Origin of the sequence: Halobacteriovorax sp. GB3 (assembly GCF_028649655.1) — a bacterium.
Taxonomy (GTDB): Bacteria; Bdellovibrionota; Bacteriovoracia; order Bacteriovoracales; family Bacteriovoracaceae; genus BSW11-IV.
The window spans coordinates 858,435-916,105 of record NZ_JAQSLN010000001.1; the positions used below are offsets into that span (position 1 = coordinate 858,435).

Sequence of the window (57,671 nt, forward strand, 5' to 3'; positions counted from 1 at the left end):
CTCGTTTTTATAGGAAATTTTCTCGTAAAGCATTTGCTCCCCTTTGCTCCCTATGGGCTTGCTCTTCTCGTAGAACAAGACAAAGTGTGGTCATTACAGCTTTTAGGTCAAATTGATTCTCATGTGAGCTTTGTTATAGGATTAATTAGTTTAGATTTCTTTATTTATTTTCAACATGTCCTCTCACATCGAGTTGCTTTTATTTGGCGCATTCATCGCGTTCACCATGCAGATAGAGAGTTAGACAGTACTAGTGCCCTTCGCTTTCATCCTTTAGAAATCTATGGATCAAGTCTTTATAAAATGGCCTTGATTGTTCTTATGGGATACTCATCAACGACGATCTTTTGGTTTGAAGTAATTTTAAGCTCTAGTGCTATTTTTAATCATTCTAATCTTTATCTGCCAAAGAAAATCGATCAAGTGATACGTCTTTTCTTTGTTACACCAGACTTTCATAGAAGCCACCACTGTGAAAATAGACTCAGGCACGATCGTAACTATGGTTTTTGTTTTTCTTTTTGGGACTATCTCTTTAAAACTTACGAATCGGTAGATTTCAAAGAACAAGAACAATTGAAAATTGGATTGAAAGAGTTCGAAAAAAAAGAGGAAACTCTTCCTCTTTTTAATCTATTAAAAATGCCATTTCGAAAATAATTAAGCTGCTTTTTTATAGCTTGTTTGAACGTGAGATGTTTGGTGCATCTCATTTTGGTATGTGTACCAAAGAAAATCGAGAGCTCTATCATTGTATGTTTTAATGATTCCAAGATAGACGAGTGATTCGATTGTTTCACTATTGTAAAAAGGAGTCTGCTCTTTTTGTAGATCGAAAAGTAGGTTCATCTCGTGTTCGATATTTTTTGTTTCCATAAGAGTAGCAACTCTTTGATCGATGAGATTTTTATAATTTGCCATAGTGACCTCCTACGCTTTTGAACTAACTTCTACATACTTATCGGCAATTCTATGATAGCCTTTAAACGTGTTTCTATTCTAGCAGGAAGGAATGTCCATGGACGTTAAAATCGCCGAATTAAAGGACGGAGAGCTCGCAAGGAAAATTGTTGAAGAGCTAAGAAATCAGTCAGTTAGCGCCTCTTGTCAGCGTGAAATCATTCCTGATCACGGTGAAATTTTTGGTCTTTATATTGCTAATGAGAGCGATAGAGAAAGGGCCATTGAAGTCTTTTGTCTGATGACAGGACTTGGCAGTCCAAGACCTAAGGAAATGCCAAAAGAGTGGCTTGCTATGCGCTCTCTTTCAATGGGTCCAGTGACTCTTGTCGTTTTGGTCCTTTGTGCAGTGGTATTCTTTAGCTGGAAGGTCATGGGCAGTGAAAATGTGTATCGACTTTTTCTCATAACAAATCTTCAAAATGCAGGTTTATTGGAAATTACCAATGGTGAATTCTGGCGCCTTGTAACTCCAAGTTTTCTGCATTTTGGATGGATGCACGTTATCTTCAACCTTCTTTGGTGGAAAGATCTTGGAAAGGTTGTGGAGAGCACTAAGGGCCCACTGTATCTTGTTCTCTTTGTCATTCTCATTTCACTTGGCTCCAACCTTGGGCAATACTATATTAGTGGCCCTCTCTTTGGAGGACTGTCAGGTGTCGTTTATGCTCTTTTAGGACGTCTTTGGGTTCAAAGACTTATAGATGATAAATTTGAATTTGGTCTTCCCAAGCAAGATGCTATCTTGATGATCGCCTGGTTCTTTTTAGGTCTTCTCAATATTATGGATATGAGGATGGCAAATATGGCCCATGCCATGGGACTGACTCTAGGAATGCTCTCTTATCTTCTTGTTCCAGAGTGTTTTAAGCTTTTAAAAAGCTATGCAAAATTAAAGCTTTACGGTGCATTGTTGAGCTTTGCACTGCTTATTCCGGTGATCACATATTTTGTTGAACTCTTTCATGGTAGAAATTAGCTGGTTTTTGTTTTTTGCGTGACTCAAAGCTTCAATGTTGTTAGAAGTGGGCCTTAGAAAAGATAAAACTTGAGGTCTTGATGAAAAAGCTAACAACAGCTCTGTTATTTCTATTGTGTTCAACTGCTTTTGGACAAACGATACTAGATAAGTGCTACCAAGCATCTTATGCTACAAATTACGTCTACGAAGACACTTTCAAGGTAATTATTGATACAAATTCTGAAGACTATTCTCTTCACTCTGAAAATAAACTTTGGAAACTTCTTTCTAACTCTGTTGTTAAGAAGCTTACTCTGCCTGAGGGAATTAGTGCAGGTCAAAGTTTAGAGGGCAAAGGCAAGATCATTGCTTCGTTAAAAGTTGATGTGGCCAAGTGGAATTACTCTAGTAATCTTCTCGAAGTTCTTGGGCAAATTAGCTTTGTACGAGTGGATTGTAAGTATAAAATTAAATAATTCGAGGGCCCTTTTTAAGGGCCTTTTTCTTTTTCTCGTCTTCACTCCCTCTCTTTCACCTCTACTATTTCGCACTGTAAACAAATTGTCGGCCGTCTAAAAAATGGACGATTATCCTATAGTAACTACTCAAATTTATTGGACCTTTGGCCGGCACTCTCTTTGCATTCTTATAGGGCGTACCTATGAATGATGAAACTGGAGGCCCAATGAGTTCACTTCCTCACTTTGAAAGAAGTCACAATTCACTACTAGAAGTTAACCAACTCATTAATCAGCGAGACTTACCAAATGCTGAAACATTATTAGAACAATTAAAAAGGATCGCACCTTCAGACAGACGATTTAAAGAACAACTGAGAAGTAAAATTCACTTCTTTAAAGGTGAACTTGATCGTTGTATTCATCTTCTTGATAAAGCAATGAATAATCATGGTGAGCATGTTGGTCTTCTTTGTGATATGGCCTATGCCCAGTATTTGAAAAAAGATTATTTTGAATTTGAAGAAACTGTCGCACGACTAGAGCAAGAATATAGAGACAATTATCTCGACTTTGGTCCTGAAACACTTATTGAGACGACAATTCGTCTAGGACATTTTTTTGAAGAGCTTGGAAACATTGAAAAGGCCATGAAGTTACATGAAAGAGTTTTAGAAGACCTTCATGATCTCGATGATGGAGCCTTCTATCGTCCTCATATTTTAGCGCAAGTTTTGCGTATTCAAGTTTCCTTTTCCCAGTTAGATCATGCAAGAGAGAATCTTCAATCTCTTCGTCGACTCATTCGCGGTGATCAAGATATTAAAAGAGATGCAGAAATCCAGCGCTCACTTGTTGTTGCCATCGATGCTCTCGAAAATAAAGATGAGGCCATTCGCTATCTAGGCGAACTTCAGTTAAATGAAGATGAAAAGCGAAAAATTGCAATTGAACTAATCGAAGCAAGACTTCGACGAGGAGAGATTGTTCATAAAGATCTATCAAAAACTATTGAGAACTCTCAGTTTGAATTTGAGAAATCTCTAGTGAAAATCATTAATGGCGAAAGTGTACTCTTTGCTAGAATTAGTAAAGACCTTCCTCTTGCTCAAATTTTAAAGCTCATGACCATTTCTATTCAACGCTCTAATGGGACAAGTGTTCTCATGGGTCAATTTGAATTTTTAATGGAAACGCTAAGAGCAAAAGATCGTGCTTATTGGCAAGCTCTTGTGGTTCTCGATGACAATGAAAAACACATTGTTGAAATCGATAGAAGCAATAGCAAAATTGCTCACAAAGGGATGATCTTAGATTTCAAGAGAAGACCACTGATGAAAATCCTCTTTTCTCTTTTTAAAGATGAAAGTACCAGGTCCGTTGATGAATTGATCCTAGCATTTTATGAAGTTGAATATTCTAGTGCTCACGAAAAGAGATTAAAAACAGCGATTAAGAAAATGAATCAAGATCTTTATAAGGCACTTTTAATCAATGAATTTTTTATTCTTGATTCTAAAGAATTAAAAATGAATGAAAGTATTTTATTAAAGTAGGAAACAAAAATGAAAATAGTAGTACTAACATTTGCCATTGTCTTTAACCTTGGGGCCCAGGCCGGAGTTTTAGATTCCGTTAAAGACTATTATGTCGAAAAGACGGGAAGCCCTCTTGAAAAAGTCGCTCGTGGTCTGGTTGCACCAAGTACTGCTTGTCTAGATTATATGGAAGCGCGTGGCTTCGAGCAAAATGATGACCTTTTTGATGCTTGTCTTGATCTTAATACTACTGAGAACTTTGAGTGTGCCTATCGTTTGTTGAGTAGTACAAGTGTTCGTTCCGGCGCTCTAAAGGCTTGCTCTGGAGTTGAAAGTCGTTATGCGCTCAATTTACAGGCGCAATTTATGAGAAAATATAATAGCACTCCTTTTTATACGGCGATCATTGCTTTTGGTGCTGTTGATAATGAGAGGGAGTATACTTGTATGAATAATTATTTTAGAAAAGATCGTTTCCAAATTAGTGAAGTCGAATCAAAGTGTTTAGAAGAGGAACCCTCTGTTCTCGATCAAAGAGAGTACGATATCATGGGCCATGTTCTTCAGCCTAGAACGGCAACTCGCTCAGTTAGTGAGACGGGAAGAACGCTTATGGAATCGATAAAAGACGTATTTAATTTTTAAAACAAAAGGCCCTTATAAGAGGGCCTTTTTTATTTTACCACGGACGATAGAATGTTGGCTTTTTCTGAGTGAGTGATTTTTCTAAAAATTCTAATAAATCACTTTTTTCTTCTGGAGTTAAAAAGAGCGGAGGCCAGACGAATTCATCGAGGTTCTCAAACATAGAGATGACTTCCTCTCTTACAAAAACTCTCTCAATATCACCTTGATAGCTATAGCGAAATTTTCGGTTAATATTACTTGTCGAGTAATGCATGAATGAGTGGCGAACATGATCATAGTGATCGATAACTTCACTTAAGTAGACAAAGGCACCATTGTGCATATAGGGAGCTGTTAGAGCAACGTTACGAAGGGCCGGAACTTTAAATTTGAATTTGTCCTCTTGGCTCTTTGTGACATAGTAGCGGCCATAGTCTTGTTTATTGGCGCTCTTTCCTGGTCCAATAGGTGGGATGGCAATATTTTTAAATTCAAAATTTGATAGGTGAGGACCATTGTGGCACTCTGCACATCGAGCTCTCTCACTAAAAATAATTGCCCCACGTTTTTGTTTGTCGCTAAGAGCACTTTTTTGTCCACGTAGATAACGATCCCATGGTGTGTCGTTAATGACAAAGGCATGTTTTTCAAAAGCATAGATCGCTTCGGCAACATGACCAATATTGATTTCTTCAACTTTTGTATCAGGAAAGGCCTTTTCAAACATTTTTTGGTAGAAACTTGCACTTGGTCCATAGAGAAGTCTTTCCACTAGGGCCTGCCATTTTTGCTCATCTGTTTTGAGATCGGCTATAGGGTTAGAGCCAGGCTTTCCAAGCATTTCTTCATGGGAGAGAATTGGAAAGAGGGCCTGTGCTGAGTTGGCGTGTGTGAGGGCCATTTTAATTTTATTTTCTATTGGATCTTTTCCACTGATATTCGCATTCGGCGTTTCGAAGAAGTCTTCACTTTCATTGTAAGAGACTCTACCATCCCAAAACATGAAGGCCTGTTCGTCAAAACCAACATTGAAAAGATGGGGAGCATTTCGTGGAAGAATTTCTCCATCAGATTTTACGCGAACTTTTCCATTGAAAGTAAGTCCAACACCAAGGGAGAGTGGAAGGCCATCACCTAGTCCCTCACTTACCGCGTGGCAAGTGGCGCAGTTGATATTGTGATTTCCTGAAAGGGCATTTTCAAAAAAGAGTGCTGCTCCAAGTTTCACTTCCCCCTCTGTTGATTCAGCTGGATCACCTAGGGCCTGATAATTAAATTTCTCAATATAATTTTGAAGTTCAAGATCGAGGTCGCTGGCCTGGATGTTTAGAGAGATGAGAGAAAAGAAAACTAAAAGAAATGAACCGTTCATCAGAATCCTCTTGTGTTCCTCTTAATAAGTGGTGTGTGTAAGTAAGAGGAACACAAGATAATTAAGTTGGTTTGAAGTGTCAAACTATTGTTGCTACATTCTACTTGGAGATTGAATCCCAAGGATAGAAAGACCCATTTCAATTGTTGAAGCAACGGCCTTTGAAAGGGCGAGCCTTGCAACTTTTATCTGCTGATCTTCTTCTTTGTTTATTGGGCACTCAGCGTAGAAGCTATTATAGAGCTTCCCAAGTTCAAAAAGGTAGCTTGTTAGATGAATTGTTTTATTCTGTTCATGACATTTTAAAGCGATATCATTAAATGACTGAAGCTTTAAAAGTAGGGCAACTTCTTGGTCTTTAGAAAGTTTATTCCAAGCGATATCTTCAGGGATTTCTAGATCAATCTTTTTAACAAGTGAATTGACCCTAGCATAAACATATTGAAGATAAGGACCTGTGTCGCCATCAAGTTTAAGCCATTCTTGCATATCAAAAACAATTTTTCTGTTATTATCTACACGAATCATTCCATATTTAATGGCACCGTTGGCGATAATTTTAGCCGTTGATTCGATCTCTTCATCTGACCAATCTCCGCGGTAGCTTTCGAGATAATTCTCTTTGATTGTCGATTCCATTTTAGAAATGAGCTCCATGAGTGGAACGATATTTCCCTTTCTCGAACTCATGGCCCCATCTGGCAGTTCAACAACATCGTAAGGGAGATGATAGCAGTCTTTGGCCTCTTCAAAGCCAATTTTCTCTAGAACTTTAAAAACTTGTTTGAAGTGAAAGCTCTGGCGATCATCAACGATATAGATATTTTTCTTGATTCCAAATTCAGTAAATTTCTTAATGGCCAGCTCTACGTCTTTTGTCGAATAGAGTCCGTTACCATCGGATTTAATGAGAATACAAAATCCAAGTTTCTCTTCACTCAGATCCATTCCAATGGCACCATCGTCTTTTGTGAGATGACCCTCTTCATACAATCTTTTGGCCGTTTGAAGGGAAGGGCGATCCACTTCCGATTCAAAAAACCAGCGATCAAAATCAACATCTGCCCAAGAGTAAGCTTGATTCATAAGTTCAAGAGACCATTTCTTTGTCTCTTGCCAAAGATCAAAGTATTCACCACTTTCAGCCTCAAGCTCTTTTAAAATGGCCGTGAGCTCAGCTCTATTTTGATCTTCTTTATCTGTCCCTTTCTCATCTTCAAGTAGAAGGTTGGCCGTGGAATAAATCTTACCTAACCATGCCCCCTTATTTTCAGATGGGATATCCTCTTGTTTAACGTGTTTTTTTAGATACCAAAGACATTTTGCAACGTGTGTCCCAGAATCTCCTGGGTAGGTTGTGGCGATAACTTCTTGGTTACAATAGCGCTTAATACGAACAAGGGCATTTCCAAGACAGAGGTTTCTCATATGTCCTACGTGAAGCTCTTTGTGTGTATTGGGTTGCGAGTATTCAATCATCGTTTTAGGACGCTCATCAGTGAGATCTTTTTTAAAGAATTCTCCCGAGAGAATATCTTTTACGACAAGAGCACCAAAGGCTTCATTTGATAATTTAAAATTGAGATATGGCCCTGTTGGATTCACAGCTTCAATAAAAGTTGAAGTCTCTATTTTTGCCGCAATTTCCCCTGAAATTTGTGGCGGACCTTTTTTAAGGGCCTTTGCTAATGGAAAACATGGAAAGGCAAATTGTCCCATTTTTAAGTTCGGCGGAATCGAAATGAGATCATAAACTTTCTGTTGAGTCAGTCCGTGTTCAGGGTAGAGTTCTTCCAGTGCGTTAAAAATCTTTTCGCTAACGAGATTTAAAAGTGGGTTATGTAAAATGGCCATAATCTTCCTTAGTGTTTTTTCAAGGGGATTCTTTGATACAATAGGGGATAATATACTGAAAAACTTCGCTTCCGACTAGGGGTAAGTACTTGCGACTTTTAATTCTTACGGCCTTTCTTATCACTTTTCCATGTTTGTCTATCGAACAAAAGCACTCTCGTGACTCTAAAGAAAATAAGTATGAAACAAAAGAGCAGATTGATGCCTTTTTTCGCTTTGAAAATGAGCCAAAGATTTCGAGTGAGTATCGAAGAGGCCAATTTCTAATTTATGATTGTAAGAAAAAGAGCTTTATTTGTGTGGATAAAGATTCTTTTGAACTGTGCAAGTCAAAGAGATTGGAAATGAGAGAGCTTAAAAGCCGTCACTTGAGCTGTGCTCCGCTAAAAGACTTTAAAGATCAAAAGGTTTGCTTTGATAATCAACTCGACAATATCTATCGAGCGAGAATTAAAACATATTGTTATACGAGAAAAAAGAGACTCAATTTATAAGTTCTTATACATGAGGATGTGTTCACCAATATCTTCGACATTGAAAACTTCACCTGTTTTTTCAAAGCCTACTTGCTGGTAAAACCCTTGAGCACTTGTTCTCGCATCACACCAAACGAGATTACAAAAGTTCTGTTTAATTACTGGAAAGGCAACTTTAAGCAACTCACTTGAAAGTCCTTTTCCACGATGTTCTTCCAAAGTGGCCATTCCTCTTAGTTGGAATTGGTTCTCTTCTTCGAATGTGTCGTTTTTGTGGTAGAAAAATGAAGCGATACTGACAAGCTTTCCATCGACGAAGGCGCCGAGGTGAAATGTTTGTTCCTCTTCATCTCCTTCGAAAACACATTTTTCTAAAGGAAGGTGAGGAGCAAGCACTTGCTTGCGAATATTGTGAGTGTCACTTGCGCTGATTCTTAAAACTTTCAAACTTATCCTATGGTCAATTGCTTTGTTGGTGCGATTGATCGTAGTACCGATCAATTCGAAGCATTGATGTTTTATAGTTCATGCTTGGCCATATTACAAGTTATGATTAAATTAACCTCGAGATTCGAAAGAGGATCTCCATCGACTTCTCAGAGAGTGTGTTAGCAAATAATTCAAAAACCATATTGGGAATTCCCGTGTGCTTTCCCTTCCATTTTGCTTCACTATAAAAGAGACAGCGATTGTGAGGGCCTTGATAAACGTGTATGGTTCCTTTGAGTTCTTTTAAGAACCCTTTGTCAAAGCTAAAGGGGTAGCTGCCTTTTTTGGTAATTCTTGGGATTTTAAAATCGAGAATCATGTTGAAGGGCAGTATCGCCGATTGCATGAAAAAACGAACTCGATTTGTTTTTTCGCTATATTGGCTTTTTTTAATGAAGTCGAGATACTCGTGATAATTTTCGTATTGGGAGAGTTTTGCCAGTGCAGTGTGGCATGAGTTTGGGTGTAGACCTGAAATGGAAAAGTCTAACTCTTGTAAACGATTTCCTTTTTCTTCAATAGTTCTTATTGTTGTCTTTCGATAGATTTGCCCATTTTTGATGCGCGTCACAATGCTGTCTTTAAAAGGAAGTTTATTGAGTTCAGAAGCCAAAATGTTGGAATTAAACAAAATAACTATAAAAAAGCTCGTAATATTAGTCAGATAACGCATTGTCTCTTTTCACTACCTTTATGGCCTAATACCATGGATGTTACAAAAGGATTTTAGCTTAAACTCGCCAAGAGGGGAATGCACGGATGGCCAATATCGAATCAGTCAAAAGAAAAGGTCGCACAAAAGACGCTGTCATTGAGAGTAAAGATCAGCGTTGGCACTGTCGTAACCGAATCACACTCGTTTTTGGAAGTAACGATGTGGAAGAACTTGATACGTATGTTTATGACGACTCAGGGGTTGTCTTTAAAACGGTTCAATTTCATCAGGCCAAAAGTAAGGCCATTGAAGAGATTCTCGATAACTGTATTGATGAATATTATCGTGGACACGTCACGGAAGTTCACACCTATCTTTCTGAAGATAAGAAAACTGTTGCCATTGAAGATAACGGGATTGGTTTTCCTTATGAGAAGGCCAAGCAAGTTTATTCTGAATTTAGAACTGGTTCTAAGTTTAAAGATGAAGAGGTTGATGAGAAGGGATTTCTCCATAGAACTCTTGGTCAAAATGGGCTTGGAGCAGCGGCCACTTGCTTAACGGCCGATCTTTTTAAGGCGAGAATCAGACATTATAACTCTAAAAAAGAGCAAACTTGGACTTTTGAAGATGGAGCATTAAAGGCGAAAAAAACAAAGCCAAAACCATTTAAAGGCCACTCAGGTGTTCGTGTTGAAGTTGTTCTATCAAAAGAAGTTTATAAAAATAATGTGATCGATGAGGAGCTTCTAAGAAAGCGTATCATTGATCTTGCTTACAATAATCCTGGTCTCGCCTTCTATTTCAATAAAGAGAAGTATCACTTTAAAAAAGGTCTATTCGAGCTTGCTCAAAGAGTTGATGAAGCTACGGCGCAGCACTTTGGTGATTTTGATTATGTTTATGAAACAACCAATACAAAAGGGAAAAAAGTTAAAGGGAAAATTGATATGTCCCTCTCTTTTTGTATTGATAAGTCTTCTGAAGAAAGAGAGAAATTTATCTCTTTTGTGAACTCCACTCCAACATATGACGGTGGTTTTCACCACGATCGTGTGAAGAGAATTTTTATCAACGCCATTAAGGCCAAGCTTGAAAGAGCCGCCAAGAAAGAAAAGTGTTCAGTTGTAGATAATGATATCCTCTCTGGTCTGACATTTATTTTAGGAATTACGATGCCAAACCCAAGGTTTGAGTCGCAAACAAAGCGTAAGCTTGTTCGTGATCTTCAGCTTGAAAAAGGGATCGAGAATTTTATGGAAAAGAATGTCGATAAATTTCTCAGAAAGAATAAGGAATATCTCGAAGTTGTTTTAGAAAGAGCTAAGTCTCGCCATAAATATCAGGCCTTAAAAGAAGCTTCGAAAAAGGCCAAAAAACAAAAGAAACAAAGAGTTGAAAAACTACTTGATGCCAACGAAAGAAAGCATCGTGAATTGTGTTCACTATTTATTTGTGAAGGGGACTCGGCCATTGGTGGTCTACGTTCGGCCAGAAATAAACTCTATCAGGGTGGTATCGCCTTGAAAGGGAAGCCGATGAACGTTGCCCAAGCTGGGATCAAAGATATTCTAAATAACCAAGAATTTCTCGATATCATGGCCAGTGTTGGTCTTGTTCTTGGTCAAAAAGCTGAGATTGATGATCTTCGCTATTCAAAAATTGTCTTTCTTGCCGACTCAGATGTCGACGGTGGACATATTAACACTCTTTTAACGAACTTTTTCTTTCAGTTTTGGCCAGAGCTTTTCGAGCAAGGGGCCATTCAGTTAGCGAAAGCTCCTCTCTTTGAAGTTATCACTGATAAAGGTGTTAAGTTCTTCGAAACACCAGGTCAGCTAGAAGACTTCAAAAAAGTGACAAAATTAAAAATTAAAGAAGTTCAGCGAAATAAGGGACTAGGTGAGATGTCGCCTGAGGCCTGGAAACACGTTATGAATAGAGAGAATTATACAAAGATCTCTATTGATCAAATGAGCCGCGCCAAAGAAATGCTCAATGTGTGCTTTGGAAAAGATACGAGCCTTCGAAAAGAACTTCTCATCGATCAAGAGAGTTCTGATGTTACGGTCTCTCGCTCTGCAGAGAGACAAAAATCATATGATAAAAAGTCTAAAGCAAAAAAAGAAGTAACAAAGAAAGAAGAAACTTCTTCGCAAAAGAAGACAATTAAGAAGGTTGAGAAGAAGGCCGCTAAAAAAGTAGCAACTTCTTCTGTTAAGACTTCTTCTGTTAAGACTTCTTCTGTTAAGAAGAAGAAAGCCGCAAAGAAAGCGACGAAGAAAGTTACGAAAAAGAAAGTTACGAAGAAAGTTACGAAGAAGGCGGCCAAGAAAAAGGCTTCGCCAAAGAAATCAATAGCTGAGATGATCGATTACGTTTAAAGGATAACAGTTCATGGAAGAAAGATATTTACACGCCCTTGAGTCGGTGCCACTACAGGAAATTGTTAAAGAAGAGTATAGAACTTATCAGATCTATACACTTATGGATCGTGCGATTCCATATCTTCAAGATGGTTTAAAACCTGGGCAAAGAAGAATTCTTTTTACTCTTTGGAAAAATCAGTCAAAAGGGCTTATGAAAGTTTCTTCTGCCACTGGTCTTGTTCTCACGCTTCACCCACATGGTCCCGCCTCTGTTGAGTCGGCCATTGTTAATATGGCCCAGGATTATACTTTCTCAAACAATTATCCTCTTATTGATAAGAAGGGATATTTCGGAGAGAGAATGGAAACTCAACCAGCTGCTTCAAGGTATATTGAATGTAAGCTAGGTGAAGTTGCCAAGATTCTTCTTTTCGATGATATGAACCAAGTTGAAATGGCGCCAAACTATGATGAAAAGGTCATGGAGCCAGTTGGCCTTCTTCCAAAACTTCCACTCATGCTTTTAAATGGAGCTGAGGGGATTGGTACAGGTTTCTCTTCTGTCATTCCAAGCTTTAATCACAAAGATATTGTAGCTTCTATGATCCAGATGATTGAGAAAGGCAAAGCAAAGAAGATTAAACCTTATGTTCATAGTTATTCGATGGACATTGAAAGCGATGGGAAAAATCGTTTTCTTTTCAATATGAAATTTGAAAAGATTGGTGATAAAATATTTATAACTGAACTTCCTCGTGGATATGACGCTCAGAAAATTTATCGTTATTTAGCAAAGTATATCGAAAAAGATTTTATTAAAGACTTTATCGATTCATCTGTTGATAACGAAATTAAGATCGAACTTCTCTTTAAGCGTGGTCAAAACCCAACACTTGCAGAAGTTCAAAAGGAGATGGGGACAGCTTCATCACTTGTTCCTAACTATACTCTTATTTCTGAACGAGGGGTTAGGATCTTCGATCGCCCTGAAGAGATTATCGAAATCTTTACAAACGAGAGATTGAAAGTTGTAAAAAGACGTTATGAGCTCAGATGTAAGGATTTAGAAGATAAAATTACTCAAAATAATGAGATCATTAAATTTATTAAGAATAAAGAATACGAGACGGCAACAAAGTCGAAAAACAGAAAGACCTTTGTTGAGTACCTCTCAAAGAAGAAATATGTTTATTCGGACTATTTAGCCGATATGCCTATTTACCGTATGACTAAGGAAGAAGTTGCCAAAAGGCAGTTAATGGTCAAAGACGATAAAGCAAAACTTAAAGAATATTCAAGAATTGCCAAGTCGAAAAAACTCATTGAGAAAAAGCTTATTGAAGAACTAAAAGATGTTAGCTCAAAGCTCTCTGAGTGGATTAGAAAGCGCGATAAGGACAAAATGAATCTCATTAAGAAAATGGAAAAAGGGCAAAAAAAGAAAGTCGTTAAGAAGAAAACAAAGAAATAGTAGCGGCAAAAAGTGCTAAATAAAGCGGAAGAAATTTTTTTTATAGATAACCTTTGAGAAGTTTGCTAACCTTATGAATATATAGGGTTTTAGACTTTGGTATTCATGGAGGAAGATTATGAGTCTAACTAAGGCTGATATCGTTGAAAGAGTTTACAAAGAGGCAGGATTTTCTAAGAAAGAGGCTTCTGATCTTGTAGATCTCGTATTTAAAATCATTAAGGACACTCTTGCTAGAGGAGAGAAGGTAAAAATCTCAGGATTTGGAAACTTCTCAATTCGTGACAAGGCAACAAGAGTTGGACGTAACCCACAAACTGGGGATGCGATGGAGATTTCTGCTCGTCGTGTTTTAACGTTCAAGCCTTCACAGGTCCTTAAAGAAGACGTTACTAACAGGTATTCTCACCGCATCGATGACAAAGGTGTTGAGGATAAGTCGGTAGCACCGAAAGATGGAATCCCACGTGCTTTAAGTTCTTTTATGAACAACACGGACGATTCAATTGAAGGTGACGACCTCGATTAATTTCTTGGAGGAAATTCGTGCAATCGCCAACAGCAATTGAGATTCCAAACAAGTCTCACTTTAAAGTGAACGAAGTTTGTAATATCACAGGTGTTAAGCCTTACGTTCTTAGGTATTGGGAAACAGAATTTGAACAAATCGCTCCCAAAACTAATAGCTCAGGACAAAAAATGTATGAGCAAAAAGATATTGAGGCAGTTCTTTCGGTGAAAGTTTTACTCTTTGACCAAAAGATGACGATTGAAAAAGCGAAAATGGAAATGGATCGCACTTATGGTGTTCCTTCTCCAGTTGTTGCTTCTGACGAATTTAAAGCGGCTGACTTTGTTGAAGTTAAAAAAGAAGAGGCCGTTGTCTCGACTGAAACTTTAGCTAAGGCTCACACTAGTCGTTCTCTAAGTGATCGTGACGTTCAGAAATTAGTGATGGCCAAGGCCAAGTTAAATTCTGTTCTGATGTTATGCACTGAGATCGAGCAAAAGCATAATTGGATTTAAGTCCATTTTTGTGTGTTCGCTTACCATTTGCATATCGTTGTTTAAAAGACTTCTAATCTTCATATAATACATCTCGAGAACAGTTTCTAAGTTCTCGAGCTTGTATTGTTTGACAAGCTCTTTGGTTCTTTTAAGCTCACGACTTAAAAAATTAAGACAATTTTCTTTTGACTCGTCTCTTAGCCACGGATTGATTGCCAATTCATGCTCAGTTAACTTTTTTTCTGTAAGTTCAGTTAAGTCATCAAGAAGCTGGAAGTTTACGCCAAGTGAGTAACCAATTCTGGCGATGTCTTTGGCCATTTTTAAAGATAAATCTTCTTTTGAAAGAATTGCTCCACCTAGTAGTGCTAATTGAATGAGCCTTGCTGTTTTTAATTTATGTGTTTCTATCAGATTAGAAAAAGAATCATTCATTTGTTCACTTAAATCAAGACATTGGCCGTGAATGAGACCCTTGGGTCCTGTTGCATGGCTGAATATTCGCATAACCTCTTTAAGGTTCTTCGAATTTATTTTAGAGCAGAGTCCAAACGACATGATGAGAAGTCCATCTCCGGCCAATAAGGCCTTCCATTGTCCGTACTTAATGTGTGTTGCAGGTTTTCCTCTTCGAGTTTCATCATCGTCCATGCACGGCATATCATCGTGAACGAGTGTATAGCTATGATGAATTTCGACAGCACTTGAAAAATAAGAGAGGTTTTCCAGCACTCTTTGATCGAAGCTTTTATTCAGATCTTTTGCAAGTGCCTTCGTTAGAAGCGGTCTAAAGGCCTTGCCTGGGGGAAGAACGGCATAATCATAAATCTCTTTGAACTCATGTTTAGGAGCAAAAGAATTTATATGACTTTCTAAGTCATTAACAATAATTTGGCGTTCTTTTTCAATATCAAATGATGATCTTGTCATAATTTCCCCACTTCGATAGGGAATTTACCAGTTCTTTGGGTAACTGTCACTTGCTTAGAGAAATTCAGGCATTCCTGGTTTTGAAATTTGTCCTTTCATTTTCACTCTAAAGTAGCCTTGTTTGTCCTGCTTATCTTTTGGCAAGATCATCTCAAGGATAGAAACGCTTTTAAGAAGTGATTGTCCAAGGCGAAATTGTCCTTGTAGGTCGTAAGAGCTCGCTTCAAAGCGTAGAAGATTTCTTCTAATTGTCCCTTTGAATTGAGCATTTAATGGAGATTCAGGGGTATCCCTACCAAGTATCAGGTTTTCAATTTCAATTGATTTCGGGGCCACGACGGCCTTTAGAAGAACGTTTCCAATTGCAAGTGAAGGGATTTCAAAATTTTCAACAGTCGTGTTGTTGATTTTAAAATTTGTCGACTTTAAAAGAAAGTCACCTTTGTTGAGACGATTATTCTCGAGATAAAAACGTCCCTCTAGATTAAAGATCCCTTTGAAAAGAGTTCCTTTATCCATAACTAAGTTTAAAAGGTCTGAGTGAATTGTTGAGTTTTTAAGTCGAATGAGTGTTTCTGAAAAGCTTGGAACAATAGCAAGCTTTAAATCAGTCGAGTCTTTTGAAACATGTGCATGAAGAGATGGACCAAAAGGTGAAAGACTAGGGAAGCCTACATTCGCTGTGGCCGAATGAAAAAAGATCTCAGCGCCTCTTTTCCCAAAGCATCGACCATCAATTTTTAACTTATCAATCTTAATTCCCAGTGGGAAAAAAGTTGTTTTAATATTGTCATAGCTCATGGGGCAATTTCTATTGCTTGTTAGGGCAGAATCGACAAGGCCAGTAATGACTTTCTTTACAGGAAAGTTAATAAAAAGAGAAAACATGAAGACGCATAGTGCGACTAGGTTTAGCTTAAAAATGAATCCAAGTTTGAGATCATAGACATTTTGTGCGATTTGGCTAAATTTAGATTCTCTACCTTCCACGTCTATTCTCCGCTTTTAGAGTATTGAATGATCTCGATACTCCCTTGAACTGTTTCTGTTTTCGCATTTCTATTGAGGTTTAAGCTTTGTACTTTCATTTTCTCATTGGCAAGAATTGACGTGAGAAATTCTTTTAAATCTTTGAGACTAAATTCTGAGACTACAAGTGTTGCTTCAACTTTAGTAATCGTGCCAGATGGCAAAGTACTTTCAAAAGTAGAGATTGTGATTTTCTTATTATCGATCCCTCTTAGAGAGCTAAAAGCATTAATTCTTTTTCTCAAATCTTCTTTCGTAACGACTTTATAAGGAGAAAGGAGTGAACGTGAAAATGAGTCAAATTCAGCCTTACCTTTACGGTAGCTTTTAATTGATGAAAGAAGCTCCTCTTTCGTTTCAATTCTGCTTTTTTGAAAAACGTTCGTCAGAGCAAGAGCACCAACAATAACAAGAGGAAGAACAGTTGAAAGGATTGTCAGAGTGTAATTAATGGCCTTTTGATTCTGTTCAGAGAGTAAACGCATTTCATCAGATATTTTCTGATAACTTTGCGATGATTTAAAGGCCTCTACCTGTTTCATTAGGGCTTCATCAATTGGTCTAAAAATTTTAGATTTGGCACTCATTCAAATTTCCTAATTATCAAACTTTACTTCAAGAAGAAGAGTCTTCTTTTTGAGATTGAGTTTTAAATTTTTAAGGTCACTTTTTTCTAGTTGTTTGACTAGAACTTCTAATTCTCTGATTTCTTCTGATTTAAAGATTGCCTCAGAGCTAAAGCTATCACTTGTGAAGTTTATAAGGTCAATGAGATCATTTCTACTTACGGCATTAGAAAGACTGAGCAATGGTGAAATTGCATCAACTTTTGTTGCGGCCATGATCGAGTTAATTTCTTGTCTCATTGAGCTTTCTTTATTTTTGATCTGCTTATAAACCGTTTCAGGTTTTTTTCTATAGAGAGAGGAAACAGATCTCTTAAGTTCTAAGTTTCTATCTTTTAATTCTTTCAAAATAACACGATCGAGATATCGTTCTGTGTGGTTGAGAAGAATCTGCTTTTCACCAATAAGAAGAATAATTAACAGTAGTGAAAAGGCGAGAACTCTACTCACAACGAATGTAGAAGAGTGTAGATTAATCCCTGCACTTGTTGAGGATGCGTATTCTTTAGTTAGAAAGTTTACTGGATTTAACTTGGATTGTTGTGACATAGACATCATGTAAGAGAGTCCAAAACTGTGAGCGTTGTCTTCTCCAACTTGTCTTGCAAGGTTCTTATGTGGAAGAACTTCTACAGGTGTTCCGAGTTCACTGATAAGGAAATTCTCAATATTCGTAATGTTTGAAGATCCACCTGTGATGAAAACTTTTTCTACTGGTTGACCATAGTTAAGGCGGTAACCAAGCATCCAACGATTCATATCGTGAACAAGTGCAGAGAAAGTTGTTCTCATTAATTTCGCAAATTCGGCTTGATCCTCTTCAACTTGCTCAAGTTGCTCAGAAGTTAGAAGAAAACAGTTTTCATGTTTATAGTTAACTGCTTCATCACGTGAAATTTGATAAGTCTCACTGATAACTTCATCAATTTGGGCACCGGCCGTAAAACTAATGTGAGAGGCGACCATATCTTGTGCGTTAAAAAAGTAGGCCTTAGCTGTTTGATGACCAATATCAAGAATACAAAAGTTTCCTTCTAGTTTCTTAAGGTCAATATAGCTTTGAATTATAGAGTGTTCAGTCGTTAAAATGGCGGGGATAATTTTATGGAATTTTAAGCTTTCGTAGTAGGTATCAAAATACTCGAGTTCTGAAACGTAGACGGAAGATTTATAGTGGCCATTTCTTTTAATAAGTGATTTTGCAAAGTGTGCTTTTGAAACTGGATAGGGAAGATTCTCATCGAGTTGAAATGGAATCATCATATCAGCTTTTTTCTTATTACTTACTGGAAGATCGAGAAAACGTGTCGTTAGAGACGTCGAAGGAAATTGAAAAACGAGACGACCATCAAAATTTGCTTGTTCAATATATTGATGGATAATCGTATGTTGAATTTCTTCAAGACTTGCATCTTCAGGAAATTGACTGCGCACACTTTCAATAACAACCTCGTGATTGTCGAAAATGTTAAGCTTCTTTTGTTCTAATTTTCCGTGCAAGAATTTAACTGAGTAATTTCCTGCATCAACAGTAATAATATTCATACTCTATATTCTATCAGAAGCAGAACAAAAAGCTCCAGAAAAAAAGAATTTTCCTATTTAAATAACACGCAAATCGACGACTCGTGGTTCCATGAGAAAGACCTCTTCTTTTTCTTCTCCGGATTTGTTTGAGTTGTTATTTGTTTGACTTTGATCTTGATCATTATCCTGATTAACTAGGTCGGTTTTGTTCGTTTGAGTTTTTGATGAACTATTCTTATTATCTTTACTGATTGGTTTAGGTTTAACTGGTAAATCAATGATCGCCTCAATAGTATAAGTTGTTTCATTAGATTTTCCGGTAGAGGTCACTTTAAAAAGCTTTCCAGCAACACCTAATTTTAAACCTGCGTCATTCAGTTCTTTGATTCTTTTGTCAAAAGTTGATGAATCAACAATTCCAAGTTTCTCAACAAGGGCCTGCTTAAATTCCTCAATATTTTTAAATGGGCTTGGTTCTATCTCTTTTTCTGGATCACCATCACGGTATTTGAAAAATTCTTTCACTTGATCATCAGTAATCGAAGGGAAAATAACCTTGAGATCTCCTGCAGTGATATTGTTCAATTGAATAAAAGTAACTTCATTGACTGAAAGGCGAGGCTTAATCAGTTCAATTAGCTCATCATCCCAGCCTTGAAGAAGGTGGAGTTCTTCCAAGCTCGATAGTGGAGCATGTTTTGGGGTGATATTGTAAGAGCTGTATAAAGGCTCAATTTCTCCTAATTCAACATCTTTAAAATCACCGGGTTCATTAACAAAGAATTTAAGTTCTTTAATGAGAAGAGTAGGTCGAATATTGGCAAATTTTGTTGCAAACCTCTCGCTTGTCTCTGATTTGTTTTTAATCAAACTTTCCAGTGTTGAGATCAACTTCTTTTCGATGAGAACTTGAGGAGATTCTTTATCACTTTCACCATCATCATCTTGCGAATTTTGTGAGTTTTTGTCCGATTCATTCTCGTCTTTTTTTGGAATCCTAAGAAGATTGGGATTCAAAAAACCACTAATTGATTGCATCGAAAGGGTGATTCCTGAATTCGGGCTTAATAGAGAATCTTCTTCAAACTTTCCGATGGCCTGTTTTTGAATGACATTTGCACCATCTGGTATGGGTATAGGGTAGACAAAAGGGTAGGTTACCATCTTCTCTGCAGTTGAAGGAGGGATGACTTTCTTAATAGAAGGGTTTTTTTCAAGAAGATTCCAGGCTTCTTTGTAGACACGAAGCTTTGCTAGCGAGACGTTAATTCCTGATTCAGCATTAAGCTTAGCTTGTGCTTTATCAACGATGTTGTAGCCCTTATAAGAGTTCCACTCGTTGAGAGTCATAATTTCCATTGAAAGGAAAGTGAGTGTTACTAAGCTAATAAGAACAATAACGAGAGTAAATCCCTCTTGGTTTTTTCTAGTATTTTTCATTACTCTTCTGCGCCCCTATCCTCTTCATCTTCATCTTGGGAGAGACCATTACCTAAGAAGCCTCCATTGGCCGGAGTGTTATTTGATTTCGTATTTTTTTGATTGGCCTTCAGTGCTTTTTGGTATTCTTCCCAATCTTTCTTAGTATCAAAGTTTGGCCACTGAACGCGAAAGACACGATTAAATTCTCTTGGACCTAGACCTGGGTTACTCCAAAGAACCTTTACCTTGAAAAGTCTTGGGGCCTTACCATTGAGAAGTTTTATATTGTCGACAAATTTTCCTTTGATACCAATGGAACCTTCATCTTTTTTCCAAAATAGAAATTGAAGCTGTTTTACATTTTCAAGAAGTGTAATTTTCTTTTGAGAATCCCAGTCAAATTGAGGAGCATAGACATTCTCTGCAATAGAGGTTCTAACAATGCGTTGGTTATAGTCTTTATTTTTATCCTCATACTCATCATCAGGGCTTTTTTCCATATCTGTCACACTGTAGCGTATCCAAGAATAATTTGATTGCTTACTATTTTTTAGAACGCGCCTATGGTTACTTGTATAAATAATGAGTGTATTTTTCTCTGGAGAATCTAATAGGGGAATTGGTCTAGCGTCTTGCGCTACTTTTGGAAAAGTTTCTGAATTGTCATAGGCCTTGGCCCTTTGATCATAGGAAGAGTTCTCATCACTTGAAGCTTTACTCGATTGCTCAACTGTATAATAGAGTGGCGTGTAGATGGCATTAATGTCTTGTTGAATCTTTTGAAAGAACGATTCTACTTGATAGTAAGGAGGGTCTTCATCTGAAAGAGTATCTAAGTTTGTTGTGACTGTATCGATCGTTGAGATCATTCCCATTGATATAAAAGTAATCAGAAAAAGACCAACAAGGACTTCTAACAGAGAGAAACCATTTTGTGATGAGGATGAATTAGAGTGCATCAATTTTCACCATGGCCTTGTCGTTATAGAGATAGCTAGAAAGAGAGAAAATATTCTCGGGTTCATCAGGATCAATAACTTCGATTCGTACTTGCCAGATCATTTCCTTGATATTGTTTTTTACATTCTCCATAATCTTTTGGTTTGTCTGTGCATTCTCATCTTCATTCTGCTCATCTTTTCCTTGGATTTGGTCTAGACCAGGGATTTCAAGCCTTTTATATGTTGTCTTTATTTTATAAGTTTTTTCGTATTTGTCTGAGCCATTTTCTTCTTTGTATTCAAAATTAGTTTCTTCGGCCGTTAGAGTGAGGCGCTCATCAAATCGAGGAGGATTCTCTATGAGAAGATTCATTTGCTCTTCACAGATTGACTTCATAAGGAGCTCTTTTCTTAGTCGGTCAGATTTAGTGAGATTACTTGTTGAAGTGAAAATAAACGTTAAGGCAATGGTCGCTCCTAAGAGGAGGGCCATCAATGATTCGATGATGAGATAACCATCTTGAGATCTATGTTTTTCTATTTTTTGAGCCATTCGTTGTAGATTCCTTCTACAATTTCCCTAATTTCTTCTATTTGTTTGCCTCTAATATCATAATACCTTCTTTCTGTACGAGATGAGAAGGGCTCTATGGTTAAGGAGACTAGCTCGGAAGTTGTTCCAAGGATAATAATCCCTGCATCTTTCTCTCCATTAGGGAATGTATAAAGAGCTATTTTTCCTTCCGTTACATTAGATTTTAGCAAAGAAGATCCAATAGAGAAAATGCGTACAGTACTGGCAATTTCTACTTTACCTTCTTCAAGCTCAGGAAGGGGTTGAAAATTTTGTTCTTGTTTTTTTGAAAGAGCTAAAAGCTCTTCATCGTCCTCATCTTCATCAATTTGAAACAGCTCAGGATCTATCGTGATCTTGCTATCTGTTCCATATTGAACAGTATAGATTTGAGGCGTCGAAAGAATAACTGGGTTATCTGAGTATTCTAGGTCAGTATCGCTTTTTAAATCAAAGAAAATTCTTGTAAATGAGTTTCGATAAATTGCTTCAGATTCGCTAAGAGCAACAGCTTTTTCTAGAGTTGATGCCGCTTTATCTAGCTCGGCGCGGTCGGTATCAAAAAAACCGATCATCATCGTTGCTGTAAGTGCTAGGATAGCAAGGGCCACGAGAATCTCAATGAGCGTGAACCCTTGCTTATTTTGAACAAATTTATTCATGAAATTAGTTCGATTGCTTGTCCTTTAGGTAAACATCGGCATCTTCGCCTTCTCCACCTTCAAGTCCATCACCACCAAATGAGAAGATATTGTAGCTTCTTCCATCTGAAGTGTAGTTGTATGGAGAGTCCCATGGATCGAGAGGTACTTCACCATCTTCAACGAAACCATTTGCTGGATAGCTTCTACACTCACGTCCAGAAGTTGGTTTAGCAACAAGAGCATCAAGACCTTGCTCAGACGTTGGGTAGAAACCACATTTTCTTTTGAAGTCTTTTAAAAGACCTGAAAAAGAGTTCATTTGAATTTTAGCCGATTTCACACGACCTTCATGAAGTTGGTCAAAAATACGTCCAGCTACAAAAGTACCTGCAAGACCTAGTAGAGTAAGTGCAATCAGAATCTCGATAAGAGAGAAACCTGATTGTGAATGTTTCGCTGTCTGCGCTGCAGTTTGTTTAGCAGTATCCATGAAATCTCCTTCTTTATGAATGGATTATTTAATTGAGTTTAGTTCCATCATTGGCATGATAACGGCAAAGACGACAATGGCAACCCCTATACCCATAACTATAATCATTATAGGTTCAAGAATTGACGTGAGTCCACTAAGCTTAGAATCTACCTGCTCTTGATAATTTTCAGCAACGATTTTAAGCATAGGCTCAAGTTCACCAGATTTTTCTCCAAGAGAAATCATATGTGTCACCATAGGAGGGAAGTAACCCGATTGCGTTAAAGGACCAGCAAGAGTTGAACCTTCGGCAACGCTAACGCGGGACTTATCAATGGTTTCTTTCATGTGAACGTTACCAACAAGATTTGAAACAATTTTAAGTGATGCTAATATCGGAACACCCGAATTGAGGAGTGTTGCTAAAGTTGAGGTAAAACGTGCGATATTGATCATGGAAACAATTCTTCCCGCCTGAGGAATTTTTAAAACGATTCCATCCCAAGTTCTCTTTCCCTTTGGTCTACTTGTCCATCTCTTAAAGAGATAGAAAAAGACAAAAGGCATCGCAATAACGATGAACCAGTAATTGATAAGAAAATCAGAAATCGCAATACAAACCTCAGTTAGTAGTGGGAGTTCCATTTTCTTTTTTTGAAACATTTTAGTAATTTTTGGAATAACAAAAATAAAGATGATTAAAAAAAGTAAAAAGGCGATAGTCATCATGATCACTGGATACATGAGGGCACCTTTTACTTTTGTTTTGAGTTTTACTTGTGACTCTGTAAATTCTGCAAGTCTTAAAAGAACAAGCTCAAGAGTTCCCGAACTCTCTCCGGCCTCAACCATATTAACGTAGATATGATCAAAGATTTTAGGGTAATCACCAAGTGACTTTGCTAGGGAAGAACCTTCATTAACTTTTTGGCGAACCTCTGAGAGGACAAGTTTTAATTTTTCACTTTCTGTTTGGTCAATCAGTGCACTAAGGGCCTCGACAATTTGAACCTTGGCCTTCAAAAGAGTGGCGAGCTGACGAGTCATTAAGGAGAGATCATCTACTGAAACACCTGAGCCAAACGTTATGGTTCCAGGAGTTTTTGAAGAAGATTTCTTTTCTTTAATTTCAAGAAGCATAATCCCTTGGGCCTTCGCTTTTTGCTTAGCTTGCCCCAAATTTTCTGCTGTAATGCTTCCTTTGATATCAGTCCCTTTTTTATCGAGACCTTTAAAAGCGTATATCGCCATAGAAAATTAATCCTTATTCTTCTGTCACTTCTTCTGAGTTAATTGCTCTAAACATTTCTTCAATTGATGTATCACCTCTGAAAACTTTAACGAGGGCATCTTGGCGAAGAGAGTGCATTCCATGTTTCATTGCTACTCTTTTTATCGTACTTGCATCAGCTTTCTTTAGGACAAGTGGACGAATATGATCATCGATCATTAAGAGCTCCGATACAACGGTCATTCCACTATAACCTTTGTAGTTACAACGAGGACAACCTTTGGCCTTAAAAATCGTGGCATCATTTGGCACAGAGTGGGCACCAAGCATTTCCATATCAAATTCAGTTAGATTTGTATGAGGCTCTTTGCAATCAGGGCAAAGAGTTTGAATAAGTCTTTGAGCTAGAACCGCCGCTAGTGATGAGGCGATAAGGAATGGCTGAACACCCATGTCGATCAATCGGTTAGGAGCTGAGGCGGCATCGTTGGTGTGGATTGTTGAAAGAACAAAGTGACCTGTAAGTGAGGCCTGAACTGCCATTTCTGCTGTCTCCAAGTCTCTGGTTTCCCCAACCATGATGACATCAGGGTTTTGACGGAGGATAGAGCGAAGGGCCACTGCAAAGGAAAGCTCGATTCTAGAATTAACCTGAATCTGAGAGATTCCAGGAATTTCGTATTCCACCGGATCTTCTACAGTAATAATCATTCTATCTGGAGTGTTGATCTCATCAAGCATAGCAAAGAGAGTTGTCGTCTTTCCGTGACCAGTTGGTCCTGAAACGTAAACAACACCGTGCTTTCTCTGTGAAAGTTCAATGAGATTGTCGAGAACTTGTCCGTGAAATCCAAGAGACTTCAAGTTTAGGATCGTATTATTTTTTTCGAGAATCCTCATAACTATACGTTCACCGTGTTGAACAGGAACAGTCGAAAGACGAATATCAATGTCCTTTCCGGCCATTTTAATTCGAATACGACCATCTTGAGGAAGACGTTTTTCTGCAATATCAAGCTTGGCCATAACTTTAATACGTGAGGCCACGGCCGAATGAGTTTTGAGAGGCTGTCTTAGAATTTCGTTCATGACTCGATTGATACGAAAGCGATAAACTGATTCTTTCTCATAGGGCTCAATATGAATATCGGATGCTTTTTCTTTAACGGCCCTAAAAATAATAGAGTTTACAAAGCGAATAACAGGAGCTTCATCGGCGCCAGCATCGAGGATATCGATAGGACCGTCTAGATCAAAGCTCTCTTCAAACTCGTCTTCTAGTGTGTCGACAAGGTTCTTATTGGCCTTCTCGTATACACGGTTAATAGCATCATTTACTTTCAAAGGAGAAGAAACGATGATTTTGATTTCTTTTTTAAAGATCTCTCTAAAATCGTTGATTGCATCAAACTTAAATGGGTCTGTCATAACGACAGAAACAGAAGTTTGAGTTTCTAAAATAGGAAGAATTTCATTTTGCTTTGAGTAGTTAATTGGAATCTTATTGATGATTTCTGGGTCGATTTCATCAACTTTGATCTCATTCATGTAGGGGATTTCTACCTGATGACAGATTACTTTGATAATGTCATGTGGGTGAATGTAACTTTTCTTTAAAAGAATCTCCCCGACCATGAGTCCAGATTCTTTTTGCATATCGAGAGCTTCTTGTAATTGCTCTTGAGTTAGCGATGTATGCTTAAGGAGAAGTTGTCCAATCTTCTCCTTATGAAATTCTACTTTTTGTAAAATATTTTCATGAACCACTCGGATTCCCCTTACTACTTATTGTCTTGTGTCTTTTGAACACCAGCTTGTTTTTTAGAAATCTCTTGTGCGATATTCTTGTAATTAGGAACAATCATATTTGAACCGACATCATTATTGCCGATACCTTCTGAGTTTCTGTTCTCATCAAGAAATTTCTTATTCTCTTTTTCATCGTAGAGAGGACCATCTTTTTGTTTTTTAACTTTTTCGTAAAGACCTTTAACTGTCGTTCCAAATGGATCTTCTTCACCCATAGTGTCTTTTAAGTGGTGATGACGACGATTAAGTATATCTTGAACATTATCAGCTGCACCATAGTAGCTTGAAACAATTCTTGGAGTTAGGAAGAAAGTCATATTAACTTTTTCAATTCTATTGTCATAGTTTCTAAAGAGCCATCCAAGGACAGGAATATCTCCAAGAAGAGGAACCTTGCTTTCTGTTTCAGATTCTTTATCTCTCATGAGACCACCCATGGCGATTGTGTCTCTATCTCTAACAACAACACTTGTAACAGTTTTTCTTGTCGTCGTTGCAACACCTTCCGATCTAAGACCATCTGGTAGGGCACGGTTAGAAAAATCATCAATTTGTTGGTCAATTTTCATTGTGATAACTCTTGTTGCCTTGTTAATTTGTGGCGTAATTTTAAGAGTTAGAGCAACTTTTTGTTGTTTTATCGATACTGAACTTGATCCGTTGGCAGCATCTGTTCTCTCTGGAGTTGGAACTGTTTCACCAACTTCAAAAACACCTTCTGTATTGTCGAGTACCATTAGAGCAGGTGTTGCAAGGACGTTTGTATTACCATTGTTTGCAATGGCCCTAATGAGACCGTTGATTGTCTTAACTTCGACATCAACTCCATTCACTTGAGTTGTGACTTTACTTCCGATTCCACCACCGATAAATAGACCACCAAGGCTTGTAAATTGTCCACCAATAAGGCTTAGAAGATCTTGTGAACCACCAAGGAATCCCGCTCTATCAGCATTTCCTGAACCGTAAGCACCGATGATATTAACACCGTATCCTTTGTTTTTAGAAAGATTCGATTCCATAATAAGACCTTCAACAAAAACTTGGTCAGATGGAATATCGAGTTTCTTAATAACAGACTTGATAATCAGGTAGTCTGTAGGCGATGCCGTTACAACAAGCGCGTTATTTTCTTTATCTGAAGTAATCTTAACATCGTTAGCAAATAGTGAGCTTGATGAGTCATTACTTGAAAACTTTGAAAATCTCGATGTTGCCTTTTTCGCTGATTGCGTGTTTGAGACAAGAGAAGAGAGAGTTTTTGAGATCGCCTCTGAACTTTTGTGGTTGAGGTAGTAAACGTGAATCTGACCAGACTGAGAAGAAATGGTCTTTTGATCAAGTTTATCAATAAGTCTCTTAAGTTGGTTCGCTTCATCTTCAGTTGCCATAGCAATGATAGAGTTTGTTCTCGGTTCAGCAGTAAGTTTGATATCTGAAATTGAGCGAGTTGAACTAGAACGGATTCTTTTCGTCTTAGCTGAGTCACCCTTTAAGATACTGTCGAGAAGTTTTGCAATCTCTTGAGCAGAAGAGTTCTTAACAGGGATAATTTGAAGAGACTCTTCGTGGCCAGGGACGTCAATGAAACGAATCAGTCTTACAAGTCTGTTAATATTTGTCCCAGAATCTTGAATGATAATTGTATTAGTTTGTTTGATTTCAATAATACGTCCATAACGTGACATGAATGGTCTAAATGATCGAGTTAACTCACTTGAAGAGACGTTTTTAAGAGGAATAATTCTCATTGAGAAGTTTTCCGTCTCTGGAGTATATTCACCTGTATAGATTTTTGTAGGCGTGTAGCGGATCTCTCTGGTTTGTACAATCTTATAGAAAGCTCCAGACTTAACAAGAGTGTAGCCTTTCATGTTGAGGGCCGTAAGAAAGGCCTTCCACGCATCACCAACAGTAATAGGCTGAGGCGCTGTGATCGACACTTTACCCTTAAGGTCTTTGTCCATAATCAGGTTGATACCAGTTAACTTTTGCATATGCTTTGTTAATTCTTCCAGGGAAGTATCTTCAAAATCAAAAGTTGTAATAACCTCTGGACCAAATGCTGTTTCAGGGTTGAGGTTAACGTACTTGCTATTTTTAGCAGGTAGATCGCCTTGGATATCTGATTTATCTCTGCCAAAAGCATCTTTACCTGAATCGGGAACAAGTGTGCTCACTGATTTAGGGTTCGAATCAAATTGAGTCTTTGATTCATACTTTTTGAAGCTTTGGGCATAAGCGTTTGGCGCTAAAATAGCCGCAACTGTTAGGGTAGTTGAAAGAGAAATGAATTTCCTTTTCATGTGCACACGATCCTTCGTCATATTTTTCTATTCAAAGTTATAATCAAAAACTTGATCTACTCCATCACGCTTGACGCTAATTGAGTATTTATCATTATTCTTTAGCTGACCAAATAAGGCCATGAGCTCATTAATATTAGAGTACTTTTTACCATTGATGGATGTGATGATATCTCCATTTTGTACATTGAGTTGAGAGAATGGACTTCCTGGTACAATCTCAACCATTTTAAATGAAAGTGTTCCATCTGGGTTTTTAATTGGAATAGCTCTCGCCTGTGTTAGGAGAGTTCCAACATTTTTGAGCATTTGGTCACGATAAGATTTTTTTATCGTAAATGAGTTTCCTGTTTGCTTGATACTGTCATTTTTAGTTTCAGCAATAAGTTTAGATCCGACTTCAGGGGATACAACTTTAATAGGCTTTAATCTCTCTTTACTCTTTTTACTCTCAATATATTCACATTCACCACTTCTTAGATTTTTAAAGATCACTCTTGCACTGTCAATCTTTCCAATCTCGGCCATTCCGTTAATTTTGTCACCTTCATAGAGGCTGAGCATCTTTCCACGGTTTTGAACTGAGGCGATCGATTTCACAGAGTCCTGAAGAACAATCGTATTAAGCAGTTTAAGTGGTAGGGCGCTTTTTGTTTTTGCGTTGTGGCAAATGAGGTCTTCGTCAATTTTAACAGGTCCCTTGGGCCCCTTTGGTACGTTGCTTTCGTTTAGTTTGATGTTGAAAGGGTTGGTCCTATCGAGAACTGCTACTTCTTGACGCCACAACACTCTTTGATCAGCGCCAAGAGAAGGGGCAGAGTCTTTTTTCTCTGAGCTTACTTGCTTTTCAAGAAACTGAGAGGTGAGGCTCCCACCAACATAAGAGGCGACGACAACACTTGAAACAAGGAATCCCTTGTGAATGGCCGGTCTTAATTCTGGTGAGTAAAGTGTTTTCATAATGTCATCAAATGTTAGACTTTTTAGGTCTATTTTATTGGATAACATTGTCAAAGATGAGATTTTCGAGTCAGATTCTTGTGAATTTTTTGAAAGTAGAGACTTTATAGAAGCAAGCGCTGCTTGAAAAAAGTTGGCCTTTTCTCCTTCGTCTTCTAATTCATCATTGATATCAATAACAACTTCTTCATCGTCAATTGATGAGAGAACTAATTCATCTTCAAATTCATCATATTCTTCATCTTCATGAAAGTTTTTATGTTCTTGTTCCTGCGCTTGGCTTAGAACTTGATCAATTGAAGGAATTTCCTCATGAGTCTCAGTTGTTGAAGGGGAGTATTCCTGAATTTCTTCAGGTCTCGATTGCATGAGCTCTTCAAGCCCTTTGTCGATATCTTCGTCGCTTGGTGTTTCAAAGTCTGGCGGAAGATCCTCAAGTTCTGTTGAGTCCGCAAACTCTAATTCACCTCTCGATTCTAGTTCACTGAGAGCGTGTTCAGCTGTTTGCCCGTCTGCAGTTGGATCAAAATCTTCATCATCAACAATAAAAAATTCTTCTTCAGAACTGTCTGAGTGTTCATTAAGTTCAATTTGGTCATGCTCTACAGGCTCTTCAAGAGTATCATCGATAATGACATCAGAAGATTCATCCATTTGTATTTGGATTTCCTGTGTCTTTTCAAGGGCCTCGAGGTCCTCGAGTTCGTCCTGATTTTCTTGGTCGTCAAACTCGTAACCCTCTTCTTCATGGGCTTCGGCATCACCTTTTTTGAATTTATTTTTTAACTTGTCTAAAAACTTCAAACGGTTCTCTTTTGTTTTCGAAGAAAAATTATCGATTTCTATTATACTATACTATTTTATTTTAAGCGACTTAGGGGTCTCCCTTCAAGTGTGAAGGTAAAGGAAAATTATGACACATAGAAAACCGTGTAAAAGTGTCGGGAATATTTTTATGTTTTCATATTTCCTAGTCCATTGCTACAATAATGATAAATCGAAATAATTCTAACCATGAAGGACTATGTATGACGGATAAAAAAGAACCGGTATTAGATTCAGTTGTTGGATCTCTTTTTTATGGAGAAGTGGATGAAGCTGCCGTATTCCCATTTCCTCATTTCAACGAAGAACAAGTTGAGATGGCCAAAGAGATGACTTCTGCTGTCGCAAAATTTGGCGAAGATAATATTGATGGAGAAAAATTTGATCACGAAGCAGTGATTCCAAAAGATGTCATTGATGGACTTGCGGCCTTGGGGCTTTGCGGTCTTGGTGTAGCTGAGGAACATGGAGGAATGGGGCTAGATTATTCTCTTTATTCTCGTGTTTTTGCAGAAGTTGCTTCAATGGACGGTTCAACTGCGACAATGCTTGGTGCTCACCAGTCGATTGGTTATCGCGCTCTTTTAAATGAAGGTTCTGATGAGCAAAAAGAAAAGTGGCTACCAGTTCTTGCTAGTGGTGAGAAACTTGCTGCATTCTGCTTAACTGAACCAGGGTCTGGTTCTGATGCTTATTCAATTAAGACTAAGGCCGTTAAAAATGATGACGGAACTTATACGATCACTGGTCAAAAGCTTTGGATTACAAATGCTGGATCAGCTGATTTCTATTCAGTATTTTGTAAAACTGATCACGAAGTGAATGGGGAAGTGAAAGAGAAGATTTCATGTTTTATCGTTGAAAAAGATATGGAAGGTGTCTCTTTTGGTGAAAAAGAAAATAAAATGGGAATCCGTGCTTCTGAAACTCGTGCGGTTTACTTTGATAAAGTCGTCGTTCCTGCATCAAATATGATTGGTGAGCCTGGTAAAGGTTTTAAGATTGCAATGAACGTTCTCAATTCTGGTCGTCTTTCTCTAGGTGCTGGATGTGTTGGTGGAATGAAGACGATTCTAAAACTTGCAACTGAACACGCTAAAGGAAGAAAGCAATTTGGAAAATCAATTGCTGAATTTGGAATTATTCAAGATAAGCTCTCTTATATGGCCGCTCGTTGTTATGCAACTGAATCAATTGTTTACATGACAACTGGAAATATGTGTAAAGGTCTTAAAGACTATTACTTAGAAACAGCAGTATGTAAGATCTATGGTTCAGAATCTCTTTGGACTGTTGTAGATACTGGAATGCAAATTGCTGCTGGTAACGGTTATATGAAAGAATACCCATATGAAAGAATTATGAGGGATTCAAGAATTAACCTTATCTTTGAAGGAACAAATGAAATTCTTCGTTGTTTCCTTGCTCTTTCTGGAATGAAAGGTCCAGCTGATGGACTGAAAGAACTTGGTAAGGTTGCCGATGTTTCAAAAGCTCTTCAAGATCCAATTAAGTCTCTTGGTGTTCTTACTGACTTCGCTAAAAAGAGAGTTAGCCGTGTAATGTCGAAGACTCTTACTGGTGTTCATCCAGAACTAGAAGACTACGCAGCAAATTTCTCTGGCATGTTAGGTGGATTTGCTAACCAGGTTGAAAATACTCTTATTAAATACGGTAAGAAAATAATTGATCATGAACTACCTCAGCAAAGAATTGCCGACATGGTTATTAATCTCTATGTCATGATCGCCGTTATGTCGAGAACGACAGCGATTCTCGAAAAAGATGATGTTGCTCAAGATAAAAAAGACTATGTTCTTGGACTTGCTAAGATTGCTCTTAAAGAAAGTCGTAAAAACTTTGTGAACAATCTAAAGTCAATGCATAAGAACAATGACAAAACTGTTGAGAAGGTAAGTAAGTCTGTTTGTGACTACGATGGTTACGGACTAGATATTATTGATTACTAAAAATTATGAAAAAAATTGCATGGACGCTTGCTCTCACACTAGGACTGATCTCATGTTCTAGTGTGAAAGAGCATTTTAAAAAGAAACGTGAAGTCAAAAAGTCGCGACGAACTGTTCGCAACTACGGACCTGTAGAAAAAGAATCTCCAACATTTAAAGATGCGACAAAAGAGCTAGGACTTGATGGCCAAAGCGCTATCCATCTTTATGCCGTTGATTTTGATGGTGATGGTGATACAGATCTTGTAAGTCTTCCCTCTTATTATTCCGCTCCACGCTTTTTTAAAAGAACGAAAAAGGCCAGATTTACTCAGGTTGAAAGTCCTCTTCCTGAAGGTGTTCAGGCTTCTTATTTAATTTTTGCCGATTTTAATAGAGACGGCCTTTACGATCTTATCGTAGGGGTTCTCAATCAAAAAACTGAACTGACTCCTCGGGCGCTTCGAATCTTTGTCGGCCGTGCTCCTGATAAGAACAATCCTCATTTTCGCTATGAAGAATTTGTTAATCCAGTCGATAGGATGAAGTTTAATCCTACTTCTTCACTCGCTATTTTAGATTACGATCTCGATGGTGAGTTGGATGTATTTGAGGCCAATTGGTTTGATCTAAAGGAGAACCCTCCTGGACTTGTGACAAATCGAATTTTTAAAGGACAATCGGACAAGACTAAGCAGGCAAAGGAAGTAACTTATCTTTTAGAAGATGAATTAAAATTTAACGAAGATGAGAAACGTTTTGTTAATGCCCGCCCGACATTTGGTGTGGGGATTTGTGATTTAGATGACAACGGTTACCCCGATATCATGACATCAAATTCAGATGGTCATTTGAATAAATTATGGATGAACCTCTATGATCGAAAAAATAAAGATCGTATCTTTAGAGACTACGCAGAGAGTTCAGGGTTTGCTCAAGATGATCTTGGTAAATTAAACCTAAGAGGTGGGGGAAATAGCTTCTTTGCCGTTTGTAATGACTATAACAATGATGGGATATATGACGTTTTAACAGGTGAGTTAACTCGAAGTATCGATAATGAAACTCGTGATAGATCGAGTGTTCTAACTGGTGCTTCACCAAATTTTCCACCAAAGTTTATTCGAAGCGAATATTACATGAGTGATGGAACACTCAATTGGAATCAAGGGGATCGACGCGCTATTTGGGCCGACTTTAATAATGATGGACTCAGTGATGTGCTAGTTGAAAATTCAGGTTTTCCTCCTCACTCAAGACTCATTCTCTTTGAACAAACAAAAGATCATGAGCTCGTAGATAAGGGAAAGGATTATGGGATCGATTTAGTGAATCCTTCCGGAATAATTTCACTTGATATTAATGGTGATGGGAAGATGGATTTTATCTCGGGGCAATCTTCATTAAGGGCCCATGGAATGAAGCCACGTCTCTATGCATTCATCAATAAAACAGAGAATAAGAATAAAGGATTGCGTTTTTACTTAAGAGGTAAAAAGGCCAATACTTTTGGAATTGGAGCAACAGTTGAGCTTGTTTCTAGTAAGAGAACTCAAAAGCGTTTTGTTGAGTATTCCAATGGAAACCTTCCATCTCAAAATGAGGAAGGGATTCACTTTGGGCTTGAAGAAGGTGAGAAGGCAATCGAGCTTCGCGTTCGTTGGCCTTATTTAAAAAAGGGCAAACCACAGCGCTGGGGCTATGATCTAGAGAACTCAAGTAAGAGTTATCAGCAGTTCACTGTCTGTGATAATGGAAAGTTGGCCAAGGGTCGAGTAAAGTATTGTCGCTAAAGTGGCCTATGGACCAGGCATGACTTGAAGTAGCTCTCTAATTTGCTTAGGCATTGTTTTATAATTTAGTGTCGTTAAGTAGATCTCAGACTTTGGTAATTCTGGCATTTCTGTAATCACAAGATTATCAGTTTTCTTAAGAACGTGGTCAGGGACCACGGCAATTCCAACATTATTTTTTACAAGATTAATGATCGTTGAAATAGAATCAACATTAGTGATGCGCTCGCTTCTTTTCTTTGTTACCGAAAAGAGGTTGTCACCCTCTGAGAATGTGATCCAACGGTATTCGTGAAGCTTTTGAAGATCAACTTCGCTCTTAGAGATTAAGACCAATTTCTCATCAAAGAGTTTTAAAGAAGAGATTAATTCTGATTGAATATTCTCAATTGAGAAAATCGCATCAAATCGTCCTTCTTCCATTCCTTTTCTAAGTTCTGGGATATCGGCGATATGAATGTTCATATTGCGATCATATTTTTTGTAAAACTTCACGAGCACAGGATTAAACCAGGTCTTGAGAAGACCGTTAAGAATCCCAATTTTAAGAGGACGGTTGTCTTCTTTTTCGAAGATATTCGAACTTACTTGGTCAAAGCTTGTTGCCGCAATAAAAAGTTCTTTTCCCTTGTGAGTGAGAAGAACCTTTTTCGATGAACGAATGATAAGCTCTTCGCCAACACTTTCCTCGAGGAGTTTTATCTGTCTAGAGACCGCCGATTGGGCAATCTTAAGCTCTTCAGCGGCTTTAGAGAAACTTTTATTTTCTGCCGTTAAAATGAAGGCCTTGAGATAGCGATAATCCATGAATTATCCTATTTCGTGAGTTCTTTTAGAGGAGGGATCTTCGTTTCGTCTTGGCGCCAAAACTTTCCCTTGTAGAGATCTTGTGAGTGATTTGTAATAACAAAGCCCTCTTGGTTTTCTTCAAGATTTTGGATGAACTCTACAGTCGTTTCACCGAGATAGAATGCAGCAAAAGGATCAACAATAATTTCTAGTTCTGTTTCATTGTTTTGAACTGGAACAATAAAGTCATCGTCTTTTAGATCTGTGAAACCTGCAGAATAAGTGAACCCATCACACTTTTTCCCAGAGATTAATAAGCGAAAATATTTTCCTTTAAGAGTAAAGTCATTATCTATAATCAACTCTAGTTCTTGGAGGGCCCTATCAGTAAATGTGATAACGGGAGGAACGATAAGTTCTCTTTTAATCTTATTTTGGGTTTCGAGCATAATTCACCTGTGGGTTGTGATTTCGATAGCATAGGCGAGTCCCTCTTGTTGAGAGAGTATGTTTTTTCGACTATGATGCAATCAAGTTCGGTTTTAGTATCGAACGCGAATCTATTTTACAAGCAAAAATTATAAAAGAAGGAAGACTCTATGAAACTTTCCTATAAAATCGCCATAAAAAACCCTGAAAACCATATGTTACAGGTCGTCATTCATGGACGCAAAGGGCCAGAAGAAAACGAAATTTCTTTTTTCCTCCCTAGTTGGTCGCCAGGTTCTTATTTAATGAGAGAGTACGGAAAAAATATTCGTACATTTAAGGCTGAAATCGCTAATGGTGAAGTTCTTTATCATGAGCAAGTTGATAAAGGAGTATATCGCTTGGACTGGAATAAGAGCCAATTGAATACGCCTTCAGACGAGTTTCAAATCACCTATGAGATTTACTGTCATGAACTCACTGTGAGAACTTCTCATATCGATCGCTCTCACGCATTTATTCATGGACCTAGTGTCTTTATGGGTGTTGTTGGTAAAGAGATAGAAGGGCCTACTTTAGAAATTGAATTTCCTCCACTTTGGTCTAAAGTGACAACGGGTTTAAAAGATATTTCAACAAAGAGAGAAGTGTTTCTCTATCAAGCTAAAAACTATGATGAATTGATTGATACACCTGTTGAAATTGGTTGTCATGAAACAGATGGTTTTCGCGTTGAGGGAATTGATCACGAACTCGCTTTTTACGGGGGAACCTTTCCTCATAAATGGGAACTAAAAGAAGATATTAAAAAGATCGTTGAACACGTTTCAAAGACAATGAGAGATATTCCTTATGATAAGTACACGTTTATCACTCATTATGGCCCTGGTCTCTTTGGTGGTCTAGAACACTTAAATTCGACGGCCCTTCAGTACTGCTCGCGTTCAATGACTGAGAGAAAGAAATATGTGGGCTTTTTAGAGCTCGTTGCCCATGAGTACTTTCACACGTGGAATGTAAAGCGTATTCGACCAATTGAACTTGGTCCTTTTGATTATCTCAATGAAGCTAAAACGAGAATGCATTGGTTAACTGAAGGCCTAACATCTTTTATGGATCAGCTCTTTATGTATCGATTGGATTTCGTTACTTTAGAGGAGTATCTCGAATTGATGAAAAAGAATCTCAATCGCTATTATTCAATTCCTGGTAGAAAGTTTCACTCACTTGAAGATTCATCTTTTAATTCTTGGATCAAACTTTATCGTCCAGATGAAAACTCTAATAACTCATCAATTAGTTACTACCTTAAGGGAGGGCTTGTCTTTTTTGTTCTCAATATCATGATGAATGAAAAAGGAAAGTCCATTACAGACTTATTAGACGCTCTTTGGGATGGCTTTAAGAAAAGACCTGAACAAGGTTATGTTAAAGAAGAAGTTTTAAAAATGATTACAGATATCGCTGGAAAGGATGTTTGTGATTACTTTGATACAATGATTTCAACAACCAATGAAATTGATTTTGAGGCCTTCTTCAATAAAGCAGGTATTGAAGTAGAGTGGGAGAGTGCTCCAAAGGTATGGCTTGGACTCACGCCTAAATTTCTCACTGATCGCGTTGTCATTTCCCAGGTTGCTCTCGATGGCCCAGCTTATAAAGGTGGACTCAATGCAGGAGATGAAATTCTTGCGATTAATGGTCTTAGAACTTTGAAAGATGGCTTTAATGATTATGAAAGCTATATGAGTGCAACTGATTCATACACGTTCACAATTTCTAGACTTGGTTATATTCAAGATGTTGTTGTTAGCCCTAGTGCAGGTCCTAAAATGATCAAAGGTTTCAAGGTTGTCGATAGCACAAAGGCCAGTCAGTGGTTGAAAGCGAGAATGCCACAGTGATAAGAGATAAATTTTGGGAAAAATATAAACTAGATGAACTAAACCAGCAGGAGTGGGAAGCTCTTTGCGATGGTTGTGGTCGCTGTTGTTTAGTAAAATTGGAAGATGAAGATACAGGAGAGGTACACTATACCTCGATTTCTTGTCGTCTACTTGATCCTGAGACTTGTCGATGTACAAATTATGAAAAGCGCATGACCCTCGTTCCTGGGTGTATGAAGCTTGGTCCAAATTCATTTGAAGAGTTCTCTTACCTTCCTAAGACTTGTGCTTATCGTAAATTGCATGAAGGTGAGCCACTTGAGCCTTGGCATCCTCTTATTTCAGGAACACAAGAAAGTGTTCATAAATCAGGTGTATCTGTCGCCTACAAAGTCTTTCCTGAAAACAAGGTGATTGTTGATGATATTCAAGACTTTGCAATTGATTTTGATGATGATCTTGAAGAGGAGTAAGTAAATTGAAAAAGACTTTGTGTTTGTTGATACTTTCCCTTGTTAGTTTGAATAGCTTTCCTACTATGATTGGTCATAGTTATGGGAAGTTTGAAAAGGGAATCTTTAGTGAAGTCACTCATGGCCTACGCGCATACAAGCATAAAGAGAAAATCAAAAAGAATGACCCCTTTCATTTAGGTTCAAATACAAAATCAATGACTGCCTATATGGTGGCAAAGTTAATTAATCGCGGAGATCTTAGTTTTGAAACAAAGATTTCTCGTATTCTAAAAATGAAGATGCACGAAAGTGTTTCGTCAATTACGATTGGCGAGCTTCTATCCCAGCGATCAGGACTCGTTATCGATCTTCTCTCTCTCGATAAGGGAGAGTTTTTTAAGTCATTTTTAAAGTCTAAACTCTCTGGCAAAGAAGATCGCAAGAGACTTTTAAGCCGAGTGCTTTCTATGAAGGCCACGGGAAAAAAGGAATATCACTATAGCAATATCAATCACATTATTTTGGGCCATATCTTAGAGATTGTTCACCAAAAAGATTTTGTAGATATTTTAAAGAGTGAGCTCTTTATTCCTCTTAAGATGGAAGGTTGTGGTCTGGGTGCTCCTGGAAAAAGTAAGCGCTCTCCCGATGCCCCGTGGATGCACTATCAAGTGGCGAAAAAGATTTACGCTCTTCCCCCTGGGCCTTTAAGTGATAACCCGAAAGTTTTTTCTCCCGCCGGTCGAGTGCATTGCCCACTTAGTTCTTGGGCAAAGTTCTTAGAAGAGACCATGCGTGGAATTCGTGGGGACAGTAAGACATTTAAAAATGCTGTTCGAGTTGTCTTTTATTCTACACCTAAAAATTCAACTTATTCTTATAGTGGATTTATTAGTGTGTATCGAGGGTGGGCCAGAGGTTATGCCTATATGCACTCAGGTTCGAACACTTTAAGTTCTTCCCTGGTATGGCTTGCTCCAAGCTTAAATCGTTTCTATGTTGTCGCGGCCAATAGTGCTTTCGATGATTTTCATAGTGAACTCGATAAAATTATTGGAACTATGATCGAATCTCGTTGAGATTTGTCACACTAGTGTCATCATAGTGAATTTATTTGAAACTCTATTTACAAAAAACTGATTTCATGAAATAAGTTTGATGACTCAAACTTTTAGAACGAATTATGGAAATTGAACATCGCCATTCATTATTATTTTCAAAACTTATGAAGATAAGTCTCTGTGTGGTTGTTCTCTTTCACAGTGGTATTTTATTCTATCAAAAACGAGATCTCATTAAATCTATCGTCTATTCAAAAGATAATTTCCAAAAGAGCCAAGAGCGCACTGTCGTTCACTTTGTCGCACCTAAAAAGGTTCAGCCAATACAAAAGTTAAAAAAGAAGGCCAAGACAAAGAGTGTTCAAAAAAAGAAAGTACAAACACCTCCTAAGAAAGTAACGAGGGCCAATAAGGCAAAGAAAGAAGTTAAAAAATCTGCTGGGATCAATACTCTCGAAGCAAAATTAAAATCACAGATCAAAGATCTCATTCTTAAAAACCGCTATTATCCTCGTATGGCAAGACGTCTTGGTCATGAGGGCGTTGTCGAGGTTAAATTTACTATTGGTGTCGATGGAAGGTTGGTTGAGCTTTCTTTGGATAAAGAAAGCCCTTATGGAACGCTCAATAAAGGGGCAATGCAGACCATCCGGAATATTGATCGATTCCCTGTGGAAAAAGAACTCTTCTTGAACAATCGCTATACAATAACTGTTCCTATTGAATTCTCTCTTGAGTGATTTCTATTTTTCTTTTTTAAACCACTCAAATCCTTGGTTACAACCAAGAACATTAATCTTCTGGTCGCCATCCCAAGAGAACTCACATTCAATTGTTCTTTCGTTACCATAAGATTGAACAGTTAATTCTGCTCTGTAGTTTTCATTTTCTAGAGGAAGACATTGGTGAATGACTACACTTGAATCAAAGCGAATTTTATCTTCGAATTGTTGATAGAGGTGAGTGCAATCTAGTGCCATTGAATTCAGTGAAAGAATGAATCCAGCAAGTAGTGAAAACTTCATTTTATCCCCATAGTGATATGTCATCTAACGATGAGGTTTTTTATCGTTTTCAATAGAAATGGTCAAGTATCAATCGATGGTGACATCGGCCAAGAGAGCAAAGCTAATGAGAAGTAAATCATCTGCCCTAAGCTCGTAGGCGTAATCAACCATTCCAAGGGCCCTAGAGGGGTTGGAAACCAGACCAAAGTGAGAGTCGTTAATCCAAAGGTCTTTTAGGACAAATGTCTTCTCCTGTAAGGTTTCGATATAGGGAGAGAGTGCTTTGAACGCCGCCTCTTTTAGAGACCATAGAAGAAGGGGGTCTGCTTGTAGTTCGAGAGAGTCGTGGTCATTAAAGTAAAATTTATTGATACCTTCTTTGACTTTTCTTTCTCGAAGTTCAATATCGATTCCAACGCTGATGAAATCACCTTTTTGAACCACGAGACCTACACCATGACCATCTGTGTGAGAGAGTGAGGCAAGTAGCTCTTGATTGTTTTCAATGTGAAGGTGGCGCTCGATTTTAACATCTTCTGGTTTCACTTGAATATTGATTGTCTCAAGGGCACCACTAAGGGCCTTCCTCGAAAGAAAGTGGCTCCAATCGTGCACAGGGGTTTTCTTTATTCCCTGAAAGCTTTCTGGCAGTGTTGAAAGTAATTCTTTTGACTCAATACAATATACAATATCCATAAGTTTTATATTGCTAAAGTCTGCGTTATTTGTCATAACTTTTTTTAGATTATCTTATAAATATTTAGTTAAATTCTCAGGAGTTGCTCATGCTACCTCACGAAGTTCAAGCGCTAGTGGCGAAAGTTGCATTTTTACTTGTTGCGACATCTCTTTTATGTATGAGTAAAGCAAGAAGTGAAGAAATCTCTTTAAAACCTGCTGTCACTTTATCAACTCAGATTTCTAAGTAATCTCTCGGTCTCACTGACTTTTGATTCATTAGCGAGAGTTTGGAAAACCCTAATTAACTTCATTTTTTCTCATCAATTTCAAAACCTTATAATAATTTTAAAATGATTAAGAAATCTAGTTTCTAGTGGACACTGGGACCTGTGTTTCTTATCATTTAAACAATAAAATTTTTCTATAGCAGACAAAAAAGTTTAAGGAGAAACAATGTCTAGTGAAAACCTTCGTAGTATTGCCAAAACAATTGCCATTGATAGGGAAGAGCGTTTTTTTGATCGTCCAGTAGATCAAAATGGGAATTACAAACGCATTAGTGAGTATTACGGGGAAAATGTTTTTCACTTTTCTGATGCTCACGGAATTCCTGAAAATATTAGAAAGGAACTTGAAGAAGTTTCTCAGACAGGAAAGAAGCTCAAGCGAGAGCATGCTGATATCGTAGCTAAAGCTGTAACAGAGTGGGCCCTTTCAAAAGGTGCAACTCACTTTTGTCACTGGTTTCAACCCTTAACGGGATCAACTGCTGAAAAGCATGATGCATTCTTAGACTTTGATCATCATGGACTCCCTATTGAGAACCTCTCAGCATCACAACTAATTCAAGGTGAACCAGATGCTTCAAGTTTTCCAAACGGTGGTTCGAGAGCTACTTTTGAAGCTCGCGGATACACGGCCTGGGACATGACATCACCGATGTTTCTGATCGAAGGACAAAGTGGAAAGACTCTTTGTATTCCAACGGCCTTTGTTTCTTATCATGGTGATGCTCTTGATATTAAAACTCCACTTTTAAGATCTATTTCAAATCTCTCTGATCTTGCCTGTGAGTTTATGCAGATTATTGGTTTTGAAGAGACAAAAAGAGTGAGCGTCACTTGTGGTGCTGAACAAGAGTATTTTCTCATCGACAAGGCCTTCTATTTTTCTCGCCCAGATTTAGTGATGACAGGACGTGCTCTTGTCGGTGCTGATGCTAAGAAGAACCAGCAGCTCGATGATCACTATTTTGGGGCCATTCCTGAGAGAGTTTTAAACTTCATGGAGGAACTCGATCTTGAGCTTCATAAGCTGGGAATTCCTGCTAAGACTCGTCACAATGAAGTCGCTCCTGGACAATTTGAACTTGCCCAAATTTTTAGAGAGGCCAATATTGCAGCTGATAACAATCAACTTGTCATGGCGACGATTAAAGAAGTGGCCCTTCGTCACAACTTTATCGCTCTTTTACATGAAAAGCCTTTTGCTGGTATTAATGGTTCTGGTAAGCACTTAAATTGGTCTATGGCCACAGATCAAGGAGTGAATCTTCTTGAGCCTGGTGCTGAAGTTCACAACAATATGCGCTTTTTGGCCGTAACAAGTATTGTAGTAGAAGCAGTTAAAAGAAGAGCAAAGCTTCTTCGTGCTTCCATTGCCTCTGCAGGTAACGATCACCGTCTAGGTGCCAATGAAGCTCCTCCAAGTATTATGTCTGTTTTTCTTGGTGATACGATTGGAAAGATTTTTACTTCCATTAAAGAAGGTAAAGATATTGAAAAAGATGTTGCCGTTACTCTCGATATGGGAGCGAAACAACTTGTTCACCTTCCAAAAGATAATACAGATAGAAATAGGACATCTCCTTTTGCCTTTACGGGAAATAAATTTGAATTTCGCGCCGTTGGTTCGGCCAAGGCGATTGGACTTCCTCTTTGTATTTTGAACTCAGCTGTTGCAGAAGTTTTCGTTGAGTCCAATGCTTTTTTAAAAGAAGAAATCGCGAAGGGAACTGATGTTGAAAAGGCCCTCTTAAAACTAACTAAGAAATGGACTGATTCGGCCAGTGAAGTTATTTTCAATGGCGATGGATACTCTGATGACTGGGTTCAAGAAGCTGCTAAGAGAGGTCTTCCTAATCTTAGAACGACAGCTGATGCTCTCGATGTTTTTATCGATGCATCTGAGACGAAGTACTTAAGAGAAGCAAAGATCTTGAGTGATTCTGAACTTCAGACTCGTTATCATGTCCTTGTAGAGAGATACTGTACTTTAAGAGCAATTGAATTTGATACACAACTTTCCCTTGTTCATAAGTATATTATCCCTGCGGCACTTGAGTATAAAAAGCAAGTGGCCGAGACGATTCGCATGCAAAAAGACTTAGGTTTTGATACGAATATTGAACACGATATTCTTAAGTCACTCAATCTTGCCTGTGAAAGTCTTTTTGAAAATGCTCGCAATCTTAAAAATATGATCAACGATCAACCTGAAGAGGGAATTGAAAGAGCAAGAAAAATTGCTAATGAGCTCTACCCAATGAGTGAAAAGATCGCTGGTTATTGTAATGAACTCGAAGAAATCATTCCTGATAAGCTTTGGGAACTACCAACTTTCTATGACATGCTTTATTTAAGATAAGATATTTCTGTGACCGAGTGTTTTGCTCGGTCACATTCTTCTCAATGATTCATTTCAAATACCGATCATATGTATAAGAAATTACATATGAGGGTTCTATGAAATATATACTTCTTTTCATCGCATTAATCACAAACACCATGGCCGTGGAAACTTATAAAAAGCATCTCGATCGCCTTTCTTCTAAGTTCTATGGAGAGTTTGTCGATCACATGGCCAATACATATAGCTTTGGATACATTCTTTTAAAAAATAATCATCATAAATTTGATAAGCTTAGCGAAGTCTTCACTAACGAAAAGAGAAGGCAAGACTTTCAAAAAGTTTTGAGTAAGATGAAAGTGAGCTCTCTTCCAAGACCTCTTTTTCATAAGCGTGGAATTGCTTTTAAGACTAAAGATCAAACACTTCTTATGACACCTGAAGGATTTGTCTATGGGTTTGTCATTTGGAATGGAAAAAAAGTCTTTGTTGATGATAGGAATCCAAATTTTGAGAGTTCTATTCAATCACTTGTTAAACAGTCTGTTATTAAAAAGAAAGAAGCGACTCGAGAGTTTAGCTTTTTAGAGTTTGTGAATCCAATCGATTCTGCCCATGCTAATTATAAAACAATTAACGATCAATCATTAATTATGGCGATCCTTACAGAGTTTTTCTATAAGGATTACTTTGTTTACTCTGTACCAGGGGGAAGATTTAGAGAAGCACTCTCTACAGAATTGTTAGAAAAACATGATCCAAGCATTGAGCAGATTGCAAACTATGGTGTAGATAAATACGGCGAAAGAGAATTTCGTTTCATGCTTAGAAAAAATATTAACCTCATCTATGAAAAGGCAAAGTATCTTGGTGATGCTTGCGAAGATATCAAGCGTTTCATTGAAAATGGGGCAGACCCAGATAATGATCCTGCTATTCAAATTGAAAGTATTACGCTTAACAAAAAAATACGTCTGACAGATCGCTTTATCCATATGTGGCTTCACTTTTCTTCTGGAAAGGGAGTCGATGCAAAACAATGGGAAGAGGATAAGAAGACTTATAACCATTTGATGAAGCAATTTCTCCTCTTTGATGTGAACTGGGAAAATAAAAATGATCTCTCTTGTAAAGACCTAGAGGAAAGACACCCCGCAAGGATTGTCGAAAATAAAAAGAAATTTGAAAAGAATGATATGACAAAGGTCGATCTAGGAGTGAAGGTTGCTAAAAATAAAGAGATCTATGATTTCAATCCTTGTCGCCATTTAAAGCGACTTGCAAAATGCATCGATGAGCTTGATCAAAAAGATAATCGTCGTGTACTTGAGAGTCTCTCTCGTCAAACGAGGCGCAAAGATGGTTACTTGCAAAGAAATGCGCCAGAACTAGAGCAGTTTTGGGAATATGGCGGTTATGGTGAAAATCGCTAGGAAGGTTCACTTTTTCTTAGAGAGAAAAGACCAATATTTCTAGGTGAGACGACTTCATCAAAAAATTGTTTTAATTCAACTTCTTGATCGTGTTCTTGTAAATATAGAGCACGATCTATGAGTAAGTAAAATTCAACGACTCGACCAATTTGCCAACGAATAACATTGCAAAGAAACATCTCTTCTAAAGTTTCTTTTATGTCTTCTCTTTCAAGAAAATGATTAATGTACTCTTCATCGTAAGAGCAAGTGAGTCCAATTTCTTTATATTTTGAACGTAAGTAATCACTAAAAGGTCCCTTGTAGAGCTTTACGTGAGCTTCTCCAACGGAGAGAAAGTCACCTGTTTGCTCATGCTCTAAGAGAAACAGATGAAGTCCATAGCGATACTTCTTAACTGTTCTTTTAAGGCGAAATTCTTCTAAGTCCATGACACAGTGACCACGAGTGGCAAGAGTCAGAGCAAATTGATTAAAGGCAAGCGGGTTCTTCTTTGCGAATTCGCTGATATTGACATCGAGCAAAGGATCGAGCTTATTGTAGCAACATCCAAAATTTAGAAGTCCCTTTGTTTGAAATTTTAAATTTGTTTTCATGTGACCAATGGCAAGTGGGCCACAAGTGTGAAGGCCAAGAGAGATCGCTTCTTTAGAAAATACCTTTTCTAATATTTGATTATCTTTTTCATCTTTTAAATCGGCACCAAAGAACATGTTAATGAATGAAAGTTCCTTGGCGCCCTCTGGTCTAGGGTATTTATTCATGCGCTTTTTTCCAAGATCTTGGAACGTTTTATTGGCATCAAGGCTAATGGTTTCTATTCCAAAATAGTGGGACAAAACACGAGCGAGGTGACCAACTCCTCCTCCAATATCAACTAAGTGAGAAAAGCCCTCTTTTTTTTTAAGATGAGTAATCCATTCACCAATCTTTAAAATCTCATAGCGCTTTTTGAATTTAACTTTATTAAAGGCCCAGTCGGGAAGTTCTTTTGGGTTGTCGAGTTTTTCAAAATCAAGGGCGGTGAGTTCTTTTATTCTCTTAAGCCAGCTTCCCATGGGATGATCTTTTAAGACTTCGGGATTACCAAAAGTGTCGACCTGATAAAGTTCTTCTTCTGAGAGTTCTTTGAGTTTATCAAGCCATGATTTCTCATAGCGAGATTGATAGGCCGGATAGTCATTAAGTATTTCAAAGCGGCTCAAATGATCGTGATCACCGAGAAATTCTCTGATTTCTTTAAACTGTTCACTGTATTTGAGCTTTTTGCTGTCCATTTTTCGCCTATCGTTCTTAATTGGGAAGACACGTTGTCTTCCTCTTAGTATGCTATACATCGATTTTAAAAGTTAGAAAACAGTGTGTGGTAATTTATGGCAAAGAAAATAGCAGTGTTTGGATTAGGAAAATCAGGTCTTTCGGCCATGAAGCTTCTCAGTCACTTAAAAGATCAAGTATTTTTAGTTAATCGAGGTCAGTTCGAAACTTGGCCTGATCGCGAAGAAATTGAAAAATACGTCGATCAAAGTCATTGTCTTTCCCAAGAAGATCCAGATACGGCCAATCTTTTAACGACTATGGATGAGATTATTTTAAGCCCTGGTATAGCACGGGAACACGAGATTTTACGAGCTGCCCTTGATAGGGGTGTTAGTGTCATTAACGAGATTGAGCTGGCCCTTCGCTATTTAAGTGCTCCGGTTATCGCGGTAACAGGAACCAATGGCAAGACGACAACTGTCAGTCTCATTCAAGAGATGATGGAAAAAAGCGGAATCAATTCGTTTTTAGGAGGCAATATTGGTGTCCCTCTTAGCGATCATGCCCTTGCCGTTTTAAAGGGAGAAAATCAGGCCAGCGTTTTGGTTTTAGAGTTATCAAGCTTTCAGCTTGAAAGTCTTCCTTCTTTAGCGCCAAAGGCCGCGTGTATTCTCAACATCTATCCTAATCATGGTGAGCGATATACATCTACTGATGACTATACTTTGGCCAAATTAAATATCTATAAAAAGATGGATTCCATGAGCACTCTCTATCTTCCTAAAGATGATGAATATCTAAGTAGGCTCGCACAAAATATTCCCTGCCAAAGTGTTACTTTATCAACGAGAGAATCTCATGTGCTTGATTGTTTGAAAGAATACGACTTAAGCGGTTTTAAACTCCTTGGTGAGCACAATCTTTCTAATCTGATGTTTGCTACTTCTCTTGCCAAAGAGGCGGGAGCGACAAAGGAGGGGATTCAAGCTGCAATGAATAGTTTTTGTGGTGTTGAGTATCGTCTTGAGTACTTAGAGACTGGGCTTGATTGCACAATCTATAACGATGCTAAGAGCACGAATTGGGATGCCACACTTGTGGCACTTAAGTCTTTTGAAAAAAGATCTGCACCTCTTCATCTTATTTTGGGGGGGGCCTTGAGAGGGCGTGGTGATGAGATTGCTCCGTATTTTGAAGAAATCGAAAAGGCCTGTGATAAAGTTTATTTAATTGGGCAGGCCGCAAAGACTTTGAATCAAGAAATTTCTCTTAGGGATAAACACTCGCTTGAAATTGAGGTTTGTGAAAACTTAAAAGAGGTCTATGATAGGGTTGTTGATAGCGGTTATAAAGGGGATTTACTCTTTTCTCCGGCCTTTCCATCATTTGATCAATACGCGAATTATATTGAGAGAGGAAAGGATTTTAGAGCTATTTTTTCAGGAAAAAATGACTAATAGCTCTCGTGAACTTTAACTTCAGATGTGGCAATAGATCTCTTGGCCTCTGGAGTTCTAAATGGATCGGCGATTGCAATTTTAAAGACAAATAAACCTAGGATGATTCCGACAATTTTAAGATAAGCTACTTTCATATTCCCTCCTTAAAGAGCTATCGGTAAGTCCTTAAAAAAACTGAAGAGAGAATGAATATGAATCTATCACCGGAAAAAATTAAAAAGAACTACGAACTTCTTTCATCATTTATGAAAGAGAATGATCTCGATGTTTTCTACATTTCGAGTTTCGATAACTTTTTAAATGAATATGTTCCAACAGAAGAGTGTCATCGTTACTACTACACGGGCTTTACGGGATCAATGGCCGAGCTTTTAGTTGTGGCCTCTCATTTTGATAGTGCTGGAGTGAAACTCTTTGTGGATGGTCGCTATCACGAACAGGCCGATAAAGAAGTAGATTCAAGTTATTGCCATGTTCAAAAGTGCCCTTTTCATCCCGATATTGCCGTTTATATGGAAAATCTTTTAAAAGAGCTGCAAGAGATTAAGGGAGGCGCTCTCAATATTGGTATCGAGCGTGAGAGAACGAGTCTTGGACTGTATGAATCTCATTTTCTAAACCATAACGTTTCGGCTTTTGAGAGTCATCGTATAGGAGAGTTCGTTGGATATAAGGCCTATCCAATTGATCAGGCAGGGTCTTTATTGGATGAAGGGCTAGGGCTAAGCTCATTTGAACAAAAGAGAGAGAGAGTTCTTAAGAAAGATCAGGCCTTGTTTATTAATGCAATTGATGGCCTTTCATGGCTTCTCAATATCCGCGCCTATCAGTTGCCAAATCAAAGCTCTCTTGCGGCCAAGGCCTTTGTTACTAATGAAAAGGTTACATTATTTGTTGATGACATGAGTTATGTAGATGAATCGATTCTTTCTAAGTATGAAGTGATTCTAAGTGCGAAAGCATCAATGGAGACGTTTTTTAAAAGTCAGGAGAATGTAAAAGAGGTCCTCTTTGATCCCAATCAAACTTCTTTTGGCGATTTTGAGATCTTAAAGGATTTCTTTGGAGATAAATTACATAAGCAGGTTAATCTTCTTACTCGTTTTTCTAGCATTAAAGAAGAAGCGGAGCTTAAGTTGATTAAAGAAGCCTTTGAATCGGGAGACACCGCCATTTTTAATGCCCTTAATGAAATTTACTCTCTCTATGAAGCAAACGAGAAGGTAAGCGAAAAACAGGCCTATGATATCGTTGGACGCTCTTATGAAAACGAGGGCTCAAAGGCCCAGAGTTTTAAAACCATTTCTGCCGCTGGACCAAATGGCTCAATCATGCACTACTCAGTTCCTTCGAGTGAAGCATTTTTAACGAAGGGTGAGTTGTATTTACTGGATTCTGGAGGCTACTTTAGGGCCGGATTTGCAACAGATACAACGCGCACAATCCTTCTTGGAGAAAGTGCAACAGCTAAGCAAAAAGAAATTTATACACTCGTTCTCAAGGGTCTTCTTCAAGTTCAAAATGCCATTTTTCCACAAGGGACTCTCGGTTCACAAATTGATGCTTTGGCAAGAAGCGCCATGTGGGCCAAAGGTTATGACTATGCCCATGGAACGGGACATGGTGTAGGGGTCAATGTTCACGAAGGTTGTTTTAGACTTTCTCCAACTTCGCTAATTCCTCTTAAGGCCAATCAAGTTGGTTCAATTGAGCCTGGTATTTATATTCCAGGTTATGGAGGGGTTCGCCTTGAAAATATCGCCATCGTCAAAAAACATCCTGAGTTTGAGGGGATGTTATGCTTTGAAAATTTAGTTTGGATTGGCTTTGACCATAAGTTGATTGATCGCTCAATTATGACTGAACAAGAGTTAATTTGGCTCGATGAATATGAAAATGAATGCCTTAGACGAAAGAGGTCTTTCGTCTAAGATTGCTAGTATGTTTTCTTAATGGCCTTAGAGCTTAAAGTTCCTAGGGCCATAATGAGCAGAAGAAAGAGAAGCGGAAACTTTCCTGGGCCCGACTTTGGAGGAGTGTTCTTTGATACATCGATTGTTGAACAAAAGCCTGCAAATGGTTGCTCTTTAGGGTACAGATAACTAATTCCATCAATATCATCCCAACCAAGCTTTTCTCTTGATGAAGAACTCTCAGCATGCATGAGGTTGTCTTTATATTCAGAGTGGCCAAGTCCTAAGGCATGACCAATTTCATGTGAGACGACACTAATTTTTTCGTCCATAGAGAGGTCTTTAAAGGCACTTGAACTTGTATCATTCACTAAAACAATTGCACCAATAATTGTTTTTCCACTCGTGTTATTGGGTATTGCTTTTGCTAAGATAGAGCCACTTGAAAAGTTTGTCGTATTATCATTACATGAGACAAGAATATTATCACTGACAACAAGATCACTATTAATCTCGCAAGTATCACCTGTATTTGTACAAAGAGAGTCATCGTGAAATTTACTATCAACCGTTTTCATCCCACCGTTGACAAGCTTTAGCTTACTCGTTGGGACGGTATTCCAAAACCGATTCCCCGCCTCAGTAATGACATAGTCCCAGTCACTTTGAGTGAGAGAAACTTCATTGCAATTATCGGCATAATAGACTTTCACTTCTTCATTATCAAAAGTCGCTGCAAGGTTGTTATTGAGCGTATAGGCTTTGGCCGAAAAGGGTATCAGAAGGAGGAGAAGGAGATGAATCATAATTTAAACTCTATTTTTCCAAAGTGATAGTTGATCGAAAGAACATAATTCCATGATCGAGAAAGCTCATCTGTAAGATTGAGAATGTGGGCATCAAAATTAGCGCTATAAGTATCCGTGACATGAGCGCGAAGGCCAATGGTTGTCAAGAGGTTTTGGCTTGTACTTGATCCCTCTGGTATTGGGAAATCACTGTAGCCATCTCCATTTTGAAGCCTTTTCGTTCCACCATCTGAACTTAGATTGACCCAATAGAAACCTGTACCAAGGCTTAGTGCTAGAAACTTATAGTGGTAGGCGATTTTTGCAAGAAGATTGAAGCTCCACTTCTTAGTATTGGGGTCTCTTCCTTCGTGAGGAAGGGTTAAACCAAATTCAGGTTCAAAAGCAAAGTTTGTCTCATAGAGATTCAAGCGCATTCCCGTTAGAAAATAGGGATTGAAATCAAAGCTCTCCGTCTTTCCACTTTCATCGACTTGGACATGACCGACTAGTTCGGTAAGGTTGCCGATTCCTAAAAAGAAATCGTCTATATAAGGAGGACCCTTTTTAGCAAAGCTCGAAGAACATAGCGAAAAAAGGCCGATAATAATGGCTAATTTTAGTTTTTTCATAGTGCTAAATATTGTTTCAATTATACAAGATATTGACAACTTTTTTGTTTATCAATGGAGTCATCGGGCCTAAAATAGGGGCATTAACAAAGGAACTCACTATGTTTGAAAACTTTAATGTACCAAATGAATTAACTCCAAGTGATCCACGCTTTGGCTGTGGGCCATCACTTCTTCCTGTAGAATATGTTCAATCACTTTTAGAAACAGGACCTCATTTACTAGGAACGAGTCATAGAAAAGGGCCTTTCAAAAAAATCGTAAAAGAAATTCAAGAAGGACTTAAGAGTTATTTTAATGTTCCTGAGGATTATGAAGTTGTCATTGGAAATGGGGGAGCAACATTTCTCTTTGATATGATTGGTCTTGGAATGGTTGATAAGAAGATTACTCATTACACTTGTGGAGAGTTTTCTTCGAAATGGTTTAAGTCATCAAAACTCATTCCTTGGATTGAGCAAAAAGAAATTAACGTCGACTATGGACAGGGTGTTGTTTATGAAGATCATTCAGACTCTGATGTGGTAGCCGTTACTTTAAATGAAACATCAACTGGAGTACAACTTGATTCTCTTCCACAGGTAAATGATGACCAGCTTCTAGCCGTTGATGCTACTAGTGGTGCAGGGCAAGTTCCTTGTGATGTTTCTAAATGTGATATCTTCTTTTTCTCTCCTCAAAAGGTTTTTGCTAGTGAAGGTGGGACTTTTGTCGCGATTCTTTCTCCTAAAGCAATTGCTCGTAGTGAAAAAGTTCAAGAGCAAGATCGCTACATTCCAGAAATCATGAGCTGGAAGCTTGCTATTGATAACAACAGAAAGCATTCAACATATAATACGCCATCAATTAGCACATTGTTTTTTCTAAATGAGCAAGTTAAGGCCATGAATGTTTTAGGTCTTGATCGTGTTATTGAACTTTCTAGGGAAAAGGCCGATGTTCTATATAATTGGGCAAAGGAAAAAGACTACCTCGATCTCTATGTTAAAGATGAGAAGTTTCGCTCTCTTGCTGTAGCGACAATTGATGTTGATGATAAGTATCCTGCAGAGGATCTCTGTAAGAGGCTAGCTGATTTAAAGATTGCTTATGGTATTGATGCCTACAGAAAGCTTGGACGCAACCAATTTAGAATCGCTCTTTTTCATAACGTTAAAAAAGATGATCTTGTTAAACTTACAAAGATTATCAGCTTAGCGATCGAATCAAATTAAATTATAAGTCGAGATCTTCTTTCTTATGATCTTTGATCATGGGTTCAAACTTTGTTTGGGCCCATGTTTCAACAACTTTGCCATCTGTTCCTACAAGTGCTTCATAGCTATGGCGAAGGCCACCTTCTTTATTGACTTCAATAACAACATGTCTAAGTGAAACAAATTTCTTTCGAATTAACTTTTTGATTTTTGACTTTTCTCTAATAAAAATTTGAGTGTCTTCTTTTTCAAATCTAAGAAGAGTTTTCGCTAAATCTTTTTTCCACTGAGGGGCCGCTTTAATTGTCGTTGGTACACTGGCAATCGAGCGAGAAGCTTCATTTTGTTGATTAGCAACTTGTGGAAGTTCTTCCTTTTTCATCTTCTTTTGAAGGCGAGGTGGAACATAAATGGATGTGAAATCTTTTGATTTTGTTTTTTTCAGTCCGTGCCAAGTCATATTATTTTTTTCATGTTTTTGTCCGTCATCATATACTTTGTAAATGATGGCGGCCGAGAATAGAAAAAAACATAGAATCGCAACTCTTTTCATTGTTTAACCCTGTATTAGTCAAGAACTGTAAATTGAAAGTTGATCACTTTAAAGGGATCATCTTCCATATAATGTGAGTCCTTCAGATCATTATTCCCATCATCGTGACAATCAGAACAATTTGTGAAGCTTACTCTTAATCGGCAATTAAACGTCGTTCCATGAGGAATATGAGGAGAAACTTCCATAAAGATGAGATTTCCAGTATCTAGCAGCGGACTACCGTCTGATCTTTTAAATACTTCTGCCCACGTTTTATTAGGCTCAATCTTTGAATACCATGCCTGATCAACACCTCGTGGGATACGAATGTAACAGCTCTTTGTATCGCTTGGATCAAGACACTTGCTTTCATCGAGACCATGGTTTTCTCTAAAGTCCTCTTGTGAGGCCCAACGTGTTTCTGATTCTTCATTGAGTTGAACCATACAACTAGGGTAGAGCTTGTAGTCGAGAAAATCAGCATTGTCTGATGAGCTTGGATTCATTTCATCAAATGTTAAATCAGCGCAGCTATTGTTTTGATCAAGATCACTTGCCGTGGCACCTGTTGATTTAGGAAAATTATCGATGTTACAGGGTCTCGGAGCTGCCGGAGATTGAGTTGTGTCCTTATAAAAATGGGCCCAATCACTAGCGACCACACGTACACCAGAAACGATGGAATTCGAATTATTGAAAAGATTTAAATGGATTCCAACAAATTCACCTGGAGATATTTTTCCATTACCATTGTTGTAGCCAAGAACATCATCTATTTGTGGAGAAATAGATGTAATTTTTCCCGATGAGAGAAATGATGTAAGAACGTTATAGAGGGATGACTGTTTATCAGAAACATAGAAGCCATTCTTTCCAAGTCTATCGTCAATCTTAATAACACTCTTGCTGACAAGTTCCGTTTTTTTCCTGTTGGCAAGAGTTACCTTGGTATCAGTCAGACCCGTTCCATTCTCTCCATTCATTGACTCGTTGAAGTTTTTAAAAAGAAGGAGCCCATAGCTATCGAGAAGTTGCTCGAGCGTGTCTTGATAAGTTGCTTTAGTACAGCTTCCCGTTTGTAGGGAGGAAATTGTTCTAAGAATATTTTTACCAAAGGTCTGCGAGAAGCTTCTATAGTCGATTGGCTTAAGCGCATCAACCATAAGCTTACTATAAGTTGAATTTAAGTTAACATGGGTTCCACTTGGATAGTGATCACTACCTTTTGCTGTTAAATCTCCAAGCTCACTGAGAGTTTCGTTGATATTATTCATGACAAATCTTGTGGCCTTATCTAGTGGGATATTACAGGCCGATTCTATACTCTTGGTTTGCGCAACAAGGTAGTGGGACATTATTTGTCCAGCATAGTGAATATCTTCGTAGGAGCTATTTTTATCGTTTGGATCATAATCCAAGTAGGTTGGGTAACTCAAGCGCTCAGAGGTGCTCGTAGAGATTCCCGCTGCATGGAGTGGATCGTCTTCAGACATTGGTCTTGATTGATAAAAAACACGTCCAAGTCCCCATTCACCAATGTGAGTTCTATAGTTCATATAATAACTAAAAAAGTCTGCGATCCCTTCGTTAATAGCACCTGCTTCATCATAGGAAACAACACCAAGATCAGATCGAACAACAAAGCTTGAATCAAGGGCCTGGTAAGCTTGATTTCTCATATTCATCATAATATCAACAAGACCGTGTCCAACCTCGTGATAGATAACAGTATTGTCCTCTGCCAGTTTAAAGTCTGGATAAACGGAACTATAGCCCATGCACAATTCAAATGTGGCGGGTGAAAATGAAGCGTTATTAGCAAAATCACAGTGTGAATAACCCGTTAGAGTTGTATTTTTTTTCCAATAACTTTGAGTTGATTTCAATGTATCAGGAAGAGCTGTTGGGTATTGAAGTCCACCTGAAGCGACTTCAAAATGAGTCTCCATATCTCCTAAGTAACGATCGACAACTCTTTTTATATGACCAAAAGTTTGTACCTGTAAAAACTCATCTGTCGAAGTTGTAAAGGCCCATTTCTTAGTCGTTGATTGAAGAGGGGATTCATTAACATCCATTCTTGCTGACATACAATTTTCAATAAGAAGACAATCTCCTTCAAGAAATTGAGAATCAGAAATAAACTCCTGATCAATGGTTAGATAGCGATCAAGAGATGTATCGACGGCTAAATTATCATTTCCAGAGAGAATGATTGGGTTGTCATCGAGGATTCTTCCATAGCCTGCACTTACAGAGTTTGGAGTGTTACTCACATAGGAATTTGAAGTTCTCTTACCTGAAGTTGCTTGCTGAAAGCAAGACGTAGCAAGAGTCATCAAAAAGATGACTCCTGTTATTTTGTGATAAATGTTAAAAGTCCTTCTCGCGTTTTCTCTATCCATAGAAACCTTGATGTTTTAGCGGCCTTCTGCCGTTGGCGCGCCTGCCAGATTCGAGAGAGAATTTGCAATATCCTCCATCGTCGGAGCTCCTCTGGACTGATCATTTCCTGCGAAACAACCAATTTGATTTGCTCTCTCTCCCAGAGCACTTAACTGTACTTGGAGATCTTCGTTAATAGACGTATCGAACTGTTCATTCATTTGTCTTAGTTCTGCACTACGAATATTTCCTTTTTCTTCATCATATTTATCTTCATAACAATCCATTATCGATGACTTAGAGTCTTTTCCTGAACAGAGGTCGATTGCTTTTAGAATCGCTTTATTGTTGATCTCTGCACACGGGTTTTCATCTTGAGAGATACCTTCAAGATTATCTTTCAAGTAAGTAAGAGCTTCTTTCTTATCTTTATTGTCATCATTATCGTATGAATTGATTTTTTCACTAAACCAGTTAGAGATTGAAGAAGAAGTCGACTTCATTTTAAATCCATTAAGGCTCGTTCTTAAATCTTCTAGGCTCTCCGCTAGGTTTTCATCTTCTAGCGATGGAAGTTCATCACTTTCACCTGAAAGGTACTTCTCGATTCCAGCGAGAGTTTTATCTTCAATATCAAGTGGAAGCTTCGATAGGGAAGAGTTAATTAGATTCTCTTTTACCTTGCTCCAGTTATTTTTCTTTTTAAGACAAATATTAACGAGTGCTGGAAGTTTAGTATCTGAACTTTCTTCAGCTTCTTTTCCAAACCCTTCACAAATGGCCACCATTTGACCATTGATGCTATTCATCTCTCCATTGAGACCAGCATTGAGGATCTTTGTCATGTCGTTAGACATTTGCTTTAGACCATTTCCATTACAAAGTGCGTTTGGACTTTGTTTGGCAAGTGCTCTTGTCGAGTTACAGAAGTTTTGAGCAAGGCCTCTGTTTTCCATTTGCTGCGCAAAGTTCTTTGCATTTCTTGTATTTTCATTTGTGTTATACGTTGTAATATTTGATGTACATGAGTCTTTTAGACCAACCCACTTATTTCTCTCATTAACAAGTGATGCTTCTTGGTCATTGATATACTGATCAACATTAGCAAGGGCCGCTTTACTTTGGTCGGAAACCATTTTCTTGATTTGATTTTCAATAAGTGATGGGAGCTTGTCCATAAACTCTAGAGATCCATTCCCAAGAAGTTTTACTCCTAATTCATTGTTGTCATCGATCTCTGGCATATTAATGAAAAAGTCTTTTGGTAGCTCATAAGCAGCTCCACCAAAGTAATTTTTTAGATAGTCCATATCGGCGATAACTTCATTTTTTATTTGCGCTAATTTCGCTTCTTGCATTACGACAAGAGCACTTAAATTCGCATTGTATTTAGAGGCGAGAACTTCTAGCTCTTTTGTTTTTTGAGCTACAACTTTTTCTGCGCCAGCATAACAAGCTTGTACTTGATTTGAACATGTCGTTGCATTCGCTAGACAGAAACTATCTCCAGCTGGATTGAAAATTTCTCCGTTAGGATCACAAGTTCCCGTTTCAACTGGTCTGTCTTTACAAGTCAGGAGGTCTTCTGTGATATTTGTTGATACCTCAGAAACAAAATTCTTTTGCAGTCTAACTAGGTCTTTAAGATAACCCTTAGCTCTTTCTGTTTTCTCACTATGAGACTCTAGGTTCCCAGATGACTTATCTGCAGTGTATCTTTGCTCACAAGCATCTTTTGCTTGCATAAAGTATTCGTAAGGAAGGGGAGCTCTTGTGTTACCATCAGTCCCTTTGTATTTCATGACAACTTTACCGTTGTTATCAGATTCAAAGGCCTTTAGTTGTTCAATTTTATCGTCCATTGAAATACTGTCGTTATTAAGAATATTTTCAATTCTTACTTTGAATGTATTGATTGTTCCGCTACCTGTTCCTGAACCTGTATAAGTTAAGCTGCTAAGAACTTGATCGAGACTCAGTCCTACATCTCCTGTCACACAGTCTTGGATATAATCATTTTTTAAATTCTTTACGACTTCTTTTTCAAAGTTTTCAATATTTACACTGAAGTGCTTATCCATCGCTGGTAATTTGTAGTCACCAGGAATTGAGTCTTGAGCCTGCTTATAAACTGTCGAAATTTCACTATAGTTTTTCATAACAGCTTCAGTCATTTTCGCTGCAAAAGGATTTGATTTTTTTACAGGAAAAGTACTTGAAAGCGAGGAAATCCCATATTTATTAACTTGTTCAATAATATCGTTGATGGCATCGTTTGCTCTTTTAGTGTAAGCGCCTTTATTTGTTTGAAAATTAACCGCTTGTTGATTATTTTGGGCCATCGAGTTTTTAACACCAAGAAGTCCACCATTCTTTGCTCCTGGAGCAAGCTTTTCTGGTCCAATAATATTTCGACATTCATTAGAAAAGTACTTTGAAAAATCTCTCTGTTTTTCTGCAAGTGACTGACTACCTGAACCTTTACCTGTTAGTTCAGAATTAAGGTCTTGCATTTGTGATTTAATCGCCTTGTTTTGCTCTTTAAAAAGTTGCATGTCTTTTTTTATTTGATCAGCAAGTGCTTGAAGAGAGTTTAATTTGTCTTGAAATCTAGCTTCTAATTTCTTTTTCCCTTCATCAAGACACTGTAGACCTTTAGTGTAAGTGGTGTTCTGTGCTTTTGACATGAGTTGATCAAAGTATCCTTCATAGGCCACTGAAAGCTGTCTGAACATATTGGCCTGGGCCGCATCGGCGTCATTCGTAGGTGTTTCAAGACAAGCACCTTCTGGATAATTTGATTTTGCAGGGGCCACATAACAGAATTGAAAATTTGGATCATTAAAGTATTTTGCAGGAACTGGCTGAGGTGCTTTAAGGCTGCTCATCTGATTTGCAGAGAGATATTGTTGCATACCTTGTTGTCTTAAATTGATAATTTGATTTCCAAGGTATTGAGAGGCCTGTCCAACAACTCCTGCTACTTGAGAAAAAGTGTCGTTTGGCCGCGACTGAGCAAGTGCATTTGGAATGTAAACGCTAGGGAGGATTAAACCCATTGAAGTTGAATAACAAACCAATGAGTGAACTAGCTTTTTCATTGGATTTCCATTTTTTCTCGTTTTCATTCGATCCTCTTTTACTTTATTAAATATTCCAAGATGTTAGACTCATCGGCTAAAACCTTTTCATACTTTATTTTAATAGCTGACCAAAAAACTCCCTATTAAAAGCTGTATATCTTGCCCAATCTTTAGAAAATAGCGCTCATTTAGTACAATAAATCTAAGTATTTCAATGATTTATAGAAGTCGTGGGGAATTGCCCCAAGTTGGAATGAATACAATTTTAGGTGCCATTTATTTGGGCCTTTAAAAAAAGCTTGGCAAGTTTTTAAGGACTTGGCCCAGTGAGCTTGAAGGAAGAAGAAATTGAACAAGTCTCTTGTAACTCGTCGAATTTTTGCTTTTTTTATCGATTTTATAATCGCGGCCCTTGTCATGGGGAGCTTGTTAAATTTCGAGGACTTTAAAAATTTCTTCATAGATATTGAGGCCGTCTTCTCAAAGCAGTTGGTTCTCTTTATTAGTGCTTATTGCTTGAGCTGCTTATTGCGTTTTTATCAAGTTCTCATTTTTAATACTTCTCTTGGCCTTTTACTTAGCGGACTTCAGACAGCGGGATGCGGACCGTTTTTAAGTCGAATTGTTTTGGCCATGAAGTCTCTGTTGTCACCCCTTTTTTTTCTTCTTTTGCCCTTTGATCTTTTCTTTAAAGGTGAGGCCGGCGTGCTAGAGGTCTTTTTTCATCTTCGTTATCAAGAGAGAAAAACACCTTTAATCATGGCCCCCATTAGT

At 38.0% G+C, this 57,671-nt stretch carries 52 protein-coding genes (2 of these 52 cut by a window edge); 23 read left to right on the forward strand and 29 right to left on the reverse strand.

Features of this window, described 5'->3' with window-relative positions; translation table 11 throughout:
- Positions 1–660, forward strand: partial view of a sterol desaturase family protein gene (locus tag HBN50_RS04160; RefSeq protein ID WP_273868170.1) — the 3' portion only. It extends 138 nt beyond the left edge of the window; 660 of the gene's 798 nt are visible here — the last part of the coding sequence; its start codon lies off the left edge, out of view; the stop codon is at positions 658–660.
- Here the strand turns inward: HBN50_RS04160 and HBN50_RS04165 are convergent, their stop codons facing one another.
- Positions 661–921: a hypothetical protein gene (locus HBN50_RS04165; protein WP_273868172.1), complete on the reverse strand. Its 261-nt coding sequence runs from the start codon at positions 919–921 to the stop codon at positions 661–663.
- Between the two features lie 97 nt (positions 922–1,018).
- Between HBN50_RS04165 and HBN50_RS04170 the strand changes: the two genes are divergently transcribed.
- From HBN50_RS04170 to HBN50_RS04185, 4 genes are all read left to right on the forward strand, one after another.
- Positions 1,019–1,939, forward strand: coding sequence for a rhomboid family intramembrane serine protease (locus tag HBN50_RS04170; RefSeq protein WP_273868173.1), 921 nt, complete (start codon positions 1,019–1,021; stop codon positions 1,937–1,939).
- Positions 1,940–2,019: 80 nt separating this feature from the next.
- On the forward strand, positions 2,020–2,397 hold the full coding sequence (locus tag HBN50_RS04175; RefSeq protein WP_273868175.1) for a hypothetical protein: 378 nt from the start codon (positions 2,020–2,022) through the stop codon (positions 2,395–2,397).
- Between the two features lie 185 nt (positions 2,398–2,582).
- Positions 2,583–3,935, forward strand: a complete 1,353-nt coding sequence (locus HBN50_RS04180) for a tetratricopeptide repeat protein (RefSeq protein ID WP_273868177.1) — start codon at positions 2,583–2,585, stop codon at positions 3,933–3,935.
- Positions 3,936–3,944: 9 nt separating this feature from the next.
- Complete coding sequence (locus HBN50_RS04185; RefSeq protein ID WP_273868179.1) at positions 3,945–4,562, forward strand: hypothetical protein; 618 nt, start codon at positions 3,945–3,947, stop codon at positions 4,560–4,562.
- 34 nt (positions 4,563–4,596) lie between these two features.
- Here HBN50_RS04185 and HBN50_RS04190 read toward each other — a convergent pair whose 3' ends face one another.
- Complete coding sequence (locus tag HBN50_RS04190) at positions 4,597–5,916, reverse strand: cytochrome-c peroxidase (protein ID WP_273868181.1); 1,320 nt, start codon at positions 5,914–5,916, stop codon at positions 4,597–4,599.
- A gap of 93 nt (positions 5,917–6,009) precedes the next feature.
- A complete protein-coding gene (gene argS, locus HBN50_RS04195) occupies positions 6,010–7,770 on the reverse strand; it encodes an arginine--tRNA ligase (protein ID WP_273868182.1) in 1,761 nt (586 codons plus the stop codon).
- Between the two features lie 89 nt (positions 7,771–7,859).
- On the opposite strand from argS, the gene HBN50_RS04200 reads away from it, so the two are divergent.
- Positions 7,860–8,264, forward strand: coding sequence for a hypothetical protein (locus HBN50_RS04200; protein ID WP_273868183.1), 405 nt, complete (start codon positions 7,860–7,862; stop codon positions 8,262–8,264).
- Here the strand turns inward: HBN50_RS04200 and HBN50_RS04205 are convergent.
- Positions 8,259–8,693, reverse strand: a complete 435-nt coding sequence (locus HBN50_RS04205) for a GNAT family N-acetyltransferase (RefSeq protein ID WP_273868185.1) — start codon at positions 8,691–8,693, stop codon at positions 8,259–8,261. The genes HBN50_RS04200 and HBN50_RS04205 overlap by 6 nt on opposite strands.
- Before the next feature lie 106 nt (positions 8,694–8,799).
- Positions 8,800–9,306, reverse strand: a complete 507-nt coding sequence (locus tag HBN50_RS04210; RefSeq protein ID WP_273868187.1) for a hypothetical protein — start codon at positions 9,304–9,306, stop codon at positions 8,800–8,802.
- Positions 9,307–9,494: 188 nt separating this feature from the next.
- Here HBN50_RS04210 and HBN50_RS04215 point away from each other — a divergent pair, with 188 nt between their 5' ends.
- The 4 genes from HBN50_RS04215 to HBN50_RS04230 all read left to right on the forward strand — a co-directional run bounded on the left by HBN50_RS04215 (position 9,495) and on the right by HBN50_RS04230 (position 14,256).
- Positions 9,495–11,774 (forward strand): toprim domain-containing protein, encoded by a 2,280-nt coding sequence (locus HBN50_RS04215; protein WP_273868188.1) that lies wholly within the window; start codon positions 9,495–9,497, stop codon positions 11,772–11,774.
- A gap of 13 nt (positions 11,775–11,787) precedes the next feature.
- The gene (locus tag HBN50_RS04220; RefSeq protein WP_273868190.1) at positions 11,788–13,230 is read left to right on the forward strand and encodes a DNA gyrase subunit A; all 1,443 of its coding nucleotides are present in this window, start codon (positions 11,788–11,790) and stop codon (positions 13,228–13,230) included.
- A gap of 118 nt (positions 13,231–13,348) precedes the next feature.
- Complete coding sequence (locus HBN50_RS04225) at positions 13,349–13,759, forward strand: integration host factor subunit alpha (RefSeq protein WP_273868191.1); 411 nt, start codon at positions 13,349–13,351, stop codon at positions 13,757–13,759.
- Positions 13,760–13,776: 17 nt separating this feature from the next.
- Positions 13,777–14,256, forward strand: a complete 480-nt coding sequence (locus tag HBN50_RS04230; protein WP_273868193.1) for a MerR family transcriptional regulator — start codon at positions 13,777–13,779, stop codon at positions 14,254–14,256.
- On the opposite strand, the gene HBN50_RS04235 is transcribed toward HBN50_RS04230, so the two are convergent.
- From HBN50_RS04235 to HBN50_RS04295, 13 genes are read right to left on the reverse strand one after another with little or no spacing between them, the layout of a single operon-like run.
- A complete protein-coding gene (locus HBN50_RS04235) occupies positions 14,218–15,168 on the reverse strand; it encodes a polyprenyl synthetase family protein (RefSeq protein WP_273868194.1) in 951 nt (316 codons plus the stop codon). The two genes, HBN50_RS04230 and HBN50_RS04235, sit on opposite strands and share 39 nt — an antisense overlap.
- Before the next feature lie 54 nt (positions 15,169–15,222).
- Positions 15,223–16,158 (reverse strand): type II secretion system protein GspN, encoded by a 936-nt coding sequence (gspN, locus tag HBN50_RS04240; RefSeq protein WP_273868197.1) that lies wholly within the window; start codon positions 16,156–16,158, stop codon positions 15,223–15,225.
- Between the two features lie 2 nt (positions 16,159–16,160).
- Positions 16,161–16,784, reverse strand: coding sequence for a hypothetical protein (locus HBN50_RS04245; RefSeq protein ID WP_273868199.1), 624 nt, complete (start codon positions 16,782–16,784; stop codon positions 16,161–16,163).
- 9 nt (positions 16,785–16,793) lie between these two features.
- The gene (pilM, locus tag HBN50_RS04250; RefSeq protein WP_273868200.1) at positions 16,794–18,368 is read right to left on the reverse strand and encodes a pilus assembly protein PilM; all 1,575 of its coding nucleotides are present in this window, start codon (positions 18,366–18,368) and stop codon (positions 16,794–16,796) included.
- Positions 18,369–18,425: 57 nt separating this feature from the next.
- A complete protein-coding gene (locus HBN50_RS04255) occupies positions 18,426–19,790 on the reverse strand; it encodes a type II secretion system protein GspK (RefSeq protein WP_273868201.1) in 1,365 nt (454 codons plus the stop codon).
- Complete coding sequence (locus HBN50_RS04260) at positions 19,790–20,731, reverse strand: PulJ/GspJ family protein (RefSeq protein ID WP_273868202.1); 942 nt, start codon at positions 20,729–20,731, stop codon at positions 19,790–19,792. The genes HBN50_RS04255 and HBN50_RS04260 overlap by 1 nt, the downstream gene beginning before the upstream one ends.
- Positions 20,721–21,266: a hypothetical protein gene (locus tag HBN50_RS04265; RefSeq protein WP_273868203.1), complete on the reverse strand. Its 546-nt coding sequence runs from the start codon at positions 21,264–21,266 to the stop codon at positions 20,721–20,723. The genes HBN50_RS04260 and HBN50_RS04265 overlap by 11 nt, the downstream gene beginning before the upstream one ends.
- A complete protein-coding gene (locus HBN50_RS04270; RefSeq protein ID WP_273868204.1) occupies positions 21,251–21,949 on the reverse strand; it encodes a pilus assembly FimT family protein in 699 nt (232 codons plus the stop codon). Before HBN50_RS04270 ends, HBN50_RS04265 begins: the two co-directional genes overlap by 16 nt.
- Positions 21,950–21,953: 4 nt before the next feature.
- Positions 21,954–22,421: a type II secretion system major pseudopilin GspG gene (gspG, locus tag HBN50_RS04275; protein WP_273868207.1), complete on the reverse strand. Its 468-nt coding sequence runs from the start codon at positions 22,419–22,421 to the stop codon at positions 21,954–21,956.
- 24 nt (positions 22,422–22,445) lie between these two features.
- A complete protein-coding gene (gspF, locus tag HBN50_RS04280; RefSeq protein WP_273868208.1) occupies positions 22,446–23,654 on the reverse strand; it encodes a type II secretion system inner membrane protein GspF in 1,209 nt (402 codons plus the stop codon).
- A gap of 13 nt (positions 23,655–23,667) precedes the next feature.
- Entirely contained in the window at positions 23,668–25,401 is a 1,734-nt protein-coding gene (gspE, locus tag HBN50_RS04285; RefSeq protein WP_273868209.1) for a type II secretion system ATPase GspE, read from the reverse strand.
- A gap of 14 nt (positions 25,402–25,415) precedes the next feature.
- Positions 25,416–27,749, reverse strand: coding sequence for a type II secretion system secretin GspD (gene gspD, locus HBN50_RS04290; RefSeq protein WP_273868211.1), 2,334 nt, complete (start codon positions 27,747–27,749; stop codon positions 25,416–25,418).
- A gap of 27 nt (positions 27,750–27,776) precedes the next feature.
- A complete protein-coding gene (locus HBN50_RS04295; RefSeq protein ID WP_273868213.1) occupies positions 27,777–29,513 on the reverse strand; it encodes a PDZ domain-containing protein in 1,737 nt (578 codons plus the stop codon).
- 224 nt (positions 29,514–29,737) lie between these two features.
- Between HBN50_RS04295 and HBN50_RS04300 the strand changes: the two genes are divergently transcribed.
- Both HBN50_RS04300 and HBN50_RS04305 read left to right on the forward strand, forming a co-directional pair.
- The gene (locus HBN50_RS04300; RefSeq protein WP_273868215.1) at positions 29,738–31,504 is read left to right on the forward strand and encodes an acyl-CoA dehydrogenase family protein; all 1,767 of its coding nucleotides are present in this window, start codon (positions 29,738–29,740) and stop codon (positions 31,502–31,504) included.
- 5 nt (positions 31,505–31,509) lie between these two features.
- Positions 31,510–33,276, forward strand: coding sequence for a CRTAC1 family protein (locus tag HBN50_RS04305; RefSeq protein ID WP_273868216.1), 1,767 nt, complete (start codon positions 31,510–31,512; stop codon positions 33,274–33,276).
- 6 nt (positions 33,277–33,282) lie between these two features.
- On the opposite strand, the gene HBN50_RS04310 is transcribed toward HBN50_RS04305, so the two are convergent.
- Together HBN50_RS04310 and HBN50_RS04315 are read right to left on the reverse strand one after the other, a co-directional pair.
- A complete protein-coding gene (locus HBN50_RS04310) occupies positions 33,283–34,083 on the reverse strand; it encodes a LysR family transcriptional regulator (RefSeq protein ID WP_273868218.1) in 801 nt (266 codons plus the stop codon).
- Positions 34,084–34,091: 8 nt separating this feature from the next.
- On the reverse strand, positions 34,092–34,514 hold the full coding sequence (locus HBN50_RS04315; protein WP_273868220.1) for a HesB/IscA family protein: 423 nt from the start codon (positions 34,512–34,514) through the stop codon (positions 34,092–34,094).
- 150 nt (positions 34,515–34,664) lie between these two features.
- On the opposite strand from HBN50_RS04315, the gene HBN50_RS04320 reads away from it, so the two are divergent.
- The 4 genes from HBN50_RS04320 (at position 34,665) to HBN50_RS04335 (ending at position 38,636) form a co-directional block, all read left to right on the forward strand.
- Positions 34,665–36,398, forward strand: a complete 1,734-nt coding sequence (locus HBN50_RS04320) for a M61 family metallopeptidase (protein ID WP_273868222.1) — start codon at positions 34,665–34,667, stop codon at positions 36,396–36,398.
- Positions 36,395–36,853, forward strand: coding sequence for a YcgN family cysteine cluster protein (locus HBN50_RS04325; RefSeq protein WP_273868224.1), 459 nt, complete (start codon positions 36,395–36,397; stop codon positions 36,851–36,853). The genes HBN50_RS04320 and HBN50_RS04325 overlap by 4 nt, the downstream gene beginning before the upstream one ends.
- Positions 36,854–36,858: 5 nt before the next feature.
- Positions 36,859–37,914 carry a serine hydrolase domain-containing protein gene (locus tag HBN50_RS04330; protein ID WP_273868226.1) on the forward strand — a complete coding sequence of 352 codons (1,056 nt, stop codon included), beginning with the start codon at positions 36,859–36,861 and terminating at the stop codon, positions 37,912–37,914.
- Between the two features lie 104 nt (positions 37,915–38,018).
- The gene (locus HBN50_RS04335; protein WP_273868228.1) at positions 38,019–38,636 is read left to right on the forward strand and encodes an energy transducer TonB; all 618 of its coding nucleotides are present in this window, start codon (positions 38,019–38,021) and stop codon (positions 38,634–38,636) included.
- A 3-nt stretch (positions 38,637–38,639) separates the two neighbouring features.
- Here HBN50_RS04335 and HBN50_RS04340 read toward each other — a convergent pair whose 3' ends face one another.
- Positions 38,640–38,921 (reverse strand): hypothetical protein, encoded by a 282-nt coding sequence (locus HBN50_RS04340; protein WP_273868231.1) that lies wholly within the window; start codon positions 38,919–38,921, stop codon positions 38,640–38,642.
- Positions 38,922–38,990: 69 nt separating this feature from the next.
- Entirely contained in the window at positions 38,991–39,635 is a 645-nt protein-coding gene (locus HBN50_RS04345) for a 4'-phosphopantetheinyl transferase family protein (RefSeq protein WP_273868233.1), read from the reverse strand.
- Positions 39,636–39,688: 53 nt separating this feature from the next.
- Here HBN50_RS04345 and HBN50_RS04350 point away from each other — a divergent pair, with 53 nt between their 5' ends.
- The 3 genes from HBN50_RS04350 (at position 39,689) to HBN50_RS04360 (ending at position 43,645) form a co-directional block, all read left to right on the forward strand.
- Positions 39,689–39,832 (forward strand): hypothetical protein, encoded by a 144-nt coding sequence (locus HBN50_RS04350; protein ID WP_273868234.1) that lies wholly within the window; start codon positions 39,689–39,691, stop codon positions 39,830–39,832.
- A 205-nt stretch (positions 39,833–40,037) separates the two neighbouring features.
- Positions 40,038–42,230, forward strand: a complete 2,193-nt coding sequence (locus HBN50_RS04355; protein ID WP_273868235.1) for a glutamine synthetase III family protein — start codon at positions 40,038–40,040, stop codon at positions 42,228–42,230.
- Between the two features lie 98 nt (positions 42,231–42,328).
- Positions 42,329–43,645, forward strand: a complete 1,317-nt coding sequence (locus HBN50_RS04360; protein WP_273868237.1) for a hypothetical protein — start codon at positions 42,329–42,331, stop codon at positions 43,643–43,645.
- Here the strand turns inward: HBN50_RS04360 and HBN50_RS04365 are convergent.
- A complete protein-coding gene (locus HBN50_RS04365) occupies positions 43,642–44,922 on the reverse strand; it encodes a methyltransferase (RefSeq protein WP_273868239.1) in 1,281 nt (426 codons plus the stop codon). The two genes, HBN50_RS04360 and HBN50_RS04365, sit on opposite strands and share 4 nt — an antisense overlap.
- Before the next feature lie 96 nt (positions 44,923–45,018).
- Here HBN50_RS04365 and murD point away from each other — a divergent pair, with 96 nt between their 5' ends.
- Positions 45,019–46,362: a UDP-N-acetylmuramoyl-L-alanine--D-glutamate ligase gene (gene murD, locus HBN50_RS04370; protein WP_273868241.1), complete on the forward strand. Its 1,344-nt coding sequence runs from the start codon at positions 45,019–45,021 to the stop codon at positions 46,360–46,362.
- Here murD and HBN50_RS04375 read toward each other — a convergent pair.
- Positions 46,359–46,499, reverse strand: coding sequence for a hypothetical protein (locus HBN50_RS04375; protein WP_273868243.1), 141 nt, complete (start codon positions 46,497–46,499; stop codon positions 46,359–46,361). The genes murD and HBN50_RS04375 overlap by 4 nt on opposite strands.
- Before the next feature lie 51 nt (positions 46,500–46,550).
- Here HBN50_RS04375 and HBN50_RS04380 point away from each other — a divergent pair, with 51 nt between their 5' ends.
- Positions 46,551–48,296 carry a M24 family metallopeptidase gene (locus HBN50_RS04380; RefSeq protein ID WP_273868245.1) on the forward strand — a complete coding sequence of 582 codons (1,746 nt, stop codon included), beginning with the start codon at positions 46,551–46,553 and terminating at the stop codon, positions 48,294–48,296.
- Positions 48,297–48,301: 5 nt separating this feature from the next.
- Here the strand turns inward: HBN50_RS04380 and HBN50_RS04385 are convergent, their stop codons facing one another.
- Positions 48,302–49,084 (reverse strand): matrixin family metalloprotease, encoded by a 783-nt coding sequence (locus tag HBN50_RS04385; RefSeq protein ID WP_273868246.1) that lies wholly within the window; start codon positions 49,082–49,084, stop codon positions 48,302–48,304.
- Positions 49,081–49,698, reverse strand: a complete 618-nt coding sequence (locus tag HBN50_RS04390) for a hypothetical protein (RefSeq protein WP_273868248.1) — start codon at positions 49,696–49,698, stop codon at positions 49,081–49,083. The genes HBN50_RS04385 and HBN50_RS04390 overlap by 4 nt, the downstream gene beginning before the upstream one ends.
- Positions 49,699–49,799: 101 nt before the next feature.
- On the opposite strand from HBN50_RS04390, the gene HBN50_RS04395 reads away from it, so the two are divergent.
- The gene (locus HBN50_RS04395) at positions 49,800–50,912 is read left to right on the forward strand and encodes an aminotransferase class V-fold PLP-dependent enzyme (RefSeq protein ID WP_273868249.1); all 1,113 of its coding nucleotides are present in this window, start codon (positions 49,800–49,802) and stop codon (positions 50,910–50,912) included.
- 1 nt (position 50,913) lies between these two features.
- Here HBN50_RS04395 and HBN50_RS04400 read toward each other — a convergent pair whose 3' ends face one another.
- The 3 genes from HBN50_RS04400 to HBN50_RS04410 all read right to left on the reverse strand — a co-directional run bounded on the left by HBN50_RS04400 (position 50,914) and on the right by HBN50_RS04410 (position 56,942).
- Entirely contained in the window at positions 50,914–51,447 is a 534-nt protein-coding gene (locus HBN50_RS04400) for a hypothetical protein (RefSeq protein ID WP_273868251.1), read from the reverse strand.
- A 14-nt stretch (positions 51,448–51,461) separates the two neighbouring features.
- On the reverse strand, positions 51,462–53,771 hold the full coding sequence (locus HBN50_RS04405) for a hypothetical protein (protein WP_273868252.1): 2,310 nt from the start codon (positions 53,769–53,771) through the stop codon (positions 51,462–51,464).
- Positions 53,772–53,849: 78 nt separating this feature from the next.
- Entirely contained in the window at positions 53,850–56,942 is a 3,093-nt protein-coding gene (locus HBN50_RS04410) for a hypothetical protein (RefSeq protein ID WP_273868253.1), read from the reverse strand.
- 303 nt (positions 56,943–57,245) lie between these two features.
- Here HBN50_RS04410 and HBN50_RS04415 point away from each other — a divergent pair, with 303 nt between their 5' ends.
- A protein-coding gene (locus HBN50_RS04415) for a hypothetical protein (protein ID WP_273868254.1) crosses the window boundary here: on the forward strand, positions 57,246–57,671 show its start. It continues 1,119 nt past the right edge of the window; the window shows 426 of its 1,545 coding nt (coding positions 1–426); the start codon lies at positions 57,246–57,248; its stop codon lies beyond the right edge, outside the window.

What these genes read in the sequence shown, in the direction of transcription:
- HBN50_RS04175 (WP_273868175.1), top strand. Translation starts at nt 2,020, where the DNA reads ATGAAAAAGCTAACAACAGCTCTGTTATTTCTATTGTGTTCAACTGCT.
- HBN50_RS04385 (WP_273868246.1), bottom strand. Translation starts at nt 49,084, where the DNA reads ATGATTCATCTCCTTCTCCTCCTTCTGATACCCTTTTCGGCCAAAGCC.
- HBN50_RS04410 (WP_273868253.1), bottom strand. Translation starts at nt 56,942, where the DNA reads ATGAAAACGAGAAAAAATGGAAATCCAATGAAAAAGCTAGTTCACTCA.
- HBN50_RS04260 (WP_273868202.1), bottom strand. Translation starts at nt 20,731, where the DNA reads ATGCACTCTAATTCATCCTCATCACAAAATGGTTTCTCTCTGTTAGAA.
- HBN50_RS04300 (WP_273868215.1), top strand. Translation starts at nt 29,738, where the DNA reads ATGACGGATAAAAAAGAACCGGTATTAGATTCAGTTGTTGGATCTCTT.
- gspG (WP_273868207.1), bottom strand. Translation starts at nt 22,421, where the DNA reads ATGGATACTGCTAAACAAACTGCAGCGCAGACAGCGAAACATTCACAA.
- HBN50_RS04235 (WP_273868194.1), bottom strand. Translation starts at nt 15,168, where the DNA reads ATGACAAGATCATCATTTGATATTGAAAAAGAACGCCAAATTATTGTT.
- HBN50_RS04225 (WP_273868191.1), top strand. Translation starts at nt 13,349, where the DNA reads ATGAGTCTAACTAAGGCTGATATCGTTGAAAGAGTTTACAAAGAGGCA.
- HBN50_RS04335 (WP_273868228.1), top strand. Translation starts at nt 38,019, where the DNA reads ATGGAAATTGAACATCGCCATTCATTATTATTTTCAAAACTTATGAAG.
- HBN50_RS04165 (WP_273868172.1), bottom strand. Translation starts at nt 921, where the DNA reads ATGGCAAATTATAAAAATCTCATCGATCAAAGAGTTGCTACTCTTATG.
- gspF (WP_273868208.1), bottom strand. Translation starts at nt 23,654, where the DNA reads ATGGCGATATACGCTTTTAAAGGTCTCGATAAAAAAGGGACTGATATC.
- HBN50_RS04315 (WP_273868220.1), bottom strand. Translation starts at nt 34,514, where the DNA reads ATGCTCGAAACCCAAAATAAGATTAAAAGAGAACTTATCGTTCCTCCC.
- HBN50_RS04265 (WP_273868203.1), bottom strand. Translation starts at nt 21,266, where the DNA reads ATGGCTCAAAAAATAGAAAAACATAGATCTCAAGATGGTTATCTCATC.
- gspD (WP_273868211.1), bottom strand. Translation starts at nt 27,749, where the DNA reads ATGAAAAGGAAATTCATTTCTCTTTCAACTACCCTAACAGTTGCGGCT.
- HBN50_RS04305 (WP_273868216.1), top strand. Translation starts at nt 31,510, where the DNA reads ATGAAAAAAATTGCATGGACGCTTGCTCTCACACTAGGACTGATCTCA.
- HBN50_RS04255 (WP_273868201.1), bottom strand. Translation starts at nt 19,790, where the DNA reads ATGAAAAATACTAGAAAAAACCAAGAGGGATTTACTCTCGTTATTGTT.
- HBN50_RS04220 (WP_273868190.1), top strand. Translation starts at nt 11,788, where the DNA reads ATGGAAGAAAGATATTTACACGCCCTTGAGTCGGTGCCACTACAGGAA.
- HBN50_RS04390 (WP_273868248.1), bottom strand. Translation starts at nt 49,698, where the DNA reads ATGAAAAAACTAAAATTAGCCATTATTATCGGCCTTTTTTCGCTATGT.
- HBN50_RS04355 (WP_273868235.1), top strand. Translation starts at nt 40,038, where the DNA reads ATGTCTAGTGAAAACCTTCGTAGTATTGCCAAAACAATTGCCATTGAT.
- HBN50_RS04340 (WP_273868231.1), bottom strand. Translation starts at nt 38,921, where the DNA reads ATGAAGTTTTCACTACTTGCTGGATTCATTCTTTCACTGAATTCAATG.
- HBN50_RS04365 (WP_273868239.1), bottom strand. Translation starts at nt 44,922, where the DNA reads ATGGACAGCAAAAAGCTCAAATACAGTGAACAGTTTAAAGAAATCAGA.
- HBN50_RS04170 (WP_273868173.1), top strand. Translation starts at nt 1,019, where the DNA reads ATGGACGTTAAAATCGCCGAATTAAAGGACGGAGAGCTCGCAAGGAAA.
- argS (WP_273868182.1), bottom strand. Translation starts at nt 7,770, where the DNA reads ATGGCCATTTTACATAACCCACTTTTAAATCTCGTTAGCGAAAAGATT.
- HBN50_RS04310 (WP_273868218.1), bottom strand. Translation starts at nt 34,083, where the DNA reads ATGGATTATCGCTATCTCAAGGCCTTCATTTTAACGGCAGAAAATAAA.
- HBN50_RS04190 (WP_273868181.1), bottom strand. Translation starts at nt 5,916, where the DNA reads ATGAACGGTTCATTTCTTTTAGTTTTCTTTTCTCTCATCTCTCTAAAC.
- HBN50_RS04400 (WP_273868251.1), bottom strand. Translation starts at nt 51,447, where the DNA reads ATGAAAAGAGTTGCGATTCTATGTTTTTTTCTATTCTCGGCCGCCATC.
- HBN50_RS04185 (WP_273868179.1), top strand. Translation starts at nt 3,945, where the DNA reads ATGAAAATAGTAGTACTAACATTTGCCATTGTCTTTAACCTTGGGGCC.
- HBN50_RS04395 (WP_273868249.1), top strand. Translation starts at nt 49,800, where the DNA reads ATGTTTGAAAACTTTAATGTACCAAATGAATTAACTCCAAGTGATCCA.
- HBN50_RS04215 (WP_273868188.1), top strand. Translation starts at nt 9,495, where the DNA reads ATGGCCAATATCGAATCAGTCAAAAGAAAAGGTCGCACAAAAGACGCT.
- HBN50_RS04360 (WP_273868237.1), top strand. Translation starts at nt 42,329, where the DNA reads ATGAAATATATACTTCTTTTCATCGCATTAATCACAAACACCATGGCC.
- HBN50_RS04245 (WP_273868199.1), bottom strand. Translation starts at nt 16,784, where the DNA reads ATGAGTGCCAAATCTAAAATTTTTAGACCAATTGATGAAGCCCTAATG.
- HBN50_RS04270 (WP_273868204.1), bottom strand. Translation starts at nt 21,949, where the DNA reads ATGAATAAATTTGTTCAAAATAAGCAAGGGTTCACGCTCATTGAGATT.
- HBN50_RS04320 (WP_273868222.1), top strand. Translation starts at nt 34,665, where the DNA reads ATGAAACTTTCCTATAAAATCGCCATAAAAAACCCTGAAAACCATATG.
- pilM (WP_273868200.1), bottom strand. Translation starts at nt 18,368, where the DNA reads ATGAATATTATTACTGTTGATGCAGGAAATTACTCAGTTAAATTCTTG.
- HBN50_RS04350 (WP_273868234.1), top strand. Translation starts at nt 39,689, where the DNA reads ATGCTACCTCACGAAGTTCAAGCGCTAGTGGCGAAAGTTGCATTTTTA.
- HBN50_RS04380 (WP_273868245.1), top strand. Translation starts at nt 46,551, where the DNA reads ATGAATATGAATCTATCACCGGAAAAAATTAAAAAGAACTACGAACTT.
- HBN50_RS04345 (WP_273868233.1), bottom strand. Translation starts at nt 39,635, where the DNA reads ATGACAAATAACGCAGACTTTAGCAATATAAAACTTATGGATATTGTA.
- HBN50_RS04180 (WP_273868177.1), top strand. Translation starts at nt 2,583, where the DNA reads ATGAATGATGAAACTGGAGGCCCAATGAGTTCACTTCCTCACTTTGAA.
- murD (WP_273868241.1), top strand. Translation starts at nt 45,019, where the DNA reads ATGGCAAAGAAAATAGCAGTGTTTGGATTAGGAAAATCAGGTCTTTCG.
- HBN50_RS04375 (WP_273868243.1), bottom strand. Translation starts at nt 46,499, where the DNA reads ATGAAAGTAGCTTATCTTAAAATTGTCGGAATCATCCTAGGTTTATTT.